Origin of the sequence: Acinetobacter dispersus (assembly GCF_009884975.1) — a bacterium.
GTDB lineage: Bacteria > Pseudomonadota > Gammaproteobacteria > Pseudomonadales > Moraxellaceae > Acinetobacter > Acinetobacter dispersus.
Genome location: NZ_CP041970.1, coordinates 1,441,784 through 1,498,575, shown reverse-complemented (window position 1 = coordinate 1,498,575; position 56,792 = coordinate 1,441,784). Strand labels below are relative to the sequence as shown.

The following is a 56,792-nucleotide window of genomic DNA, read 5'->3' as shown; positions in this document are numbered from 1 at the left end:
TGGATTTTGTCCTCTGAAAAAGGCGGTAGCATCAAACCTTTAGGCAGCAAGTCAACAGGTTTACCTGCATTTTGCTGATACACCGCAGTCATAGTGACGTGAAACGGCGTTGGATTTTTTACAATCAGTGTTTGACCACTTTTAGCCCATTGTAATTTTTCACCAGCGAGATTGGCATCAGCTTTAATGCTTGCAGGACGGTAGAAAAATTTAATGCGTGAGCGGATTGCAAGCTGTAAAAAATTATCAGGTACAGCGTCTTTACTGTTTGCTGTTGGTCTTGGTGGAATATCCAAAACATTCAGCCAAAAAACAGTTTCTTGTTTTTGATTTAATTGTGCTGCATTGGGTAATGCAGTAATACGAAGAGATTGGCTCTTCGTTGGATCAACACGCGAAATAGGAGGGGTAATCATAAACGGAACTTTAGACTGATCCGGCGTACTTTTAGCATCACCTTCGTCAATCCATGCTTGAACAAGCGATGGCTTAGAACCATTGTTACTGACTTGCAAAGTCACTTCACGAGCATCAGATGGATAAATAACGCGAGTACCATGCAAAATAATTTCTGCATGTGATTGACTTGCGATTAAAGCCGACGACATCGTTAAACCAAGCAAAAAATTGTAACTGTTCAGTGCCATTTAAATTTACTCTATGATTGCGTGAAGTGTACAACTGCGAATTTCTAGAAACCTAGAAATTCGCAACATTTATCAAAGATTACTGATAAATAATAGTGTACTGAACTGAAGTATTTACTTCACCAGCAGTAGACGCGCCAGTTGCATAGTATTCAGCATAGTAGTTAAGGTCAGCAGTACCGCCTTCTACAACGTCAACCCATTGCGAGTTAGCTTGAGCACCGTTGCTACCAGCAGCAAGCACTGGGATTACTTGGTTGTTGTTACCAAGTAATTGAACATCAACGTTTTTCGCGCCAGCAGCGTTTTGGTTAAGTAAACGGCCAGTATTGAAGTCAACAGTTGCACCTGGTTCGAAGTAAGTTGCAACTTTACCTTCTGAACAGTTACCTAAGTTGATTTGGAATGGTGTACGACCAGCAACCGCACCTGCGTTAGCAAGAGTTTGCTTAGATACAGTAGGAAGCGTTACAGTAAAGTCTTTACCCGCTGGAGTAACGATGTCACAAGTTTTGTCTGTTACTAGACCATTAATTGTAATCGTTCCATCTGCAGCTTGAGCGTTAGCGATACCAACAACTGAAAGAGTAGCGATCAAAGCAAGTTTTTTCATAATAATTTCTCGAACACATCGGCTAAAAGTTTGAATTAAAATTACTTCTCAGTTGGATTTTTGCGCTGAACAAGTAATGTGCGAAATATATATCACTAGGTTTTAAAAATGCAAACTGCATCACATTATTTATAGTGCTTTTAATCTAATTTTCCGATGGTTAATAAGTTATTGATATGAAAAGTTTTTGCTTTATGCAAAACTTATTTTACCAATCAGTTTGTTTAAAATTGCTTAAGACTGATTGTTTTTTCCTTTCATAAAAAATGGGCTGTATGGTTATTTTTTGATCTATTTGTGGCGGAAATTGTATTTTTATGTGATTTGATTAACAAAAGTGAAAAAATAATTTAGATGAATAATCAAGTTTTTAGAATGATTGTTAAGTGTGTTTACAAAAAGCTCAAAGTTCTTTTAAGAATCTTTTAAGGTTAAATCCTTAGTTTTTTAGTCATGATTAGATGAAAAAAACGCCGAAAGGAGCTTTCAATGAACATGCTTTATACCCACAAACCAAACTACTATTTCTTTGCACACAAGTTTGTTTTATTCCTAGAAAGTTATTTAAAAAGTCACCCAACGGAACAGCAGACCAGCTTTAATTTGCAGACGATCTATGATTTATTCAGCCACGATCGTGCCTCTAGTACGACCAATTTAGAGGGTATTTTAAATATTGCAGATGAATACGTGCTTGAAACAGATGAAGGGCAGCAGTCATTGATTCAGTCTTATCATGTTCACTTAGATAACCATGTACTGACTTTGGCGTTTAATGCAAAGGCAGTTGAAAGCTTAAAAGCAGGTCAAACGATTGTAAGCCCACAAGCGGCTTAAGTCTTTAGATGTATATTCCCGTTTTACACACTTAGTGAGCAATGTCCTTTACTAAGTGTTTTTTTTACAAGCTGCACTAACGTTATCAATCCGCTATGATGGAAAGATCAAGTGAAGATATAACATAGTGCTATGAATAAGGACTTTAAATCAGAAACATATACTGTTGATGAGAGTATTGCTGATACGATTGCATGGTTGATGCAACATCAAGACATTTTTGATTCATTTCATTTTGATGTGCATAGCCAAGAACTGTCAGTAACCCATGCAGCAGGTGTTGATATCATCCGTATTGGAATGTTTTTAAATGCTAAATATGGCATTTTGGTCACATCAATTTAATCATATCTAAAAAAAGCCTTGTCAAATGACAAGGCTTTTTTTGTTTATGCACTCATGGCATCTACGGAAAGTTCGGCAACGGTTGGTTTCGGTTTTTCTGCAGTTAAACCTAATTTGGCAAATAAGAGCTGATCTTTACCTTCACCCGCATTTGGCGTCGTAAGTAATTTTTCACCAGAGAAGAGTGAGTTTGCACCTGCCATAAAGGCAAGCGCTTGGTCAGAATCACTTAATGATTCACGACCAGCAGAGAGGCGAACATAACTGTGTGGCATGATAATACGCGCTACAGCAATGGTACGGATCCATTCAGTCACATCAAGTTTTTCTACATCAGCCAAAGGTGTGCCTTCAATTGGAACTAGCATGTTAATTGGCACAGATTCAGGGTGTACTGGCATGGTCGCAAGCTCATGTAATAAACCAATACGGTCATTACGGCTTTCACCTAAGCCCACAATACCACCACTACAGACTTTCATACCTGCTTGACGGACATGATCTAGCGTATCCAGACGGTCGTCAAAAGTACGTGTGCTGATGATATGAGAATAGTATTCACGTGATGTATCTAGGTTATGATTGTAATAATCTAGGCCTGCATCTTTTAAGCGTTCTGCTTGAGATTGGTTGAGCATGCCTAAAGTCATACAGGTTTCTAGACCTAATGCTTTCACTTCACGTACCATTTCAAGCACGTAAGGCATATCACGCTCATGTGGATTGCGCCAAGCAGCGCCCATACAGAAACGCGATGAACCAGATTCTTTTGCTGCAAGAGCTTCACGAATAACTTTATCAACGGCAATACGCTTTTCTGCTTCTAACTTAGAATCGTAACGAGCAGATTGTGAGCAATACTTACAGTCTTCTGGACATTTCCCTGTTTTAATCGAAAGCAGGGTACTGACCTGAATCGCATTTGCTTGGAAATGTTGACGATGAACGCCTTGTGCTTGAAATACTAAGTCTAAAAAAGGTTGGTCATATAAGGCTTGGATTTCATCACGAGTCCAGTCATTACGTAAAGTCATTGTTATATCCATGATGATTGATTACAGACATTGAGATTCATCATACAGAAATCGTGCCAAAGCCAAAGGGCAAAAAACACCATTTTTCTATTCAGTGTACGTTTATTTGCTGCAATTGCTGTTGAATTGCCCAATCAATATGTACATTGACGATGTCATCGTGCAACGTTTTTGCATCTTGCAATTGAGTGACGATTTCTGCTGAGTATGGAGCATTTCCCAGACCGATTGCAATATTGCGTTTAAAGGATTGATAACCTGTACGGCGGATTGGACTGCCTTCGGTATTGGTTAAGAAAGTCGCTTCATCCCATTGCCAAATCTCTAACAAGCTGATGTCATCTAAGCTATGTCTCGGGTCGAAATCGGGAATGGACGCTTTTTTGGCAAAGCTATTCCAAGGACAAATCAACTGACAGTCATCACAACCAAAAATACGATTGCCAATGCCAGAGCGTAATTCCTCGGGAATGATCCCTTTATATTCAATGGTTAAGTATGCAATACACTTTCTTGCATCTAGCATATAAGGTTCCACAATTGCTTGTGTCGGGCAAATATCGATGCAGGCAGTACATGAACCGCAATGTGCAGTCGCAGGTTGATCAAAAGGCAGTTCTAAAGAAGTAAACAGTTCTCCTAAAACAAAAAAAGACCCAGATTTTTTATGGATCAGCAAAGTATGCTTACCCGTCCATCCCATGCCTGCGCTTTCAGCCAAAGACTTTTCAAAAATAGGGGCAGAATCGGCAAAAGGACGCGATTCAAAATCACCGACTTTTTCTTTGATACGAGTTGCTAAGGTTTTTAAACGTCCACGCATGACTTTATGATAATCACGACCACGTGCATAGCGCGCAATAATGGCCGAATTTGGTTCAAATGGTACATAACGGGGCTTGGGGGATGCCACAAGATAGTTCATACGCACACAAATAATGCTTTTAGTCCCAGGCACAAGCAAGGTTGGGTCAGCACGTTTTTCTAGGTTTTCTTCTAAATAGTGCATATCTGCATGATAACCCCGTTCTAAATATTCTTTGAAACGTGGCATTTGATCTTGAGCATCTGGTTTGGCAATGACACAATCAGAAAAACCCAATTCTAAAGCCTGAGTTTTTATCCATGCTTTAAGCGCCTCAGGGTCAAGCTGTTGTAGCTCGATTCTTTGAGACTGTGTTTGAGATGGAGTGCTAGAAACCATAAACCGATAATAAAGGGGAAAACATGCAAGCTGTAGTTTACCATAGCCAAAGTATTCAAGCATGGGAGCAACGTTGGTTTGCTCAGCAAAATTCATCTTTAGGACTGATGCAGCAGGCGGCATGGGCAATATCACAGCACCTTATCGAGCAATTTAAGGAGAGCAAAACTCGAAAGATCGCTGTTTGGTGCGGACAAGGCAATAATGCAGGTGATGGATATTATATTGCTGCATTTCTGAAACAGCAGGGGTTTTGTATCACTGTTTATGCAACGGAACTGGGTCAATCTGTAGATTTAAAACAAGCCGTAGATTATGCGCAGTGCAATCAGGTTGATATCCAAAGTGTTGATTATCTTTTATCTGAAAATGCTGTCCATCAGGAACTGCCCACTTTTGATTGTCATATTGATGCCTTATTTGGCATTGGTCTCAACCGAATGCTAGATCCAAACTGGCAGGATATTATTCAACTATTCAATGCACAAACAGGTTTAAAAGTTTCGATTGACATCCCTAGTGGACTCAACGCCAATACTGGACAAGCTTTGCCCTGTGCCGTGCAAGCTGACCAAACCTTTACGATTCTGGCTTACAAAGCAGGTTTATTTACTGGTCAAGGCAAGGAATATGTAGGGAAACTACATTTGCTGAGTTTGATTCCAGTTGACCAAGAATTAAAAGCACTTGCTTATTTGTCGCCTGAAAAAATCGTTTTGCCGAAACGTCAGGCTTTTGGACATAAAGGAAGCTATGGGCATGTGCTGGTTGTTGGTGGACATGCAGACATGGGCGGTGCAGTGATCATGTCCGCTGAAGCGGCCTTCTATGCGGGGGCCGGTAAAGTCAGTGTCATTTGCCATGCAAAACATCATCAAGCCATTTTGGCGCGTGCACCCAATATTATGGTGCGAGATATTAACAGCTTAGATCAAGAAGATATTGAGAAGTTACTTAAACAGGTCGATGCCGTATGTTTCGGAATGGGCTTAGGACGGGATCAATGGGCTGAACATATTTATCAGCAATGGTTTGCGTTACTCAATCAAAACTCTCATTTAGAGGTTGTACTGGATGCAGATGGACTCTGGTTTTTGGCAAAATATCCGCAACAATTAAATAATCACTTATATGCAACCCCGCATTCAGGTGAAGCTGCAACCTTATTGGGATGTACTGCTGCTGACATTGAGCAAGATCGAATTACAGCGATTCAGCAACTGCAACAAAAGTATGCAGGTCAGTGGGTGTTGAAAGGTGCAGGCAGTTTAATTTTAGAAGAACAATTATTTATTTGTAGGCACGGTAATGCAGGTATGGGCACTGGGGGAATGGGAGATGTATTGGCGGGGATGATCGCCAGTTTAAAAGCCCAACTTTATGAGCAAATTGCATTACATGAAATCGTGAGTTTACATGCGCTGGCAGGCGATCTCTTAGCTGAGGATGGAGTAAGGGGGTTACAAGCGCATGATATGGGGAAAATGATTTATAAAGTCGTGAATCAATAATTTTTATTAATAGTGGTGAGGGGAGTTAGATTTTTTTAACTAGATTGCTTTTAGGTTAATCCCATAAATGCTGATAATAGCTTGTAAATAATCTCAAACCTTCCTCGATTTGTTTTTCAGCCTCTGTACTATGATTTCCTGCCAAGACTAACTCAAAAGCAAGAATCATTTTATTTAGATAGTCTAACCAGATGTAATTTAGCTCATCATCACTGAAATCTTGAGGATACTTTGAGTCTAAAACCCATGTAGGTAGAGATATATTGTCTTTTTTAATAATTAATTTTCTATATGATCGTAATATAGGGAGAATTTTGTGGGCAATTTCTTTCTTAGAGTCAGCATAATAAGAAATGGGGACAAAGCCGTACCCTTTAATCAAATTTCCCAACTTTTCTTTAAAGTCTATATAAGGCTTGATAGTCTTATCTAATAGATTACTTTTAATCATATTAGTTTGTTCCTAATTTAACGGCGTCTGCTGCTGGAACGGCTACGGCCGCGTGCCATACCACCTAAGGCATTGAGTACTGCCATTTTACTCATACTACCTGATGCATGAGCATGACAAATTGCTGCGGCAAGCGCATCCGCTGCATCTGCTTGGGGTTGAATAGTTAAATTAAGCAAACGCATTACCATAAGCTGTACTTGTTCTTTTTCTGCAGCGCCATAACCGACAACAGACTGCTTGATTTGACGTGCTGTGTACTCTGCGACCTGTAAATCTAGATTTACCAATGCAGCGATTGCCGCACCACGGGCCTGACCGAGCTTTAAGGCTGAATCAGGGTTTTGTGCCATAAACACTTGCTCTACGGCTGCTTCAGTAGGACCATGAAATTTAACGATACGTTCTACGCCCGCAAAAATACGTTTCAAACGTTCAGGCATTTCTTGTGTTTCAGTACGAATCGTCCCTGCATCGACAAAACGTAACTTGTTGCCATCTTTTTCGATAATTCCGTAACCCGTTATGCGTGAACCGGGATCAATACCAATAATTAATGACATGAAGCACTATATAAATGAAAGGATGTTGATATTGTTACATAATGGGCTTTTTACTGCATAATATTTTTGTAGAATTTTGAATTATAAAGAAATAGTTGTTTTATTGAGCGAATCTTAGTTGATTTATTCCATATCTGAAACTTTCGAGGCCATTTGCAAGTTTGGCTCAATCAGATTAAATGAGAGTGAGTTTTGAACGTTTTGTACGTAATTTAGACATTAATTGATAAATTAAGCGATTTTTATAAAAATAATTTGCATTGTGAGGGAGATGTGCGTATAAAGCTAACTCGTCGGTGCGGGATGGAGCAGTCTGGTAGCTCGTCGGGCTCATAACCCGAAGGTCGTTGGTTCAAATCCAGCTCCCGCTACCAACCGAATTAAATTAGTTATGCTCTGTGATGTATTTAAAGTTACTGTCTAAAAAGAATAGGCAGTAATGAAGTTAGCTGAAATAACCCTAAATAAAGCTAAAAATTATTAGATTCTAGAAATGTAGTTGTTATCTCTCATCTGTCTAGCGTTATAGTAAACAAAATCGATCACTTGAGCTCAGGAATGAGTGATTTTGTGTTAAAAATTATTAATGAATGGCGTGTAGCCAAAGCCAGCAATGGCAATGAAATTTGTGTGAGAATTATCCCATTGAAACGTCAGCAAAATACGTTGAACGGTTCAAAGTGGGTAGAGGTTGGAAAGAAAGTACTGTTGGAATCTGGTCAAGAAATTGACTTTAATTTAGACGGGAAAAGCTTCTATACAGATGTTAATCAGCTTTATCGATTAACATAAACAGTTCTTGCACTTGTAGTATCTATCTAATAACGATAGATTGTGTTAGGTCATTATTGAAAAATTTTGATCTAACTCATAAATGAACAAAGTTTAAAAGGTTTAAAAGTATGTCTGATACAGTTACTGGTACTGTTAAGTGGTTCAACGAAACTAAAGGTTTTGGTTTCATTCAAGCTGATTCTGGTGAAGATGTTTTCGCTCATTTCAGTGAAATCCAAAGCAAAGGCTTCAAAGTTTTGAATGAAGGCCAACGCGTTTCGTTTGTTCTTGGTCAAGGTAAAAAAGGACCACAAGCAACTCTTATTACTGTTATCTAAGTACTTTAGACCAGTGAAAAAAAAGCTCACAACATGTGGGCTTTTTTTGTGATTGAAAATAGGTGTAAAGCATATAAAACGAAACAAAATGATGAAAATGTAGTTTGCTATTTGAGGTCAAAATGGCATGAAATAATATGTTAAAATTTTATATAAGTATCAGATTTTAGAATTTAAAATAGCAGCAGCAATTTTAAACTTATGAAAATTAATATAAAAATATCATATTTATTCGTCTTAAATGCTTAGTCAGGTCTTGGAAAAAGAGGTTTGAGTCGAGATTGAGATTGCGTGAAAAATGTAAAGTCGTGTATAGTGAATGCTAACTAGAAGAATAACGCTGTTGATTCAGAAAATCTTGCATCTCATAGTTGTAGATAAACCTTTCGTTTTATCAGATTTCCTCTCAGAGTTTATGATTCCAAGTTGCTCGCTGCTAAGCGCCCCAAATTTTTTAAAATAGGTTTAAATATATGTCTAATACTGTGACTGGTACAGTTAAGTGGTTCAACGAAACTAAGGGTTTTGGCTTTATTCATGCAGACTCTGGTCAAGACGTTTTTGCTCATTTCAGCGAAATCCAAAGCAGTGGTTTCAAAGTTCTCCATGAAGGTCAACGCGTATCTTTTACGATTACAGAAGGTAAAAAAGGCCCTCAAGCAAGTGGTATCACTGTCGTTGCTTAAAACTAAGCACGATATATAAAAAAGCTCACTTTGGTGGGCTTTTTTATACCTTCATATTTTTGATTCTTAAGGCGCGTTTTTTTAAATTATTCTGTATTAACTGCCGATTTTTGTCATAAATTCACCATTTGGTTGAAAAATTGCACTAGCGAGATATACGACTTTTTGCTAATTTATTTCTATTGATTTGTTAGGCAAATTAATAAGTGTAGTACATTTAATGAGCGTGAGAGTTATGGAAAACTTGGAGCCGTATGCTCAAGGGTTTGAGCAAGAAGTTCATGTACATTGTAAAAGATCTTTAGGTACGTTGTTATTCAGCTTTGTGGTATTGATTGCAACGAGCTTATGAGAGAGAAAAGCACCTTCGGGTGCTTTTTTAAATTTGAGCTCATTCTATTTCAATAAAATTATCAATTCAAAAATTCTTCCTTATATTTTAAAACACAAAAATATGTATTGCTGCCCAATGCTTAAAGTTCTCTCATGTTGTTAACCTATCAAAATTATTGAAAGATTCTAGTTTTATTGTTCATTCTTGCTGGGATAAGCTTTGTCCATTATTGAGTAATAAATTGTTTTTAGGTGAATTTCAAATGTATGGCGATATAAAAAAACCAACGCATTTAGATGATGTTGTATTTAAAGAAAGCAAAGCATATAAAAATTCTAATGAGTGGAGCTGGGTCAACCCAAAGCATGGGCAGTTTGACCATCCTGCAAATTATTATGAAAGTTCTTTAGAGGACTGGCATTGTTTTGATGCTTTAACAGCAGATCAAGAATGTGATGTGGTGGTTATTGGTGGAGGATTACTCGGTGCTTCAGCCGCATTGCATTTGGCTGAGCAAGGTATTGAAACGATTTTAGTTGAAAAGAATCGTATTGGTTCTGCAGCCTCAGGTCGAAATGGTGGGCAGCTTACCCCAGGCCTTGCACGCTGGGAAGCCGAAGAGATGATTAAGCGCTTTAGTTATGAAGATGCAAAAAAACTTTGGCATTTTACCTCTACAGAAGCGATGACTTTAATTGATCAGATTGCAGAAAAGTATGATGTAAATCTAGCACGTAAGCGTGGACACATTACCGCTGCAGTGCATGAGGGGCATCTGATTGCTTTGACTCAAGGTGCAGATGCCCGAAAGTATTTGGGGGAAGATCACACTAAAGTAGTCGGTGAGTATGAATTAAAAGCATTGATCAAGTCTGACCTATATAAAGGTGGTTTGGTGGATGATTTAGGTGGGCATATTCATCCTTTGGCGCTAAACCGTGCTTTGGTACATGGCTTTTGTAAAAACGGTGGTCAAGTTTTTGAACAAACCGAAGTCAATTCAGTTTCTGAACAAGCAGATGGTATTTATGTTCAAACAGCGTCTGGTGTGATAAAAGCACGCAAAAGTGTTGTGATTGCTGTGCATCATAATGCATTTAAGTTATTGCCTAAAAAGAAGCAGACTGCGATTCCCTTCCACACTTATATCGCAGTGACGGCACCATTAGATGTGCCCATCACTGAATTATTGCCACATGATCATCCTGTTTACGATACGCAGTTACAGATTGATTATTATCGGGGTGTTTCGAATAATAGATTGCTTTTTGGTGGGCAAGGAACAGGTACAAGCTGGAGTGTAGGGCACATTAATCAATATTTGCTGGGTCGAGTCAATAAAGTGTTCCCACAGTTAAACAATGTTGAGATGGATTTCTGTTGGAGCGGTGTCAGTGATCTAACCATGAACGGCGCGACTGATAATCGTAAGTTTGGAAATAAGTATCCAATTTATGCAGTGCATGGTTGGAGTGGGCACGGTGTGGCGCAAACCGTGCGTATTGGTAAAGCAATTGCTGATGATTTTTCGGGTAAGAATGCGGATTATGCAATGCTCACTAAAATTCAACACAGCGATATTTTATTTGGTCGCCTATTGGCGCCATTGGCGATTCCAATGTCAAAAGGTTGGTATGGCGTTACTGGGATGCTCAATCCTGGCAAAATGGTTTCGTTTTAAATACCCATTTATATTAAAGTAATAAAAAATGCCTCTTAAATTAGAGGTATTTTTACGCAGCTTAGCAATACATGATAATGGCTTATAGAAAATGAGTGAGCCAATCAAATTGATTGATTTGATTTTTTTCTATAGATAGATAAAGATCATGTATTCGAAGAAGTAAAAAGGATGAATTCCATGGATATTGTACAAGTCAAAGATTTTTCTGCGACATTGGGTTACACACAGGCCATTATGGAGATGGATTCATGGGTGGATACGAGACCTTATTTTTATATTATTAAAGAGCATTATTTGGTCGATGAGGCGATTCGGTTGGAATACATCATTGTTCAATAAATTTTTCTCAACTGTTTAAATTTAGACCTGTCAGGTTTGATTGACACTAAATTATGTGGTGATTGAAAATTACCATTGCTGTGTTTCTATGTAATACCTACTATAGCCTATGTTTTTGTTTCAAATCATAGACATAATAATCTAAATAATTTTGTTATCTTTACTTTTTACTTTCTTAGAATTCAAATTATGAAAAAGATCTTACTTTTAGGTGCAATTGTCACTTCATTGGCAGCGTGTTCAGCAACACCAAATAAAGATATGACACCTCCAAAAATCGGTATGCCTAATCCGGCAAGCAAATACTGTGTAGACCAAGGCGGACAGCTGGAAATCCGCAACGAAGCCAATGGTCAGGTTGGATACTGTAAGTTGCCGAACGGTCAAGTGGTTGAAGAGTGGGAGCTTTTCCGCGCGAGCCAACCTAAATGTCTAGCAGATGAAGCGACCAAGTTAATTGGTCAGTCTGGACTAAGCGAAGAGCAAATCAAACAAAAAACCAAGTCTGAAATTGTACGTAGTGTTGGACCAAACCAGCCTGTTACGATGGATTATCGTGAAAACCGTGTGACCGTAACGATTGACCCTAAGTCTAAAAAAATTACTCAAGCAACTTGTGGTTAATTTTTAAAGTAGATTGTCTAAGCTCTCAATTTTGGGAGCTTTTTTATACAAGCTTTCATATTAGACTTGATAAATTAAGAAATGTACCCATCAATTAGTTTATTGAGTTTATTTTATTTGTTGTGTCAGGATTGATTCATCAAGATTGCACAAAGTTTTAATTTTAGAGATTTGACATGAATCTACTTCTTATCGTGGTATTTGGCACAATTGCTGAAGTTTTAGTTTGGATTGGCGTGGGCGACCTCGTTGGAAGTATGTGGTATGTCTTTTTCTGGTTCATCATCGCATTCTTTATTGGTTTAAACCTTGTTCGTTCAAGTACCTCAGGTATTATGCCGCAGTTACAACAAATGCAGATGACAGGGCAATTAGGTGCTGATCCAGCAGTGACCAAAAAACTTGCACTTGCAATGGCTGGTTTTTTGCTAATGGTTCCTGGTTTAATTTCAGATGTATTGGCGGTATTAGTATTAATTCCACCTGTTCAAACGGCATTCCGCAATGCACTGATGAAAACTATGGCAAAACGTCAGCAAGCTATGATGGATAAAATGATGGGTGGAATGGGTGGCGGTGCAGGTGCTGCAGGACAAAATCCATTTGCAGATCTGATGCGTCAGATGCAGGATATGCAAAACCAGCAAGGCGGTGGTCAATATCGTGACTCAACCATTATTGATGGTGAAGCACGTGAAGTGAAGCCTGATCAAAAGAAAATTGAATTTAAAGATGTGAACTAATTCAGTTCAATGTAGATAAAAAAGCACACCGATAGCGTGTGCTTTTTTTATATCTCATCTTTTTTATCTTGCTGAGCTTGTGTTTGTTTTGAAGTCGGAGTTGGGTTAACTTCCGCTTTGTTTTGCGGTTGATACTGGCTTGCTTGAAGTGTAGTGACTTCATTTTCTGATTGTTTGTATTTGCGACTACGATTTGCACGCTCGCGAAATCCACCTTTATTAATTAATTCGGTCATGATGTATTCCACAATTTCAAAAGACTATTTTATCAAATTATGTGAAAGATCAAAATAATATTAACCGCCTCAATATTTTCTTGGGCTTTGGAATCTAATCAAATTGTCATAAAAATTTGTTAATTTGAATGAATAGGTCAGAAAACTAGATTGAATTCTCATTTTTTTTCTCATAGGATAAAAGTGTGACATTTGAAAATGTTGTAAAAAGAAAATAAAAAATAAGTGGTAGGAGGAATTAATGATGTTATATCAATATCATTGTGCATGTTGTGACAAGGTCGTCGCATCAACAGATAAAGAGTGCCCATATTGTGGCTCTCATCATATCCGTAGTCCATACGGGATGTGGATGTTTTGTGTAGCGGCTTGTCTTGCAGTGGTCGTCGTGATTAAACTTGCGCATTTATATATTCAGCATCATCAAGAAGATCAGCCAGTTCAAAGCAATTCATTGTTTGAAATGTTTAAACAAGATAATACCGATTCGAATAAATAATTTTGGGGTAATAAAAAAGCTCGCAATTGCGAGCTTTCTTATGGAAGAGCAGTGTGGATTACAATCCAGCTGCATCTTTAAGCGTTTCAACTTTATCAGTTTTTTCCCAAGTAAAGGCAGAGTCTGAACCTTCGCGGCCAAAGTGACCATAAGCTGCAGTTTGCTTATACATTGGTTGGATCAGGTTAAGCATACGCGTGATGCCGTATGGACGTAAGTCGAAGTGTTCACGCACGAGTTGAATAATCAATTCGTCAGATACTTTACCTGTATTGAATGTATTGATTGAAATCGAAGTAGGTTCAGCAACACCAATTGCATAGCTCACTTGAATTTCACATTTGTCTGCTAAACCTGCAGCAACAATGTTTTTTGCTACATAGCGGCCAGCATAGGCTGCAGAGCGGTCAACTTTCGATGGATCTTTACCTGAGAAAGCACCACCACCGTGACGTGCCATACCGCCATAAGTATCGACAATAATTTTGCGACCTGTTAAACCACAGTCACCTACAGGTCCACCAATCACAAACATACCTGTTGGGTTGATGTGGAACTTGGTGCCCGCATGAAACATTTCAGCAGGAATGATCGGCTTAACGATCTCTTCAATAATCGCTTCTTTAAGCTGAATTTGAGAGATTTCAGGATCGTGCTGTGTTGATAATACAACGGCATCTAAACGAACAGGTTTGCCATTTTCATAAGCAAATGTTACTTGGCTTTTCGCATCTGGGCGTAACCATGGTAATGCACCTGAACGACGCAACTCTGCTTGACGCTCCATTAAACGGTGCGCATAAGAAATTGGTGCAGGCATAAGTACATCAGTTTCACGACTTGCATAACCAAACATTAAACCTTGGTCACCCGCACCTTGATCTTCAGGTTTCTGGCGGTCAACACCTTGTGCAATCTCAGGAGATTGTTTACCGATCATATTGATCACGGCACAAGTTGAACCATCAAAACCTAAATCAGAATGGTGATAACCAATGCCATTTACGGTTTGACGTACAATTGCTTCAAAGTCAACGTTTGCTGTCGTTGTAATTTCACCAGCAAGAACAACCGCACCTGTTTTTACTAATGTTTCACAAGCGACACGCGCATACGGGTCTTCTTTTAGGATTGCATCTAAAATTGCATCGCTAATTTGGTCAGCCATTTTATCTGGATGACCTTCGCTTACAGATTCTGAAGTAAAAACAGCATACTCGCGCATGAACGTCCTATCACTGGTATTTTCAAAAAGACAGAGTATGTTACATCGACTTGGCGGATAGGACTAGCATAAGCTGACTAAAAAGCAGGAATTTATTCTATTTTCATTATGTTTTTATTGATATGTGTATCAGTAAAATTGATATTTGGTGCTTTTTATATGAATAAAGCTGTAATCGACGGTCTAAATTTTTCCTAGATTGCTCAGTGTTCTGTTTATGACTTGAACATTTACCCACAGAATGCCAAATGAATGCGGGAAAAGTAAGAAATATCGTGTATTGCACTTTACCCACTGTCGTTTTTTTAAGACAATAGTCGCAGTTTTTGAAAGATGATTTCTCATCTTCTCTCATATTATTGATTTAATCGGATTCTGACTTATGACAACCCCTTTAAATGAACGTCGTATTGCAAATGCAATTCGTGTCTTGGCAATGGATGCTGTGCAACAAGCAAACTCAGGGCATCCAGGTGCTCCAATGGGGATGGCAGATATCGCTGATGTGGTTTGGCGTGAATTTTTAAATCATAACCCGACGAACCCACAATGGGCGAACCGCGACCGTTTTGTATTGTCGAATGGTCACGGCTCAATGTTGCAATATGCATTATTGCATTTGACAGGTTATGAGTTATCTATTGAAGATTTAAAACAATTCCGTCAATTACATTCTAAAACACCAGGTCACCCAGAATATGGCTATGCACCTGGTATCGAAACAACAACTGGTCCATTAGGTCAGGGTATTGCTAATGCGGTTGGTTTTGCGTTAGCTGAAAAAACTTTAGCTGCTCAGTTCAACAAAGACGGCTTGAATGTTGTTGATCATTTCACTTACTGTTTCTTAGGTGATGGCTGCTTGATGGAAGGTATTTCTCACGAAGTATGTTCACTTGCAGGTACTTTGGGGCTTGGTAAGCTTGTTGCGTACTACGACGACAATGGTATTTCGATTGATGGCGAAGTTGAAGGTTGGTTCAGCGATGATACTGAACAACGTTTCAAAGCGTATGGTTGGCAAGTTCTTCGTGTAGATGGTCATGATGCTGCTGCAATCCGTCAAGCGACTGTAGAAGCGAAAGCTGAAACCAATAAGCCAACGATCATTATCTGTAAAACGATCATTGGTTTAGGTTCACCAAATAAACAAGGTAAAGAAGACTGCCACGGTGCACCATTAGGTAAAGACGAAATCGTTTTAACCCGTGAAGCATTAGGCTGGAAAGAAGATTCATTTGTTATCCCTGAAGATGTTTATGCAGCTTGGGATGCAAAAGCAAAAGGTCAAACCTCTGAAGCAGCTTGGAATGAATTGTTTGCTCAATACCAAGCAAAATATCCAACTGACGCAGCTGAATTATTACGTCGTATTAATGGTGATTTACCTGCTGAATTTGCTGCACAAGCAGATGCATTTATTGCTGAAACCAATGCAAAAGCAGAAACCATTGCAACGCGTAAAGCAAGCCAAAATACTTTACAGGCATTCGGTCCATTACTTCCTGAATTATTAGGTGGTTCTGCTGACTTGGCGGGTTCTAACTTAACACTTTGGAAAGGTTGCCAAGGCGTACAAGAAAACCCAGCGGGTAACTACGTGTATTACGGTGTTCGTGAATTCGGTATGACTGCAATCGCGAATGGTGTGGCTTTACACGGTGGTTTCGTTCCTTACGTTGCAACATTCTTGATGTTTATGGAATATGCACGTAATGCAGTACGTATGTCTGCATTGATGAAGCAACGTGTGATTCATGTTTATACACATGACTCGATCGGTTTGGGTGAAGATGGCCCTACGCATCAACCAATCGAACAAATTGCATCGTTACGTGGTACACCAAACTTAAATACTTGGCGTCCATGTGACACAGTTGAGGCTGCTGTGTCTTGGAAATCTGCACTTCAACGTAAAGATGGCCCATCAGCTTTAATTTTCTCTCGTCAAAATTTACCATTCCAAGCACGTAATGAAGCTCAAATTCAAAACGTTGCAAAAGGTGGTTATGTACTTGCTGAAGAGAAAGGCGAGTTAAAAGCAATCATCATTGCAACAGGTTCAGAAGTTTCATTGGCAATGGAAGCATATGCACATCTTGAAGGTGTGCGTGTTGTGTCTATGCCATGCGCTGAAGAGTTTATGAAGCAAGATGCTGCGTACCGTGAAGCGGTATTGCCTGCGCATATCCGTGCACGTGTAGCGGTTGAAGCGGCTCATGTGGATTACTGGTGGAAGTTTGTTGGTTTAGACGGTAAAGTGATCGGTATGACCACTTACGGCGAATCTGCGCCAGCAAAAGACTTGTTCCAATTCTTCGGTATTACCACTGAAGCGGTTGTTGCTGCGGTTAAAGAACTGACTGCTTAATCGATCGAATTAAGTCGTATAAAAAAGCGCTCTGATTAGGGCGCTTTTTTACATATGTGAATTGAGTTTCTTAAAACAATAGTGATAGAACGTTAAAGAAATTATGAAATACTCTTTGGTTTTATAGGTGAATAAAAATTATTATGAATTACATACACCCACATTTATATTCAATAATTTGTAGAATCGCTGCTAACCAGACTTATTATTTTGAGTGTGATAACTGGCGTTTAAAACTTAGAGAAGCTTTATTTGAACAAAGTACCATGGCTGATCTAGATGTGGGTTTTGATAAAGAAATTCTTTGCACAGAGGATCCAAAACAAAATCTATATAAATATCAATTATTTAAATATACATACAGTTTAATTCAGAGTTTAAACGACGTTGAAAATTTATCTACTTGGCGGGTCTTTGGAGTCAATTGTATTGATACGTATGAAACACATTTTTTGAAGATGGCAAGCTTGGATATGGTTCATAATTTTGAAAAACCAGCATTTTTTCCGCAGTATAAGACCAAAATTATAGAACTGGTTAACATGCTTTTAATTAATAAGTTTGGTTATGAGTTAAGAAGTGTTGATGAAAAATACATTAAGTTGGACCAGATACAGGGGCTTTTCTACTGTCCAGATGACAAAAGTAAAGTGAATTGGTATGACTTAATTTATATGATTATAAGCCCAGAAGCAAAACAGATTATTCCTCCAAATATGTTGGAAGAGTTTGATTGTCAGGAACTGAATTATCAGTTCAAGATTAATTTTTTATAAAATATGGTCTCTAACATAAAGACCATATTTATATCTCTTACCCAATACTTAATTCACTCTGAATCGAAATATTTGACTTTAACAATTTATGAATCGGGCAGCTTTCAGCAACTTTTAATAAACGCTTATGCTGATCCTCGGTAAATTCACCTTTTAAGATAATTTTACGTTCAATATTATTTTGACCTGATTCTGGTTCACCGTTCGGATTTAAGGCTAAATCGACCTGAACATGCTCTAGCTTAATCCCTTTATGATTGGCGTACATTTCTAAAGTAATCGTTGTACAGGCACCTAAAGCTGAAAGTACCAGCTGAACAGGGTTAGGTGCAGTATCTTGACCACCTTTATCTGCAGGCTCATCTGCATACCAAATATGACCAGAAGGATCTGTCAACGTAACGCGATAAGGCGTAGATGTACTAAGTGCTTGTGCTGTATGTGTCATGTTTTACCTTGTTGTTTATCGTGAAGTATCTAAATCAAAATATACCCATTGATCATGTGATCTTGCTGATCAATTGTCCAGTATCGAATGGTCTTATGATATTGATTTTTGATAAGCGCTGTAACGCTTTTATTGTTGCACTGGTGAAACATATCGTTTTATAAAGACTAGTGAATAAAAATACTTGATCTATACACTAATCACTATATCAAACAAGGATACGAAAAATGCAATTTAAAACATTAAGCCTCGGTTTAGCAGTCGCTTTAGCGAGTTCTGTAACGTTGGCTGCACCTGTCGACTATAAAATTGACCCAACGCATACTGCGACAGTATTCAGCTGGAATCACTTTGGTTTCTCTACACCAAGTGCAAATTTCACTGACATCCAAGGTACGATAAAAGTTGATACTGCAAAACCTGCAAATTCATCTGTGGAAGTGACTATTCCTTTAAGCAGTGTAAATACCAATGTCGCTGCTTTGGATAAAGAGTTCCAAGAAGAAGCTTGGTTTAATGCTGCGAAATATCCAAACATTACCTTCAAAAGTACTAAAGTAGAAACCAAAGACAAAAAACACTTCAAAATTACAGGTGATTTAACGGTTAAAGGTGTGACTAAACCTGTGGTATTAGATGCTGTATTGAATAAACAAGGCGAGCATCCAATGGCGAAAGTACCTGCAATTGGTTTTAATGCAACAACCAGCTTTAACCGTTCAGCATTCGGTATTGGCAACTACGTTCCAAACGTAGGGGATAAGATCACTGTAAATATTACAACTGAAGCAACTGCTGCGAAGTAATATCACATGAATAAAAAAGCCTAGATCGTCATCTAGGCTTTTTTATATGAATTTGATGGTTGAAATAATTAAAATACTAATATTAGCTTTGAATAAGAATACTAATAAATAAGCCTTTATCCATTAGCTATGTTTTATCTTCGATCGCCGTTTGGATTGATAGATATAGCGAATGGAGTCGACCACTTCACCGACAAAAATACATTCTTCATCTAAAGGAATGATGTTGGGTTTGAATTCGGGATTCAATGCTTGCAGATATCTTGAATTATCAGTTTCGATCACTAGACGCTTAAATGTTGCATCTTCATGCTTTCTCACCACAATCATGTCACCCGACTGCATATCACTATATTGCACGGTTGGATCAACCAAGATGTAATCACCTTCATGAAAGACAGGGTAATTACTGAGGCCTTGTACTTTTAGATAGAAGCAGTGATCGCAATCATCTGGCAATGGCAGCCATTCTTCAACTTGTGTGATATCAACAGATTCCACATTGGTAAAAACACCCGCTTGGACCCAGGAGAGCACTGGAGCCATATTGGCTTTTACAGGGGAGATATTTGAACTATCTTCATGACCAGATTCTTTCGGTGTGGCATGGCCTTGACCCGTTTGTAACCAATAAGCATCTACACCTAGAAAATTAGCAATCGAAGGCAAATGTGATGATGAGCTTACCAGTCCTGTTTCAAGCTGGCTAAGTGCAGATTGTGTAATGCCGACAGCAGCAACCACATCTTTTTGAGACTTCTTGGCTTTTTTTCTTGCTTCTTTGAGCCGATCTTTAAGCATTTTAATGCACCTTAAATCAATAAATTAAGAATATTAGCAAGCTAATGTGAAGTCAAATTAGTATTCTTATTGAATTAATATTAGTTTGCTAATATAATTGTCTTATTCATTAGGTTAAATGCTGGAGGTGCGGCATGAACAAGGCAATCAATCCAAACATGCATATTAAGCAAAATCTTGATGCGGAAATTGAAGCATGGTTGGCTCAAGGCAACGTAATCACAAAGATCCAAAATACATATGAGCAGCGCTTGAAAGCAAGGCCAAATCATATGACTAAATTTGTATCACCAGAAAAAACCCAAAAAGAATTAAAGAAAAGTATAAGAATCGCCAATCAGGCAACAGATGCCCAAATTCAGATGTTTAGTCAGTGGTTGGATGCGCATAAGGGACGGGCAAAAGCATTGGTGGGTATTTTGGGCTGTGCACATAGTTATATTTCCCAAATCAAAAGTGCAACTCGGCCCTGTACTAAAGCTCGATTTGAAGAAATTCATCAGGCGATGAATATTGTTGAAGCGAGAGAAAAGTATCACTAAACGCAACAAATACAATGATCGCTAAATCACAAAATATATAAATCAATAAGAGGTGAAGTTATGAATACAAATGTAGCAAAGTTTGAAAAATTTGAATGGTTAATGCAGGGACTAAGTTTGCGTTCGCCAAATTTAGAGCCTTTTGTGCGTGGTACAGGCGAGAGAGCCTTGAGTTATGAAGATCGTTTGGGTGTGATTGCCTCAATGCAAAACCAATTGGCAAAGTCGGTCACTGCATTGATTGTGTTCGAACATAAAAGCAAGCAAGACTATGACGATGTCCGCCAGCATTTGGCTAAAGTATTTATTGAACAAGCCGTTCGAGATAAAAAGCGAGAGCCAGAACGTATTGCGATGTACCATTTGGCAGGATTGATAGCACGGATGGTATTGGATTTTGTATTAGATCCTGATCTAGAGGAAAACTATACAGCAAAAGGGCGTCTGGCTTATGCTGGGATCAGCCGCCATCAAATGAGTCTTGATTGTTATAGAAAGACATGGAAATGTTATGAGATTAAACTCATAAATGTGCTTGAAAATGCAATTCAAGAAGCAGAAATTGCAATAGAAAAATATAGGAAAGATACTTATAAAATAATGAAGGCATGATATTTTGTAGATATAATTATCAACTTTGTAATTATATTTATTCTAATTTTCTGTTAAAATATTCTTGATTAAAAGCTCATTTTTATGTGGGCTTTTAATATGTGGATAATATAAATATATCTAAAAAGAAGGAGAATATTAATGTTAAAAAAACATTCACCCATTTTGACTTTAATCGTTATTGTCTGCGGCGGAATTTTCTATTCAATGTATAGCTCGAATTCATTGTTTCCGAGGAAGCCTGTTCGATTAGATTCTAGATGCTATGGCGTCGATGTTCCTAAATCAATAAAATACAATCAGATGGGAAATTTTTGCTCATGTGTCCATGTCGGTGGACATGTAAGCAAAGAGGAAAACTACAAATATTGTGTAAACCTTTTTAATTCTAAATAGAAATGATATCAAAAAACGTATATAAATAATTTAATGATTGAAATTTGATTGGGGCGGTTAATTTTAGTATTCATGTATTGGTTTTAAAAATTAAAGAAAGAAATATTTACAAAGAGCCAGTGATTTAATGATTCCATTTTTGAGGAAACTAAGCTATAGTTTTATTATTCTGGTCGTAATATAAAATTTTCGATCATATATTAAGAAGCTCATTTGATAGATGGGCTTTTTTTATTGCCTAAAACTCGGTTTCTTATAGATGCCGAGTTTTTTTATATCTACGGATTGTTGGTTGCTGTCTATTGATGGCGGCTTAAAGCCAAAAATAACTGAAGGTGATTAAAATGAATTGTACAAATAAAATGATGCTGGGCACTTTCTCCATTAAACACTTAGATATTCTTTCTTATGCCGAGATTGTGCCTGCGATTATGCAAACAACAGCTGATCTCACAGCGACTGCATATATTGAAGGGAATGCTCAATTAGGTTCTGTCAAAGTGAAGGATGCGTGCCAAGTATCTTTATCTGCTTATTTCCAAGCACAGAGAGGTCAATTTTCTTTTAGCGGCGCAAATACAGCGCAACGGTCAATTGTCATTTTAGGTGTGGATCATCAACCTGAACATCAGGTGAAGTTAAACCAAGTTGAGCGTGGATTTGTCATTCATAGCTATTTTTTGGATGATAAATTTGTGGTGACTTTGGGCGAATATAATAGTCTGAATAACGTCACTTTTATTGAAGCTAACCCCTCAGAAAACCCAATTGTGACCTTTGAGATTACTGGTTCTCAATCGATGAAGGTCTATGTTGACTATGAACTTGTTGGAGAGTGGCATTCAAGCAATTCCCTAAAGTTGCCGAAGTATTATCACATTGTTGCACAAGAAGATTTAAAGCAACTGGATTTTGATCTGCGAGAGGCTTATGTCAGCTTGGATTATAAAATGCCATCAGCACTTGAAGACAATATCTATTATCACTTAACCAGTAAAGGCGAAATCTTGGGCTTACAAGTGAATGCAGGTGATTTTGTACAGTTTCATGCTCAGCAAAGTTGGATGACGCATTATCCACAATAGTATGAATTTAAATTAAATAATTAAACAATGGTGATCAGAATGAATTGAGAGTAGTCGGTTATGCGGTTTTGCTTAAAATGTCAATCGAGGCCTTAACTTTGCATAAGTTAGGGCCTTTCTATTTATGGAGGAAAAATAATGACAGAGTTTGTTTCAACGGGTGCAGGGATTGCAGCCGTAATTAAATCTTATGGAGTTTTTTTTATTGTCATGATGGCACTCACTTTTATGTTTTTGGCTTGGATGGTTGTGATTATGACTCGGCTACCCAAGTCTCGACGAGAATGGGTGGTTTCACTCATTTCAACAGCAGTTGGCAGCATTGCAGGAGGTGCTTTTGTGATTCAGCATTTTGGCTTGCAAGAGTGGAGTCAAAACCCGTATGGCGCATTTGCCTTGGGAGGTTTGTACTTCCTTTGCGGTTTACCAGTATGGGCAATTATTCGTTGGACCTTTAATTATATTAATGCACGAGAAGATTCAACCATTTTGGATGTAGCAAAAGAGGTGAAAGACTTTAAAGACAAATTCTAAAGAAAAAACAATCCAATGCCGCCTTCGGGCGGTTTTTTATTATAAAGAGGAAAATGACATGAAAATAACAGAAGACGGTTTCGATATTTTGCGCCACACATTTGGAAAATTAAGTCAGTTGCAGGTAGATGGAATCAATTTTCTGGTTTCAGTGCTTGATGAAGATGGGGCGATCACATCTGCCCAAGCCGCTTATATCTTGGCAACAGCTTGGCACGAAACGGCTAAAACCATGCAACCCGTGATTGAATATGGTTCAGAAAAGTATCTAAAGTCTAAGCAATATTATCCCTATATCGGCTATGGCTATGTGCAATTGACCTGGTTGGCAAACTATAAGCGAATGGGGGATTACTTAAAAATTGACTTAGTGAAAAATCCGAAACTGGCTCTACAAGCAGATATTGCAGCCCGTGTCATGATTGTTGGAATGAAAAGAGGGATGTTTACCGGTAAGAAATTGTCTGATTACATCTGCCAAAATAAGAAAGATTATATAGGTGCTCGTCGAATCATTAATGGAACGGATAAAGCTGAGTTGATTGCTGGGTATGCAGAGACATTTGAGGCAGTCTTGCACGCTTCAGAAGTCACGATTTTGTCTTGTTGAAAGAATAGAAGTTCACATCGAATCGATACGAACTTCTACTTTCATGTGATTTAGTCTGTGAATTTATGCCGTGGCATTAAATGCATCCGCATAAACCACTTCACCTGTCGGGACATCTTCTGTAAATGGCAATATCTGGAAATATTCGGCAGGGACACCAGCTAATACCAGTCTTGAATCTGCTTTGAAACCGAATCGGCCGTAATACTGTGGGTCACCAAGTAGAACGCAACCGACAGCATCTAAATCTTTGAGTGCTTCTAAGCCAGCATGCATCAGTTTAGAACCTACTCCTTGACCTTGATATTCTGGAAGTACCGAGATCGGACCAAGTCCATACCAACCAGTTGTGCCATCCGAAATCTGCACGGGTGAAAAGGCAATATGACCAATAATCTTATTGTTATAATCTGCGACTAGGGAAAGCGTGAGCTGATTGGAGTTACGTAGCGCATTCACAATAAATTGCTCGGTATGGCTTGAATGCTCTTCTGTTGCAAAAGCAACTTTGGTTAAATCAAAAATGCTTTGAATGTCAGATGGGTTTTCATCGCGAATGTGTATATTCATCTTCATTTTCTCTTGTGTTTCCTGATCTAAAATTGCTCGAATTTGTTTGAGTAGTGGAGAATCATTTGTATATTTCTCTCCATAACTTAAGTTAAATTCATAATCAAAATCAGGTGAGTTGATTCCTTGATTGTGTTGAAGGATCGTTTCTAACTTATCTAGTGCCTTAACGATTTTTGCTTCTGGTGTTGTTGCATCTTCATATTCTTGCCAGAGTGATCGAATCAATATTTGAGGTTGATCATCTAAACATTCGGTTAATTGATAAAGATCCTGTTTTTCCTGCTGATTCTTAGTTGGAAATTGATCTTTCAGAATTGCTGGAATATCACCATGAATGGCTTCGCCAAGATCATGAATTAAACACATTTTTAGTAATTTCTCCAAATCAATGTCTTTAAATTGATCTGCAAAAACCACCGCCATTAAGCATAAACGCCAGCTGTGTTCAGCGGTACTTTCCTGACGGCCGTTCGATGTATGCGAAAAGCGAGTCACGTTTTTTAATTTTTCCGCTTCACGTAAAAATGTTAAGCGATTTTGAATTAGGTTTAGTTCCATTTTCTTTCTCAAAAATAAACCATATGTAATTTGGATAGACCCGATTGACCTAACAGTAGGATAGACATATCTAAGAGCAATCATGGGTTATCCAAACCCTATGATTGTTGGTTAACGATTGTCTAACTGAGGACGTACAGATCTAAGCCCATGTAGGTTAATTTGATAGGGCTGCCCATTACAGGATTTGATCAGTCTTTTCTTTCTTAGCTTATTAAAAACTTCCAGGTTGCAATCAGACAGCAAGAAACCTTCTCGGCTATAGCATTCTACAGCGATGGTTTGACCAGCGTCATTAAGAAGTTTTACGATTTTTCCGCCTTTAGCCAAGACGTGAAGTGTCCGTTGTTCGGACTTAGATAAGTTCATGTTGTTATCCAGATATAAGTAATCAGAAGCAAAGTTAGGCTTGAAGCCAAAAAATTCGCGAAGATAACTAATTTCAATATGTGATTGAAATGTAGTTACCAGATTACTGCTATCTCCAACATAAAACCCTCGATATGGATGCGATACGATGTGTATCGCTAGAAATACTAAAGCAAGATAAATTAAAAAGCAATAATTGCGTGAAAAATAACATTTTGAACTAGAGTCAAATCTTATTTTTTCGGTCGTTTTTCTTTGAGACGTAAATAGGCTGGTACAGATTTCTTTGCTTGCCGACGTAGCATAACTTTAATATATAACACGATAGCAAAACATGCGGTGGCAACAGTGAGCATCAGGCTATTCATATAGCTCATAACAGAACTAACGTAACCTATGGTTGCTAAACGACGCTGCATACGCTCAACTTGAGTACTGGATTCAATTCCTGTGATTGCCCATGTGCATAAATGCTCACAGTTATTAATAATGAGGTGATAATGGTTTTCATGCATGCGTGAGCGCATACGCCGTACAACAGCTTTGGCTTTGTAGCGTGGGGCTTGATAATGTCTCGTATAAATTGGCTTACCACGGGCAAAACGCTGGATAGACGTCATTTCAATCGGATGCTTTTTAAAAATATGAGCAAATCCAGAATAATGAATAACCCGTCCACGACCTGCATAGATACCATGATGGCTATAGCCAAAGTGTTTTACGATGAGGTGAGCGCCAATTGAATAGCGCGGGTGTTTTTGCTGCATGTCGATACTATGATGTTTACACTGGTATTTTAGTGAAAAAATGTGAATCAATCGAGCCTATTTGCAGCATCAAGTTCATGATTATGTGTGGTGTTTGTATCTGCTATTTTGCAGTATGCCTTGCTATGGGATAATGAGGTAAATCTAGGCTTAACTTCGTATTTATGATGAAAAAATGGTTTTTCCTATCGTTTGCATTTTTAGCGAGTTCACCTGTACATGCGATGCAGCATGAAACCTTGCAATTGAATCAACAAAAATATGATGTGATTAAAGTTGAGCATCTAAATCAGTTGCAACTATTTTTAAAGCAACCTCAGAGCAATCGTTATTATCAGAAGTTTGCAGCTATCCAAAAAGCGCTACCTGCTTGTGAGGAGCTTAATTTTGCAATGAATGCAGGAATGTATCATGCAGATTTTCAACCCGTAGGTTTGTATATCGAAAATGGCAAGGAGTTGGCTAAGCTTAATGTCGCGAAGGGCTTTGGTAATTTCTTTATGCAGCCTAATGGTGTGGTTGCTTGGAATGACCAACAGGCTGTGATTAAAAGCACTGCTGATTATAAGCATGATCAATTTAAAGCAAAATTTGCAACACAGTCAGGGCCAATGTTGGTCTATCACGGGAAAATCAACAGCCAGTTTATTGCTGACTCGAATTCATTAAAAATTAGAAATGGGGTGGGTATTAAAGGAAATCAGTTATATTTTGTGATTTCACAGCAACGCGTCAGTTTTTATCAATTTGCCCTGTTTTTTAAGCAGCAGTTGAAAATAGACAATGCATTGTATTTAGATGGCTCGATTTCCAGTGTATATTCAGCACAAACCAAACGCCATGATAAAACTTTTAATTTAGGGCCAATCGTTGCAGAAGTGAATAGAGAGAAATGCATGTAATACTAATGACCCTAATCTCTTGATAGAAAGAGATTAGGGGGTCTTATTTTTATTGGATCGGCGGCTTGATCATCGCAAGTAATTCTTTGCGGCTGTAGCCTCGAGAAATCAGTACTTTCTTGATGCCTTTAATGACATCTTCATCTGTTGCTTTCACTAAAGCATCCAACAGTTGTTCATTGGTTTTGCATGAACAATCATTTTCAACGCAAGAAGTTTGGTTCTTGTGTTCGTTATATTGTTCATCTGCATTGAACAGTTTTTGCCAAAAACTCATAGAGCCTTCATATACAACCTAACATAGGTCGAAATATAGCCGCTTTAAAATAAAATACAAGTCAGCTTAAGTGATAAAAGCAGCAGTTAAACTTCAATTTTTTCGATGAGTCTTTTAAAGTTTAACGAAATTATGACATTTGAATGACTTGACCTTTGAAAAATATCATTTTTTTATAAATATACTTCGAATAAAAATAAAGGGTTACTCGAACCCTTTATAAATTACTGTTACGTTGAAATAATTTGTTTAAATCTTTTCAAGCAAAACACCTGATTCCACATGATGGGTAAAAGGGAATTGATCGAACATGGCAAACTTCACAATTCGATGGGTTTGGCTAAGTGTTTTTAAGTTGTCATGCAAGGTATCTGGGTTACATGAAATATAGAGAATACGTTCAAAACCTTGTAATAGTTTGAGCGTTTCATCATCGATGCCTGCACGTGGTGGATCAACAAAAACCGTGTCAAAGTCGTAGCTTTGCATGTCGATTTCAGCTTCTTGTAAACGTCGGAATTCACGTTCACCTTGATAAGCCTGAGTAAACTCTTCGGCAGATAAACGCGCCACTTGAATATTCTCAATCTGGTTTTGCTCAATGTTCCATTGCGCCGCGTAGACTGAAGACTTAGCCAGTTCAGTTGCGAGTACACGTTTGAATTTCAACGAGAGTGGTAAGGTAAAGTTACCATTACCACAATATAATTCTAAAAGGTCTTTTTCGGACTTCTGTACAGCATCACAAGCCCATTCCAACATATGTTGACACACTTGCGCATTCGGCTGGGTAAAACTACTTTCAATTTGTTTATATTTAAAGGTGCGACCGTGAACATTAAGTTGTTCAACCACATAGTCATCGCCAATAATCACTTTCTGGCCACGGCTACGGCCCATGATTTTAATATTCAGTTTTTCAGCTAAGGCTTTAGCCGCTGTTTCCCATTCAGCATCTAATTTACGGTGGTAAATCAGGGTGACCAACATCTCTCCACTTAAGGTTGAGAGAAAGTCTGCTTCAAAAACACGTTGCGATAAAATAGGAACTGCTTTTAATTCATCTAATAGACGTGGCATCAAATCATTGATGCTTTGATCTGCAATCGGAAACGCATCCACGCGGATAACTTCTTTTTGTTTACCATCTTCAGCACGTTCAAACATGGCATAGAACAAATCATCTTCGGTATGCCAGAGACGGAATTCGGCACGCATACGGAAATGTTGGTCAGGCGATTGAAACACTTCTAAAGCTGGTGGATTGAACGATGCAAACTGTGTGGTAATACGTTCAACTTTCTCTTGAAGTTGCTGTTGGTAAGATGCGGTCATAAAAAAGAAAACTACAGGTGAAATCTAAACGGGAATGGTATCAAAAAAGCGCAATCAGGTGCAGGAAATTGAGAGTTTCATTTATTAAATATAATTTTTATTAGGTGTATTGAGGTAAAGTATTAGATTTTATTAAATAGAAATTATTATGTTTAGAAAACGAATTTCTTTGCGACTACAGGGCTTGAGAGTATTTCTTTTATGTTTACTTCTTCTTGATTCTAATATTATTAAAGCAGATCAGAATTTCATCGATAATTTTCAACGAGAACTTAAATATTATAAGCAAGTTGAGCAAGAGCTTTATGAACTTGTTGGTGTTGAGGAAGATAGAAAATTTACTTTTTATGAAGAGCTAAAGTTTGCTAATTCTATTTGTAAACTCGTTGAATCCAACAATAAATTAAAGAAGATTTTAACGGATAATTTTGATCAGGCTAAATTGATTTTTCCCGAAGTAACTTCTATGAGTGATTTGGAAAAAGAGCTTGAAAAAGAAATACAACCATTTCAGGACATGATTGATAAAGCTGCTAATACTCCATATGAATGCGGTAAGCAGAATTATAAAGAAATTCTTTAGTGCATAATAAAAAACCCGAACCATGTAAACATGATTCGGGCTAGGAGATAGAAGACTGAAAATTAGTCTTCAGATAAAGTCATTAAACTCGCATTACCACCTGCTGCTGCAGTGTTTACGCTAATTGCTCGTTCAATGACTAGGCGTTCTAAAGGAATTTGTTCATTTGCTTGTAACTGGGTAATCCCGACAATTGCGCCTGAACGATTCGCAACTTTAGTTTGCAAGTCTTGCAACTGTTCAACAGAACCATGATGAAGTACTGCATCAAACGCATCTTTTTCAACACTTGAAATCACAGTGATTGCATCTAAGACATCTTTTGGTAAAGACGCTTTGTGTTTTACTAAGAACGCATTGTCTTTCAACACAGCCGCAGTACTGCTGACGGAGAAAATCGCAAGTAATTGTTGAAGCTGGCTTGCTTCATCATTCGCAATCGAAAGCACACGGTGACGAGGCAAGATAATGTATTGGTTGCTTTCACCTGTAGGGCCTTGCAACTCGTAGAACTTGCCTACACCAAATGCTGGAATCGCCGTAATTGCTTGAGGCATGTTTTGGTTTGCCCAAGCCAATAAGCTTTGATAAGCAACATTTGAAACTGCATCAAACTGAGAGATTTCAGCTTTCACCGCAAATGGGGTTGCCAATACTTTCTCTGAACAATGCTCCATCAAACGGTACATATAAAGCGGACCACCCGCTTTAGGACCAGTACCTGATAAGCCTTCACCACCAAATGGTTGCACGCCTACAACTGCACCAACGATGTTGCGGTTGATATATAAGTTACCTACCTCAGCACGTTGGATCACTGTATTAATGGTTTCATCAATACGTGTGTGTAGACCCATGGTTAAGCCATAGCCTTTGGCATTGATACGGTCGATCAATTGCTCAAGCTCACCATATTTATAAGTGATGATGTGCAATACAGGACCAAAGACTTCACGTTCTAGATCGTCAAGGTTTGGCAATTCAATCGCTGTTGGTGGAACAAATGTACCTTGTGCAAGCGCTTGCTGGCTTACTGCATCGTTAAACATCAATTGATGAACAGGGTAGCCCTTAGATTTCATTTTTTGAATATGCGTATCGATGGTTTGTTTTGCTTCAGTATCAATCACTGGACCAATGTCAGTTTTTAAGATTGCAGGGTTGCCTACGATCAACTGTTGCATTGCACCTTTCAACATTTTGATGACTGTTGCGGCGCTGTCTTCTTGCACACATAAGATACGAAGTGCAGAACAACGTTGACCCGCACTGTCAAATGCAGAACTGACGACATCGAGAACGACTTGTTCAGTAAGCGCAGATGAATCTACGATCATTGCATTTTGACCACCCGTTTCCGCGATTAGCGGAATTGGTTGACCATTTGGAGACAAGCGTTTTGCGACAGTCTTTTGCAAAATTTTTGCAACTTCAGTCGAACCAGTGAACATGATGCCTTGAACGCGATCGTCTTGGCTCAATTGCGCACCAACTGTTTCACCGCGACCTGGAAGAAGTTGAACAACGCCGTGTGGCACGCCAGCTTCCCAAAGCATTTGAACTGCTTGAGCTGCAATTAAAGGTGTTTGTTCAGCAGGTTTGGCAATAACACAGTTACCACTCACCAATGCTGCTGCAATCTGACCAGAGAAAATCGCAAGTGGGAAGTTCCATGGGCTAATACACAATACGGTACCCAGTGGTTTTACTTCTGCATTTGCAGGCAAGTTTTCGATTTGTGTCGCGTAATAACGCAAGAAATCGACTGCTTCACGAACTTCTGCAATGGCATTGGCATAGGTTTTACCACTTTCACGGCAAAGCAATACCATCAACTCTTGAATGCGAGATTCCATCAAATCTGCAGCGCGTTTTAAGCAAGCTGAACGTTCTGCTTTATCAGTAACTGCCCAGCTTTGTTGTGCTTGTACTGCTGCTTCAAGTGCCAGTTGTACATCTGCACTGGTTGCTTCATTGACATGACCAACAACTTCGCTGTTTTGTGCTGGGTTTGTAATTGCAATCGCATTGCTTTGATCGTGAACTGTTGATTCAAATCCAAGTAGCGGTGCACTTTTCCATACGTGAGTACGAAGTTTTTGTGCAGTTGCATCTAAGTCTGTTAATGGTTGATCGTTATTGAGATCAAAGCCATTTGAATTTGGACGTAATGGGTAAAGATCATGCGGAAGTGGAATCGCAGGGTGTTTTAAGCCAAGCTGACCTTCATCTTTCGCAGAAGTTTGAATATCTTTGATTGGAGACTGAATCAAGTCTTCAACTTTTAAAGTCTTATCAGCAATACGGTTTACGAATGAGGTGTTTGCACCATTTTCAAGTAAACGACGAACTAAATAAGCCAATAAAGTTTCATGGTTACCAACAGGTGCGTAAACACGACATGGAACACCTAATTTGCCATCTTCTTTTGAACCCACCACTTGTTCGTACAATGGTTCGCCCATACCGTGCAAGCATTGGAATTCGTATTGACCAGGATAGTATTTGCTTGGGTCAGCCAAGGTATAGATCGTTGCAAGTGATTGCGCATTGTGTGTCGCAAATTGCGGATAGACTTGATCTGGTGCAGCAAGTAATTTTTTCGCACAAGCAATGTATGACAAATCAGTGTGTACTTTGCGGGTAAACACAGGGTAATCCGTCATACCATCAATTTGCGCTTTCTTGATTTCGCTGTCCCAGTATGCACCTTTCACCAAACGGATCATCAGGCGCTTGTTACTGCGTTTTGCAAGGTCAACGATGTAATCAACAACGTAGAAACAACGCTTTTGATAAGCCTGAATAACGAAACCAATGCCTTTCCAATCAGCAAGCTTAGGTTCAAAACATAAACGCTCAAGCAATTCGAGGGAAATTTCTAAACGTTCAGATTCTTCAGCATCGATGTTTAAACCGATGTTGTATTGTTTTGCCAAGCACGCAAGTTCGAAGACTTTGTTATAAAGTTCGTGATGAACACGTGCAATTTGTGCACGTTGGTAGCGTGGGTGTAAAGCAGAAAGCTTGATTGAGATACCAGGGCCATCATAAACGCCACGACCATTTGATGCTTTACCAATGGCATGGATCGCTTGAGTGTAGTCGTTATAGTAACGCTCAGCATCATGTTCAGTTAACGCTGCTTCACCCAACATGTCGTATGAGTAGCGGAAACCTTTGTGTTCGAACGGTTTAGCATGTTCAAGTGCTTCTTCGATGGTTTCACCCGTAACGAATTGCTCACCCATCATACGCATTGCAACGTCGACCGCTTTACGGATGATACCGCGACCACTACGTGCTAAAAGACCTGTTAGTACGCTTGATAAGCTGGTTTGCTTCGGTGTTTCCATTAACTTGCCAGTTAACATTAAACCCCATGCAGCAGCATTTACGAACATCAGGTTGCTTTGACCGACGTGATCTTTCCAGTTACCTTGGTTGATTTTGTCGCGGATCAATAAATCACGAGTTGCTGTATCTGGAATACGAAGCAAAGCTTCTGCCAAACACATCAACGCTACACCTTCTTGTGAAGAAAGTGAGAATTCTTGTAGAAGACCTTGAACAATACCCGCTTTACCAGCCGAGCTTTTACGTTCACGTAAATTATGCGCTAGGCTAAATGCAAGTTCATAAATTTTATCGTCAAGATCAGGAGAAATGCTTGCTGCTTCAGCAAGTACAGCGACTGCTTCAGGCTCAGCACGTCGCCAAGCTGTATTAATGCGTTGCTCAAACTCACTTTTTTCTTTAAATTCGGTAATATAACCGTCGATGTGAGCTGTTTCCATTTGTGCGGGAGTATCCAATGTATTCATACTAAATTCCAATAACAATCTCTAGAACATATTGAGTAGAGAGGTTTAGATAATTTATGATTACAGAATGAATCCCGAGTAACTCACTATAATTTACTTATTTTTTAGAGGAAAATTCAGTTGAATGGCCCTATTTATGCGTTAGATCGAACTGATCTGAAAATTCTGGATATTCTTCAAGCAGATGGGAGAATTTCTAATAGTAAATTGGCGGAATTAGTGAACCTTTCACCGACTGCGGTGATGGCTCGCGTGCAGAAGCTGACCAAGGATGAATTTATCTTGGGATATGAGGCAAAACTCAATCCAAATAAGCTTAATGCCAGTTTTTTGGTCTTTGTGGAAGTGTTGCTCGATAAGACCACACCGCACGTATTGGATGATTTTATAGATGCGGTGACTCAATATCCTGAGATTGTGGAATGCCATATGGTCAGTGGTGGCTTTGATTTCTTGATCAAACTGCGGAGTGCAGGCATGGAGGAATTTCGCCGTATTGCGGGGCAAATTTTATGGCAGCTCCCGGGTGTGAAAGAAACACGAAGCTACCCAGTCATGCAGGTGGTGAAAGACAGCTCTAAAATAAAAATTAAATCAAAAACAAAATTTTAAGCAAAAGAAAAGGGGCTTGAAAGCCCCTTAAATTTTTATCAGGATTATTTCATTTCACGCGCATAGATTTCATCAGCTTGTTCGAAGCGACTTGTTACAGCTGCATTTGGTGCTTTACCAAGTAAGCTCACCACAACGATGCTGATCAAGGCAAAAACGAAGCCTGGAATAATTTCATAGATGCCTGTGTAACCGAAGAAGTTTTTCCATAGGATTACCGTCAAAGCACCAACAACCATACCCACCAATGCGCCGTTTAACGTCATACGTTTCCAGAACAATGAAAGAATAATCAATGGACCAAATGCCGCACCAAAACCAGCCCAAGCATAAGCAACTAAGCCAAGAACTTTACTCTCTGGGTTTTGAGCAAGAGAGAGGGCAAGCATTGCAACAGCAAGTACCATTGCACGTCCAATCCAAACCAGTTCTTTTTGCGATGCATTTTTGCGGATAAAGCCTTTGTACAAGTCTTCTGTCAAAGCACTAGAACAGACCAGAAGCTGGCAGCTTAGTGTACTCATGACTGCAGATAGAATCGCAGCAAGGATCACACCAACAACCCAAGGGTTGAATAAAATTTTGGTGAGTTCCATAAATACAGTTTCAGGATTAGCTGTTACTGCCGCTGCAAACTCAGGATGCATTTGGAAATATGCAATACCGATGAAGCCTGAACCAACTGCTCCTGCCAAACATAAAATCATCCATGTCATACCGATACGGCGAGCTGCTGGAATTGATTTTACTGAGTCAGCTGCCATGAAGCGGACAAGGATATGTGGTTGACCAAAATAGCCTAGACCCCAAGCTGCTGCTGAAAGAATCGCAACAACACTTAAGTTTGTCGCAAAATCAAAAGCGTGCGGGCGAACAGATTCAACTACGGCAGTAAACTCTTCCATACCAATGCCTAAAGACATGTAGGTGACGATAGGAAGAAGTAATAACGCAAAAATCATCAAGCCAGCTTGGAAAGTATCGGTCCAGCTAATTGCTAGGAAACCACCAATACACACATAACCAATCGTCGCAAATGCACCTAACCACAAGGCAGTGCTATATGGTAATTGGAATAATGTTTCGAATAAACGTGCACCAGCGACCATGCCAGAAGCACAATAAATTGCAAAGAATACAAGAATAATCAATGCAGATGTGACGCGTAAGATTTTCTTCTGATCATCAAAACGACCAGTAAAATAATCTGGTAAGGTGAGGGCATTGTTTTGTACTTCAGTATGTACACGTAAACGTCCTGCGACCAAATACCAGTTTAGCCATGCACCAATAATTAAACCGATGGCAATCCACGATTCAGATAAGCCAGTTAAGTAAATTGCGCCAGGTAAACCCATGAGTAACCAACCACTCATGTCTGATGCGCCCGCAGATAAAGCGGTTACAAAACTGCCTAGACTTCGGCCTCCAAGAATATAATCGTCAAGGTTTTTGGTAGAAAAATAGGCGTATAAACCGATGCCAAGCATGGCCAGGATATATACCACGAATACAACAACTGTGGGATTAGAAAAATTCATAATGGATGCCTGTCCTTACATATCCATAATTTGCAATCACACCTGAATAGCCAAAAAAATGATTTACTATTCTTGGGATTGATAAGGTCACAGATTCAAGCACAAATGTTTTTTAAAATACTGTTATGTTTGTGTGTAATAATTGTGTGTTTTATGTAACTTTAAATAAGTGTATGAATCTTAATTTTTTAATTCAAAAAATAGGATTTTTTTTCATCAAAAAAACAGAATTCAGTGGTTAAAAATAAATCACAATGTGTTTGAGAGTTACAATTTATAAAATGTACATCTGTAGATTAAGGTAATTAAGTTAAAAACTAAGCAAAAGTAACGACACATAATGTTACAAAGGCAACAATCCAGAGAAATTCCACTATAAAAAAATATAATGTTAAGCAGTTTTGCTAATGAAAAATTAGTCGGAATATTTCATATTAGATCATTGCACCATAAGGGTGCATTGTCTGAGAGAAATGGAAGTGGAAACGGTTCAAACGGCAACGATAAGAATAGAGCATGATTTGCTCGGTGCGAAAGAAGTTCCAGCTGATTGTTATTATGGAATTCATACATTGCGCGCCATTGAAAATTTTAAAATTTCTTCGCAAAAAGTTGGACAAAATGGCTACTTTATTCGTGCATTGGCACAAGTAAAGAAGGCTTCAGCTCAAGCGAACTTAAGTTTTGGTAAACTCACTGAAACTCAAAGTCTGACGATTCAACATGCTTGTGATGTTTTAATTACTGAAACTGAAAAATGGCAAGACTCATTCCCGATTGATATTTATCAGGGGGGTGCAGGTACTTCAATTAATATGAATACCAATGAAGTGATTGCTAATATTGCACTTGAATCATTAGGCCATCAAAAAGGTCAATACGATGTGATTCATCCAAATGATCATGTTAACAAGTCGCAATCAACCAATGATGTCTATCCAACAGCGATTCGTCTATCAACTTACTGTTCTTTGGATGCTTTATTCACGCAAATGGATAAGTTGATTACTTCATTTGAAAATAAAGCAATTGAATTCCGCTATGTGTTAAAGATGGGCCGTACTCAGTTGCAAGATGCTGTGCCGATGACGCTCGGGCAAGAATTTCACGCTTTTGCGACTTTATTAAAAGAAGATGTGCGTTTGATTAAGCGCACACGAGAAATGTTACTTGAAGTGAATTTGGGTGCGACAGCGATTGGCACAGGTGTTAATACACCAAAAGGTTATGCCATCAAAGCTGTATCCTGTTTAAAAGAGATTACAGGTTTGAATCTGGTCGGTGCTGAAGATTATGTTGAAGCAACCAGTGACTGTGGTGTATTCATCATTTTATCCAGTACATTAAAACGCCTTGCATGCAAACTCTCCAAAATTAGCAATGACTTACGGTTGCTCAGTTCAGGACCACGGACAGGTTTAGGCGAAATCCAGTTACCTGAATTACAGGCTGGTTCTTCAATTATGCCTGCAAAAGTAAATCCTGTGATTCCTGAAGTGGTCAATCAGATCGCATTTAAAGTGATTGGTAATGATTTAACCATTACCTTCGCGGCAGAAGCGGGGCAATTACAACTCAATGTAATGGAACCTGTGATTGCAATTTCATTGAATGAATCAATTGAATTGCTTACACATGCAATTCAAAGCCTAGATGAAAAATGTGTACGTGGCATCAAAGCAAATGAACAAGCTTGCCATGATGCAGTGATGCGTAGTGTCGGGATTATTACGCTGCTTGATCCACTCTTGGGCCATGCATTGTGTGATGAAATCGGTAAACAATGTATTGCTGAAAATAAAACTATTCAAGAGGTAGTTTTAGAGCGTGGCCTGCTGACTCAAGCGCAACTGGATGAGATTTTCTCTTTTGAAAACTTGGTTTCAGAAGTCGATGGCATTCCTATAGATTACGTTGCTTAACGTATCAACCTCAAAAAAAGCCCAGTAAATGTACTGGGCTTTTTAGCCAAATCTCTTGAAGTTTTTGATATTAATAACCAACCCATACAGTGCAATTAGGATAGTGCTCTTTAATAGAATAAATAGCTTGTTCTACTCTAATATTATTTGTATGTTCCAAAGAATGAGTAAAAATTGTGATATCGAACCCTGAGCGACGTAAAGTAGTTATTTCATTACTCGATATAACTTCAGCTGATACCCATAGCGGAATGCTATAGGTATTTAGTTTTATAAAACTCTCATACCCTTGACGGTCTGTTGCTAGAAAAACCGAAGAAGAAATTTCCAAGAATTATAAACCTGATTCGTATTCGCTATTTGAAAGTAATTTTTCAACATCAGCCATATTGTCTGGCTTAATCTTATAGATCCAACCCTTACCATACGGTTCATCATTGACAAAGTCAGGATCATCTTCAAGATCAGTATTCACTTCAACCACGGTTCCAGAAACTGGTGCGTGAATATCAGAGGCAGTTTTCACAGATTCAACAATACCTGCTTGTTCGGTTGCGATGACATGGCTACCCACTTCTGGGGTTTCCACATACACTAAATCACCCAACTCATCTTGTGCATGGTCAGTAATCCCTGTTACAACGAGGTCACCCTCAATTCTTACCCACTCATGCGTACGTGCATATTTCAATTCTGCTGGATGATTCATGACAACTCCTTAACAATCTGTCGTATCATTTTTATTTGGTTTATACATGCTTTTCAATAAAAACAAAAGCTTTCGTGAACTTATAAGTAAGGGTCTTTACGCCAGTTACTCGGGCTACGACCACTCCAGCGTTTAAATGCTCGGCTGAAATTCGCGACATCGGAATAACCGAGTTCATCAGCAATTTGCTCCAAACTGTAATCTGTTCGAGAAAGCAAAGAGGTTGCATGACGATAACGGACTTCATCCACAAGCGTAGAGAAGGATGTACCTTCCGCAGCCAATTGGCGTTTCAAGGTACGATCTGACATATGCAAGCGTTCAGCTACACTTTCAATACTCAGATAATGCTGTTCTGAATTGGTTAAAATATCACGCACGCGCATTGCTAAACGACGACGTTCACCCAGTGCAGAGAGTTCAGTTTCACATTGGTTAATAGCAATCTGGCTGGCAATTGGATCTGCATTGACCATTTTTAAGCCAAGATATTTTTTATCGAAGCTAGAAATCAGATGGGGCTGATTAAAACGCACCGTACTGGTTAATCGATCTTTATATTTTTCAAAGCCAGCGGGTTCGGGGAAGTCCAGATCAACTTCACCGCTGAGGTCATCAATTCCGGTTAAGGCTTTGGCCATGGTCATAATACCAATGGTTAAACCTAAAATGATTTCAGAACGCAATGGTTCAACTTCAATATCACATTGTAGTTGTAAAGTTGCTTTAGGACCGAAAGTAGAGAAATATAACTGTAAAAAGGGAAGGCGTAGCTGAATGAAACGGCTTGCTAGCGCAATCGCATCGGTAATGTCATGCGCAGTCATAATGGCATAGCCAATAAAGCCATGAATGGAAATACGCATCTGCGTACCTAGATGAAAGCCCAGTGTGCTTTCACCCGTAAGGCGCAAAGAATGTTTCACCAATTCATTCGCAATCGGTGTTGGAATTCGATAGTTTGGATCAGCCAGTTGTTCGCTGGTTAAGTGAAACGGTGCAAACAATGTTTCATCGCTATATCCCCAGCGAGAAACTACATCTAATAGCAATAAGCCATAGACACCTGGTATTCCTTGATCTTGACGAGTTGAGGTTGTTTTCATGTGCTTTCCGTGGCGCTCATCAATTTTGCCAATATCTTTTAAACATTTAAGTCTTAAACATCTTTACATGAAAAAAAATAATCAATCATAAAAATTGTTGGACAAAAGAGTCACCGAATATTCAAGAATCAAGTTGGTTTTCTAAAGACCATAATTTTGGTTGTCGATATTAATAGCACATCACCATATTGGTTTAAAGCTTGTGTTACATAGCTGACGATACCACGATCATTTTTTGTTTTAGATGGCACAATTGCAGTAATTTCAATCTCTACGTGAATTTTATCGCCAACACGGGTTGGGCGAGGCCAACGTAAGCTTGATTCAGTGCCTAACAGACCACCTGCAACAGGAAAGCATTCTGTCCATAAGCGCATGGTCACTGCAGAAGTATGCCAACCACTTGCGGCTAATCCTTGAAATATGGGATGTTCTGCTGCTGCTTGCTCATCTAAATGAAAAGGTTGGGGATCGTATTGACCTGCAAATTGTTTCACTTCTTCAAGTGTCATTTCATATTCGCGGCTGCTAAAACGATCACCAATATTTAAGTCTTCTAAATACAACATTATTCTGTGTCCTGAGTCACTCGCTGTTCAACTAAAAAACCACCTGTCTGGCGTTTCCATAATTGTGCATACAAGCCATCATTAGCAATCAGTTCCTCATGTGTTCCTTGTTCAGCAATTTGACCTTGATCAAGGACAATAAGGCGATCCATTTGAGCAATAGTAGATAAACGGTGCGCAATTGCAATGACTGTTTTGCCAACCATCAAGTCATTTAAACTACTTTGAATTGCTGCTTCAACTTCTGAATCTAGCGCACTGGTTGCTTCATCGAGGATGAGAATCGGTGCATCTTTGAGGAAAACACGCGATATTGCAATACGTTGACGCTGTCCACCAGAGAGCTTCACACCACGTTCACCAACGTAGGCATCAAATCCAACACGACCTTTCTGATCTGTTAGTTGGGGAATGAATTCTTCTGCTCTGGCTTTTTTCACCGCAAGTTGGACTTCTGCTTCAGTCGCATGTGGACGTCCATATTTGATATTTTCAGCAACGGTGCGGTGTAATAAAGAGGTATCTTGCGTGACGAGAGCAATATTGGCGCGTAAGCTGTCTTGAGTAACATCATGAATATTTTGACCATCAATCAGAATACGACCTTGGTTGATATCGTAGAAATGAAGTAGTAATTGAATCAGTGTCGATTTACCTGCACCAGAACGGCCCACAACGCCAATTTTTTCACCAGGTTTAATGGTTAAGTTAAAATGCTCAATGACATTTTTTTGGTTATAAGCAAAGCTAACGTCCTCAAATCGGATTTCACCATGCTGAACTTTTAATTCAGTCGCATCTTTCTTGTCCTGAATCTGGATCTGTTTGCCAAGGGTGGTCATACCATCCTGAATGGTACCGACATTTTCAAACAGCATGGTGACATGCCACATTAAAAACTCTGCCATACTGTCTAGCTTCAGTACCATCGCCGTGGTGGCTGCAATCACCCCAATGGCAGCTTGTCCTTGTGTCCATAACCAAACTGAAGTGCCAATGACACCAATATATAGAAATGCACTGAGTAAACGAATGCTGATCTCGTATTTAACCCCTAAACGCATTTGTTTATAAACCGTAACCATAAACTCTTGCATAGATTCTTTGGCATATTGGCTTTCACGGCCTGCATGCGCAAAAAGTTTTACAGTTTGAATATTGGTATAAGCATCCGTTATGCGGCCTGTCATAACAGCACGTGAATCCGCTTGTTTTTTGGAAATTTTACCTAAACGGGGGATAAAATAGCTGGCGATCACAATGAAAAAAACCAACCACAACATTAACGGAATTATAAGTACAGGAGAAATGGAGCCTAGTACCACACTAATCGTAATGAAGTAGATCAGTACATAAACCAGCATGTCACCTAGAATCATCCAGAATTCACGCACAGCCAAAGCAGTTTGCATCACTTTGGCAGAAAGACGACCTGCGAAGTCAGTATGGAAGAAGTCTAGGCTCTGTTGTAATAATAAATTATGAAAGCGCCAACGCATGCGCATTGGGAAATTACTAAACAAAACTTGATGTTTCACCACAGATTGCAGGCTGACAAAGAAGATATTGGCAAAAAGGATGCTAATCAGGGTAGTGAGGTTTTGTTGGTTATTTTCTAAGAATGTACTCGGGTGGCTTTGGGTCAGCCAATCGACCAATTTACCTATATAAGAGAAAAATAGCGCTTCGAAGCTTGCTGCAGCTGCAGTACATACAATCAGAATAAAGAGATAAGGGCGGATGCCTTTGGTTGATTGCCAAACGAAAGCAAAAAAAGTTGTTGGTAATGGTTTGTTTAAGTCTTTCGTTGGGTAGGGATCAACTAATTTTTCAAACCATTGCAGCATGCCGCATTTCCTCTAATTATACAGTACGATTCAGCTCACCCCTGTAGGATATCAGAAAAGCTGCCAGAAGATGGTAAAAGAAAATAAATGATGAGAAAGGAAACAGACAACAGATCAAACTTTTATTTTAAGAGAAGAAAACTATTAGATGAATAGATGAAAGAAAGAGTAATGATCTAGTTTATAACGTTAGGGAGATTATTTTAATCACAATCAATAATTATATTTTTGATAATATATTTTTTGTAAATGAAATGACTTCACTAATAGGTAAGGATAGAAATGAGTAATCAAGACAATAAAATAGCTGAACTAGCACAATTAGAAAATGAAGATAAGCAACAACAGAATTCGATAGCACATTCAATTGATGGTAGTTCGATTGATTTAGCTGAAATTGTGGTTGAAATGGGGAAGGGAGTACTCGATGTGGCTTCATCCATTATAGAGAATATAGATATCGATTTTTGATTGAAAAGTTTTTCTTAAAATTAAATTTGTTATGTTTTAATTTTATTCTATTTTATTTGTTTAGTTATTTTTAATATTTAATTTTATTTTCCTAAAAATATCAGGGCTTGTTTTGAAGGCGATTTATTGATCTCTACTGTGGTATAATAGATGAAAATTAATATATAGAAACGGTGATGAAAATAATATCCATAGTTATATTCATGTTTTTATTGAGTATATCTCGTATTACAGATGCCAAGGGTTTTCAAGATGATTACATTAATTTATCTGATGTTTATTTCAAATCCTTAGATGAGCAAATCCAGTTTGAGTATCGTTTAAGAGGAAAGGAAAAGTCGAAGATTGAGCAATTAGAAGCAAAGCAAAAAGAATGCTTGGTGGAACAGAGTAAATTGAAGTTACATAAGTTGATTATTGAGCATTACTCTGATTATGAACACTATATGAAAGGTGTGGCTGACAGTATCTTGGCTAAAAATGAGTTTAGCTTTACTCAAAATGAAGCAGAAAAGAATTATTTAGCACTTAAAAATGAGTTAAAGAAAACCCCATATCCTTGTTAAATAATGAGGTTTTTCTTCTTGAAAAATTAGCTCAAAACAGGTGCTTTGTTTGAGTTTTGCGTCATCTTCTCAAAATATTGTACTGCTGGCGAGCGAGACATATAAGCCAATGCTTGTTCGGTATCGCCTTCATGCACTGGATTAAATTTTGGAGAGGTCCAGCGCAAAGTTGCCTTCCACAAATACTTGATCGTTGGTAAGTTATCTGTTCGAGTCGCCGTCTTTTCGAATTCACGAATAAAGCTAAAGAATCCACGACGCATCAATTTTTGAATATCTTGATGCTCTAAATCTTGTTGCCCAAGACTACGTGCAAAATCGGCAAGGAAGAAAATAAATAGTGGGAAAACACCCATCATGATCACTTGTCGAGAAACGTAAAAACCCAATTTATTGGTAAGTAAGTGTTCAAATAAATCATAAGCCACACAACGGTGCTCAACTTCTTCGGCAAGATGCCAGCGGAATAAGTCAGTCATCGCAGGATCAGCTTTATCCCAAGACTTGCTATCGAGTGTCCATTGCCCAATTGTGCCAGTAAAGTGCTCGATTGCAGCAATAACACCAACTCGGAACAACAACCAGTATTCCTCCAACTTTTCACCCTTGAGGAACGGTATCCCTAAAGGTTTGTCACCGAGAAGAATATTAAAAATAAAGTGAGCACGATTTAATGGATCTTGGATGTCATAACCATTTTCTCTCAAGAAATCTTGTGCTTTTTCATGTGCACGGGCGTGAGCAGCTTCTTGGCGAACAAATCCGATCACTTCTTGTTTTAGGTTTTCATCAGTTACATAAGGGAGTGCTTTATTAAAAACTCGGCAAAACCAAAATTCACCCGCAGGTAATAACATATTGATGCCATTGGCAATGTGAGAGCATAGCGGATCATTTGGTATCCAACAAACTGAAGACTCTGAAAAATCAAAATGCACTTTTCTTGCTTTTAGTTGATGATTTTCTGTGATCATACCTGTCACCCAATATAAAATTACGAATCAATTTGAATAAGTAGTTTTTAGCATTGAGTAAAATTGTTCACCATGTGCTTATAGGACAAAAATAAGGTTTCAATCGATTTTAAGGACAAAACATCAAGGTTTTTACTTGGCGATGAGTTTAAAACCAGACATAAAAAAACCATATCTATTGAAGATATGGTTTTAATAAAATCAATCAAGCAGTCAATCTATGACTTAGCAATTAACCAAAGATTTGTAAGATACTCTGAATAACTACAACGTTTACCAGATCAATAAAGAATGCACCGACAAGAGGAACAATCAGGAATGCTTTATGTGAAGGACCATACATGTTGGTAATGGCTTGCATATTTGCAATCGCATTTGGTGTTGCCCCCATACCAAAACCACACAGACCAGAAGCCAGTACTGCTGAATCGTAGTTTTTCCCCATCACACGGAATGAAACATAAACTGCAAAGACCCACATTGCGATAGACTGAGCAATCAACAAGATGATCATTGGAACTGCAAGGTCTGCGAGTTGCCAGAGTTTTAATGATACCAGTGCCATGGCGAGGAAAAGTGCGAGGGCAGTGTTACCAAATACATCAATTGAACGATCAAAGATTTCTTGTTTTAAGCCTGTTTCTAACACATTACGTAACAGAATACCGCCGCCTAATGCCCAGACAAAGGTAGGCAATTCAATTGCAGTACCAATCGTCAGGTTCTTCATTGTTTCTGCAAACGCTAGCGCAAATGCAAACATACCTAAGGTGACAATTGCGTTGTCCGCAGTGATCAAACGAACTTTCTGTGGTGCTTCAAATGTATATTCGCTATCAGTAAGCGGGGCATCTTTATTTTCTTCGCGTATTTCAGCGTTTAAAGGTGACGCCAGATTATGCTTACGAATAAGATAACGCGCTAATGGACCACCCATTAAACCACCGACCACCATACCAAAAGTTGCACTTGCAATACCCATTGGTAATGCGCCTTCAACTGCATATTTGGTTTCAAAAATTGGGCCCCACGCACCTGCAGTACCTAAGCCACCGACTAAGGCAATTGAACCTGCAACGACGCCCATCAATGGATCAAGGCCTACGGCAGAGGCAATTGCCATACCAACGCCATTTTGAATGATGACAAAGAAGGAAATTGCAATTAAGAAGATGATTAATGGTTTGCCACCTTCTTTGAGTTTGGCGAAATTAGCACTTAAACCAATGGATGCGAAAAACATCAGCATAAAAGTGTCTTGCATTGGCTTATTTACAGAAATTGTATAACCCGCAAATTGATGGATTAAGTAAAAAATAATTGCGCCGACTAAACCACCTGCAACAGGCTCTGGGATATTGTATTTTGTTAAAAACGGGATGTGCTTGTTTAAAATGCGTCCTACATAGAGGACCAACACCGCTAGCATGAGCGTATATGTTGGATTAAGAATGAAATCCATAGATATCCTTAAAGTATGAACCGTCAAGAGAGTAAAAAGGCTCTCTTAGATCGCTAGAGTAAATTAAAAAAAGCAGCTTTAAAATATGTGATCTGCTTAACAATTAAACATTCTTGTCATGGACTCTGTAATAGTCGATATACCGATTCATAAAGCGTAAAATTCCAGTAAATTTAAGCATTTAATTTAATGATTTTTTATTTGAGATTGGATGTTGCTGCCATGGATTTCACATGAAATTGAGAAAAATTATTTTTTGTCTGAATGGGATCTAAAAGGATACTTTTTATACGCTTGCTGCAGCATAATTTAGAATTTCAATCATGAATACGCTAGAAAAATGCAATATCAAGATGCTCTTATCGCGCAGGAACCATAAAATTGCAGAATTCATAAGAAGTTACATTTCGTAGCTTAAATCCCGCAAAGCGCTCTACAATAAAAACAGAAAACGAATCGTTTATTTTGAAAAAGTGAATATATTTATTGGCTTAATTTTTTATTGGTTGTCTAGGTTACTTAAATGAATAAAAAGCATATTATTTTATCTTTACTTATCGGTTTAGTTGTTGGTGGTTTAATCGGTTCATTCGGTTATTCGAAGACTGCAGCACGTTATGATGCAATGACTACAGCTTGTGTCATGATGAATCAAGCGGTTGAAAATGAATTATTAACGCCAGAACAAGTTAAACAGTTAGGCATACTGACTGGACAAAGTCTTAAGAAAGACTATCAATCTGTCGCTTCCAAATTTCAGTTTTCTGAAAAACAGCTGGCAAATGCTTCTGCAGGTTCAAATTGTAGCCAGTTTATCGTTGGGATAAACGAAGCGAAATAATTTTGGTAAAAAAAAGCCCACTTCATGTTGGGCTTTTTTAACTTTAGAAATATATATGTTGGTTTTATAGTGTAATAGAAAAAGAAAATGCCCTAACTTACAGAGTAGGCGTATACTGTATATACATATTAGAATCATAAGGAACCAAAAAATGCTTGTTAAATTTGCAGTCCGATTCATGGGTGTTTTATTCACAGTATTGGCTCTCGTCGCGCTTGTGATTCATTTCTTCTTTTCTAGTAAGTTGACTACGGATTTATGGATTATCATGGTTCCGATTATTCTTGGTGTTCCAATGCTCACTTCCGTCATTGTTGCTAAAGATGATGAATTAAGTATCCAATAGAATTTATGTTTAATTGTATAAAAGCTTATCAAATGATGGGCTTTTTATTTTTATGTGGTATAAAAATAATTCCAATAATAAAGGAGCATAAAGTGTTTTTTTCTCAACTTGTTCAAAATTTAGATCGTGAGTATGAATTATTCATAAACTCTCAAAGCTATCAATCCTATAAAAACAGTGACATACAAATCAAAGCATTATTTTTGAGAAATGCGCTAAAAGCAATTAAATATCCGCATACTAATTTCATTCCTTTAGGAGCAGGTCTTTATAAGTTGCGGAATTTTGATCATTTTGAACTGGATATTAACTTGTTTAATACACCTCAATTTAGCAATAAAACAGCTTTTATTGATTGGATTTCTAGACGCTTAGATAAAGAGATTTATCGCTAAAAAAAATGAAAAACTTGGTAACGATTTTGCTTTTGAAGGATTAACCAGACCTTAGTTGATTAAAAGTATTCATTTTATCAAGTTTTTTGTGTTTGATTATAAAGTGTAGATGGGTGCCTATCAGAGAATATAGATGACAGATATTACTGTAGTTGAAGGGGATGCCATTTATCTCGACTGCTAGAGCTGTGTGGTTAAATATTTGAACAATGAAAAAATTTATTAAGAATAATGCACCTATTTTTGTTCTTATCTTCATAATTATTGGTGGCTTCGTTTACGCATTTAAAGTGGATGATCGTATTCTTGTTCCGAGTATAGGCCAGACTGATTTGCAATGTGCTGGTGTTGCTGTACCAAATGAAATTAAATACGGTGATGGAAATTTTTTCTGCTCATGTATTCGATTAAGTAACCATCAAACAGCTCAAGAGCGTTATAACTACTGTGTGAATAAATTCACGAAAACGACCAATTAATTTACCAAATATCGGTTTCTCATTTTTATTTATAGTCTTTAAACAAAAAAGATTTTTTAAAAATTAAAAAATAAATTATTCTCTAAACTCTTAAATTTAAATAAAAATAGGCATTAGGATGAAAAAAATATTTGTCGGGGTGATGGGGGTAACTATATATCTCATGGGCGTAAATGGTTGGGCAGATGCTCCTTTACAAGTCAATTATGGCGCACCCCAAGAACTTGGGCAGCGGACAATCCAACCTTTAGATCAGGGTTATCGCAGTCAGACGAGTAGCGGAATTCAGACTTCTGTATTTGCAGAATATTATGGCTCTAGATTGCAGTCGGATGCGATTGATGGTCATGAGAAATTAAATGGTTTTGGTACAGGCGTTACATTTACAGCCTTGGATACCTTAAGTACAACATTTGGATTGAATTACCAAAAAAGTTCAGATTGGCATAGCACTGAAATTAATGTTAAAGGTGGCTATAAATTTTATAATCAAAACAACACTTATGCGAATGCAAGTATTGGTATTGGTTATGCATGGCTTGATGCAGATGACTATGATACTAAACTACGCTATGTAACTCTGCCGATTGATTTTGAATTAGGTCACTATTTTCAAAAGGATATTGCAGGCTATGCAGGGCTTGGATATAAATGGTTATACATCGAAAACTTTGATGACGTATGCACAGGTTATTTTTGTGAAAGCACAGCATCTGATGTGCTAGACCTGGATGGGATCACTTATAAAGTGGGTATTCGTTACAATTTCTAAGAATCCTTTTTTCAATAAAAGAGCTCGTCACAAGATGAGCTTTTTTATTGATCAGATTCAGTTTAGCTTTACATAAAGTCGAAATAAGTGCGTTCTTTTTAATCAATCCTTACTCATGCAAACAGTCAAAAAATCATGATCGCTTAATATAAAGATTCAGTGATTAAAGAGAGCATTTAAAAAATGACAAATACTTTTGAATATAAACAAAAAAATTTAAAAACTACTCCCGCAGTAAGCATCCAAACTTCAATGATTAATCGTTTTAGTCCAAAGTACTGGCGTATTGATGGTCCACAAACAATGTCTTTTGCGATCACCAATTATGGGAATGGCTTTGAAGCATCATTTCGCTCACGTACCACAACCGATCTTGCAGGGATTATTTGGGATTCGTATGACGCGAAAGACCATAAATTTTTGGCTTATGAAACCAAGTATGATTACAGTGGTGTGATTTGGGATTTTGATATTGAACTCTCGGCATCTATGCCGATGTTAAATAATCCAACATTAACACCAACACTTACTGTGCAATACAAAGCCAATGGTGAGGACAAGGTTGCTTACATTGTCTTGTTTAACTATGCAAATCAGCCAGCATCTCGCTCGGCACATATTCATATCGATTGGAATACAGTCAAAGCAGGATTTTCAGCAACAGAGTCTTTTCCAGTCACCAATATTCAGCGAATTTCTTTCTCTGGATTTAGCTCAAGTTACAATGCTCATTCAACTCAACCATTGGCACAAGCTGAAGATGGCTATATTCGCTTAACAAATTCGGTAACCACAGGGCCAAATGCTAAACTTACGCTCAAACGCGTTTCTGTTCCGCAACATGACTACGGCATCTGTACCAGCTACGATGATCATTATGATCTGAATCCACAGCGATTGGTCGATAATATGCAGGCTTTGGGCTATCACGGTTTGATCAATCATTATTGTGGTATGTCAAAGTATCCTGAGATGTCTTGGAACAGTAGTATTAATAAATGGCAAATTCCTGATACGTTGGTGAATAACCAAGCTGTTGTAAATCCGTGTACACGTAAATGGCATGAACGATTTTCGCAGGCTCTACAAAGCGCAGGGATGCAACCTGTATTTGGCGTGAGCTTTGAAATGTACTCGTTGGGTGCAAATGAGTTTTGGGCACAACGCGATTGGAATAGTAATTTAGGTCGTACCGGTTACGAGCCGCCTAGTTATTTTTTCAGCCCTTGTGATCAAAATGCTTTGGCTTATCTACATAAAGCATTTATTGAGTTTGCAGATACGATGGTCGCTGGTAGCTGTCCCGTGAATATGCAGATTGGTGAACCATGGTGGTGGTATAACCAAGGTACTGATTTGCCTTGTGTCTATGATTTTCCAACCAAATTGGCATTTAATGCAGACACAGGTTTATATGCGCCAGATTTGGGAACGATCTATGATGCTGTTCATAAAACTGGTACGCCATATGATGAGTTTAAAGCTTGGTTACGCGATAAACTAGGACAGACATGTCGAGATATCCGTACAGTGATTAAAGCCAAGTATCCAACAGCAAAAGTGTGTCCATTGATTTTCTTTCCAACGATTCGCACCCCGATTGAAACTTTGGCGACAGATATCAATTATCCAAGCGAGCATTATAGCTATCCGAATTTCGATTACATCATGACGGAAGCCTATGACTGGATTTTGGAAGCCCGTTTAGGCTTGGCACATCAAGCTGTTGCAGAGATTCCAACACAAGATTTGAACTATCCAGCAGATAAAGTGGCTTATTTAGCAGGGTTTGTACCTGATACCTCAATTGCTCACCTCTATGGATTTGATAACACCAAGCCTTATCGAACACCAATCTGGCAGCGCGTATTTGGAGATATGAACAATAATAATCCTTTAGGACTGATGAAGCAGTTTATCTGGGCTTATCCGCAAGTAATGCAGGATTCTGTCACTATTGATACTGTACAGGCACCGAACGGATTTTTTGTTGAAAATACACTGTATACGCCAATTAGTGACGATACGCCGTATCCACCTGAAATTTATTTATAATTAATACCTGAGCTGGAAGTGGTTTTTTAAATGAAAAGCCACTTCTATTTTTATCCTTTGCCTAATTTTGAAATAAGATGATTTAAATCACGGAGTGAGTGCTGAGGAAAAATCTATAGAATTTTTTGCTCGATCATCTACGGTTAAATTTTTCTTACCCAACAGGTACAAAACATATCTGCGGTGTCGTACTTTAATGATAAATTAGAACAAATGACCCGCAATGGCGGATTTCTATGAATTTATGGTATGCAGTATTGTTATGAAAATCAGAATTCTATCTCTAGGCTTAATCTCAATCTTATTTGTAGGTTGTAACAAGCAACCCGAAGTTAAAAGTGAGCAAGCACAAGAAAGTTTTGAGGTCGTGGACAATAAAATCTCCGAATACATGGACATTTTGGATAATCCTGATACACCAAAGCAAGAGCAGACACGTGTACTTTGCAAAGATTATCCTAATCTATATGAATCAAAGTATATTCCTGCTTTACTAAAACTGGCACCCAAGGACTATAGCAAAGAGAAGTTGATGTCTGATTTAAAAATATCGACTGATTATTATGCTGAAAAACTGGATATCAATTGTCAATAAACAGCTTGTGAGAGGAGATTTTCCTCTCTCAGTTTTAATCATCAGACATTTTCTAATATTTAGAGTCGGTATTTACGCTCATTTAATTATTTTAAATAAGAATTAATCTCATCTTGTGCTAATATCAGCCGTTTATAAATGCATAGATCTAAAATAATATCATGATGAAGAAAATTGTTTCGATTACATCAATTTTGATGTGCAGTACATATGTTTATGCGCTTGAGTCTGACTTTCAGCAGTCGATTTATATTGAAGCTGCGGATACGCTTTATAGCCCAAATCAAAGTACTTTTTCGGCTTCTAATATCCAAATTAAACAAGGTACGATTGATATCCAAGCGGCTAAAGCCATAGGAACTCTGAAAAATGACCAACCTTATCAACTGACGCTAACTGGAAGTCCTGTCAGATTTCAGCAAAAAGTGAGTGAGGAAAAGGGAATGGTTTATGGTAAAGCCAATCGTGTTGAGTACAACACTACAGCAACTGAAATTTTATTAAAAGGCAATGCGTCCATTATCATGGATGGGTCAAGTATTTCAGGTGAAACGCTAAGATATAATTTAACGATTGGTGATGTTGAGGCTCGTGGTAGTTCGAATAAACGCGTTCAGATGGTTCTTCCACCTCAGAAAAATGTAGAAATGAAACCACTTAAAATTAGTCGGTGAATTGGGGGAGAAGAATGCCGCGAAAGGTTGCTGTGCTTATCAATGTCGATGTTTTTTTATACAGTAGATGCAGGAAAATGGTTTGCGCGCCAAAATCTGTCGTTTAGTTAGCTCAGTGGGCTTGAAAAACTGGAAATAGAACATATTATAATTTTTTTCTTATTCTGATATCACAGGCGGAATACGGTGAACGAAGAAATTTTGTTACCAGCATCAAAAGCGACTGCAATTTCTAATGCAAATGTTAAAAAGTTAACTGTAGATAAAATTCTCTCAAAGATTTCCAGTACGATCAAATTAAGGGCCAATGACGGCGACCGAGATGCATTGCAACAATTTTCAAAACATGAGGTGAGTAGTGAGGATGCGGATATTGTTGTGACTGAATTAAAGGAGGCAGGTTACAGAGTTTTCTTAAATCCTAATTTTACCAACACCAATATTCAGTTTCAGTTAGAGTGGGACTGAGTTAAATCGTCCGCCTAAAGCCCCAAATGTTATTGGGGCTTTTTTAATGTGTTATAGAGTTTTGCGCTTCAAATGAAGAGCAGACTAAAAGCTGCTCAAAATTTTCTTTTACTAGAAGTAGAAACTTATCCCTAAATGTTTAATAAATTTGTTTATAATGTTGAAAAAATAAGCTTAGAGCAATGAATGAGTTTAAAAGGATTGTTCTTTGTCATGTTGGGGATGACATTGGCTTTTGTCTGTTACTTATATTGGGATTATAAAAAAACGGGTGGCTATCAGGAGAATAGTGATGGCTATTATGGTTATTCTTTTCCTAGGGACAATCGATTAAGCAATCCCGCAGATTGTGAGTTAGCTAATACAGAAAATCCAGAAGAGCCACCGGTATCAGAGGAGTGGATGCAAGGGTGTAAGAAGTACTTTGAGTTGAATCATTAAAAAAGCACCCTAAGGTGCTTTTTTAACTTTTTGATTTAAGCTTTTGTTTCTTGCTCTGTAGTAAGCATCTGGAAATCATGACCAGATGGCGCTTGATAAATTCTCAAGCCAAATTCAGGAATAATTGCAATCAAGTGATCGAAAATATCAGATTGGATTGCTTCATACGAAGCCCATGCAATGGTATTGGTAAATGCATAGATTTCTAAAGGTAAGCCTTCACTGGTTGGTTGCATTTGACGTACCAGAATAGTTTGGTTTTGGGCAATCCCGTGATGCTGACGTAAGTAAAACTCAACATAAGCACGGAAAGTCCCCAGATTGGTCAAACGACGTTGATTGTATTGAGACTGATTGCTTAGGTGGTTATTAAACTCTTCAATTTCAGATTTCTTAGCATCAAGATATTGATCTAATAGCAGAAAATCTTTTAATTTTTGCTGTTCTTCATCGCTCATGAAGTGAACACTGCTTTGATCTAGGAACAGTGAACGTTTAATACGACGACAGCCTGATTCGCTCATACCGCGCCAGTTTCTAAAGGTATCTGTTACCAGTTTATTGGTCGGAATTGTGGTAAAAGTCTTATCAAAGTTCTGTACGGTCACCGTATGTAATGACATATCAATGACATCGCCGTCTGCATTTAAAGATGGCATTTCAATCCAGTCACCAATACGAACCATGTCATAAGAAGCGATTTGAACACTGGCAACCAAAGAAAGAATAGTATTTTGGAACACTAACATCAATACTGCTGCCATCGCACCGAAACCAGCAAGCAAGGTGAATACATCTTTTTTCAAGAAGGTGCCTAAAATCATTAGACCACAAACAACGAATAAGATCAGTTTAACCAGTTGTAGATAGCCCTTAATCGGTTTATTTCTTGATTTAGGGTTGCGTTGATAAACTAGATTAAAGATGTTGAGTGCTTCACTGACGGTAAGTGCAAGTGTCAGGAAGATAAAAGCTTGTGCACCCATTTGTACGAAGCTAATGAACTTTTCTGGCAAATGTGGAACAGTCACAATACCATTCATAATCACAAGCGCAGGCACGATATTGGCAAAGCGGCGAGTAACACTATGCTGTGCAAAGATTGCTTGGTTTGGGGATTTAAATTTTGTAATTAAATGGCGGATACCACGGACAATAATTCTTTTAGCTATAAAGTTAGCAAGTGCTGCAAATAAAATCAAAACTGCTAATGCAAGTGTAGTCTCTAACCATGGATAGTGGCTTAACTCGCTACGCATATAATTTAAATAATCCAAACCCAAAACACCTTATAAATTCTTTGAACAGGAATTGTAAGGTGTAATAGGGTTTTATATGAGTTTGATCACAGTTTACATACGATTTGTAAAGGCATTCTTACATAAGCCTAAGGTGATTTACCACATTAGATCATCTGGAATAACGTATGCTGCGTATGGATCTTCCTCATCTGTGGTTTGATCATTTTTCTCGGTATTATTATTCACTAAAATGAAACCTTGCATTTTCTGATCAATTTTTTCTGCAAGTGCTTTAGGCAGATAAGCATAGCTGCCTTGATCTTTGGCAACCACCAGCGAGCCTGAAACCAGTGCATTATAAACTTGCTGTGAAAGATAGACTTTTTTGATTTTACCTTCATCAATAAATTGATAAGTGATATCACCTTCAATTTCTTTTACTTTATGATGTTTGATCATTTGGATGATGGATGCTTTTAAGGCTTTTTCTTCCAAAATGTTCTGCTTTTCTAAATTTAATGCTTGGTCTTTGGCTAACTTTTCTTGCTTGGCACGATCAATTTCAGCTTTTAATGCCGCATCATCATTTTGTCCAGTACGTTGCCCATGCTGTGCTTGCTTGGTTAATTTCTTTGCTTTCTTATTATCAACCAAACCCGCTTTTAACAATTGAGCTTGCAATGCATTTTTAACCATAATTCAATCCAAATTTGAGTTTGATGAAGAACGAAAATAGAAAATCCAATAGGCCATACTCATTGCTAGGCTTAAGCCTGCAGGAATGAGAAAGGTCTGTAATTTTAAATAAGGATAAAGCACACTCGCAATGAGCCCACCGCATAAAAAGCCTGTAAAGATGAGTAGATGGAGAAAAATGCGACGTTTTTCTACTTTTAATCCACGTGCTTTATAACCTAATGCTAAACCAATATCCGTGAGTACACCAGATAAGTGCGTTGTACGAATAATTGCGCCTTTATAATGGCTCACCATGGCATTTTGTACTCCCATCGCCACACAGGCCCACAATAGGCCATATCGAGGAAAATAGGGAAGTAGTAACCAGGTCAGGAATAAAAAGATCGCAACTAAGCTAAGCGGCAGGCCATAGTGCCGACCAAAGGCAACATTGCCATTGCCAAGAATCAGGCCACTATAAAAAGAACCGATAATAAAGCAAATGACAATCAGACTGAGATAGATAAAATGTTCAGGCTGCCAGTCCAGCAAACTCATTGCGAGCATGCTGACATTACCTGTCATATGAGAAACTGATTGATGTAGGAGCGTAAATAAACCTAAAACGTTTACCATCCCTGCATTCAGTGCAAGTAAGAAAGCACCAAGTTGAATCCAGTTAGGTAAACGTTGAAGTGGCATATCAACCTATGAATTTGAACGGTCTCTGAAATCAACTGCAGCGGTAAATAATACATCTGTTGATGAATTTAACGCTGTTTCTGTTGAATCTTGCAATACACTGATAATCATACCAATGGCAACGATCTGCATGGCAATTTCAGATGATATACCAAATAAGCTACAAGCAACAGGAATTAACAGTAAAGACCCACCTGCAACACCTGATGCACCGCAAGCAGAAACCGTTGCAACCACAGATAAAATAATCATGGTGCTTAAATCAACTGGAATTCCGAGTGTATGTACAGCAGCGAGAGTAAGTACCGTGATGGTCACTGCAGCACCTGCCATATTAATGGTCGCACCCAATGGAATTGAGACACTAGCCGTAGCTTCATTTACACCTAAACGCTGAGCCAAGTCCAAATTGACAGGAATATTAGCTGCTGAACTACGCGTGAAGAAAGCAGTAATTCCACTTTCTTTTAAGCAAGTGAATACCAATGGGTAAGGGTTAGCCTTCATTGTGATTGCAACGAGAATTGGGTTAATCACAAGTGCAACAAATGCCATTGTTCCCACTAATACAGCTAAAAGGCGTGCATAGCTGGTCAGTGTAGCTAGACCTGCATCAGCAAAAGTCACGGCAACTAAACCAAAAATACCAATAGGTGCAAAACCAATTACGGTATGAATAATTTTGTTCACAGCATGAGCAACATCCGTCAGAACCTGCTTCGTTGTATCTGAACTATGGCGTAAAGCTAATCCTAGACCAATGGCCCATGCTAAAATACCAATAAAGTTTGCTTCACCAATAGCTTGTACTGGGTTTGCAATAAAGCTTAAAAGTAAATTCTTTAGAATTTCCGCAAGACTGCCTGGCGCTTGTAATCCAGTTTCAGCTGGCATATGTAAAAACAGCTGGCTTGGGAACATAATACTTGCTGTTACTGCACTAAATGCGGCAAGTAGCATACCGACAACATATAGTACAAGCACAGGTCTGATATTCGAGCTCTGACCAATCTGGAAATTTGCAATTGAAGATAGAACCAAGACAAAAACTAAAATCGGTGCAACAGACTTTAATGCTTTAATGAATAATTCACCCAATAGACTTAAATAGGGTGTAAAGTTAGGAAAGAGAAGTGCTACTCCAATCCCTAGAAAAATAGCGATAATAATTTTGCTAACTAAACTCAAGCGAGACAATACATTAAACATATAAAGGCCTTATAAACCTATGCACGGTTTAAGGTTAAACAAGGGCGGTATTCTATACCTAAGAACCGTGAATAATAAATTTTTTTTTGCAATTCAATTACTTTAAAAATAACGAAAAAATTAACACAATGTTTTTTAAAAAAAATTAGTAAAACATGACACATCCTTTTGTATAAAAAAAATCCAATAAAAGCAGCTCATTCTACAAGCATTTCAGGGGAAAGTGTTTGTATTGCTTGATAATGTGATAAAAATATTTGTCCTGTCAGCTCGTTTATAAGTTGAGACTTAGACAGTCGATCCATGACTGGGCTCTTAATTTCAGACAAATGCATTTGGATCTGGAGTTGTTTTAGTTCTTGATTAAGATATTCTAACATTTCTAATGCACTAAGATCGATATTGCTGATACTGGAGCAATTAATCACGACATGTTGCAACAGGGAGTTTTGACTGACTTCGGTAATTACATGACCTTTTAGAACATGTGCATTTAAAAAGCTTAAATTTTCATCTACGCGAAAGGAAACAATAGCGGGTGTTGTAATGACATTGTAATTTGAGATGTTTCTAAAGTGTTGAGTTCCCTCGATTAAGCCGATAACAGCGATATGTGGACGACTAATCCGCCATAGTAATAAAGCAAAGGTCAGTACAATACCAATAATAAGCCCAGTTGAAATATCCAAACAGGTTACCCCAAAGAATGTGACCCACATTGCAAGACCATCTGCTTTTGAATATTTCCATGTTTCAATAAATGGTGTCAGCGTTACAAGCTTCCAGATAGAGACAAAAATTGTGGCTGCGAGTACAGCCAAAGGCAGGTTTTGAAAGAAGTCAGTTAAGTAGAGACTCACTACAATCATAAGCAAGGATGAAACTACACCCGACATTGGAGTTTTTGCGCCTGCATCTGTATTCACAACTGTACGAGATAAACTGCCAGAAACAGGGAATCCTGAATTAATTCCCGCAGCAATATTGGCTAAACCCAATGCGATCAGTTCTTGATTGCTATTCAAATCATCACGTTTCTGTAGTGCAGTAGCTTGGGCAATCGCTAAAGATTCAACAAAACTAATCATTGCGATCATAAAAGCGCTTGGTAACAATTGTTGAACGAGACTGATATTCCAAGTCGGGAAGTCTAAACTCGGTAAACCTGTCGGAATGATACCAACAGTCCTAATCGCCTGATCATCATTGCCTAAAAAGCTAATAACAGCGATAGAGAACAGGACAAGTAACAAAGGTAATG

Annotated in this window: 64 protein-coding genes and 1 tRNA gene (2 of these 65 running past the window's edge); 36 read left to right on the top strand and 29 right to left on the bottom strand. The window is 38.3% G+C overall.

Annotation, left to right across the window (positions count from 1 at the left end; genetic code table 11):
- Together FPL17_RS06875 and FPL17_RS06870 are read right to left on the bottom strand one after the other, a co-directional pair.
- Positions 1-647, bottom strand: the 5' portion of a protein-coding gene (locus FPL17_RS06875) for a fimbrial biogenesis chaperone (RefSeq protein WP_005189354.1). It extends 88 nt beyond the left edge of the window; 647 of the gene's 735 nt are visible here — the first part of the coding sequence; the start codon lies at positions 645-647; the stop codon falls past the left edge of the window.
- Between the two features lie 79 nt (positions 648-726).
- Entirely contained in the window at positions 727-1,260 is a 534-nt protein-coding gene (locus tag FPL17_RS06870; RefSeq protein WP_005189351.1) for a fimbrial protein, read from the bottom strand.
- A gap of 489 nt (positions 1,261-1,749) precedes the next feature.
- Between FPL17_RS06870 and FPL17_RS06865 the strand changes: the two genes are divergently transcribed.
- Both FPL17_RS06865 and FPL17_RS06860 read left to right on the top strand, forming a co-directional pair.
- Positions 1,750-2,097 carry a hypothetical protein gene (locus FPL17_RS06865; protein ID WP_159884140.1) on the top strand — a complete coding sequence of 116 codons (348 nt, stop codon included), beginning with the start codon at positions 1,750-1,752 and terminating at the stop codon, positions 2,095-2,097.
- A 132-nt stretch (positions 2,098-2,229) separates the two neighbouring features.
- Positions 2,230-2,442, top strand: a complete 213-nt coding sequence (locus FPL17_RS06860; RefSeq protein ID WP_005211887.1) for a hypothetical protein — start codon at positions 2,230-2,232, stop codon at positions 2,440-2,442.
- A gap of 44 nt (positions 2,443-2,486) precedes the next feature.
- On the opposite strand, the gene bioB is transcribed toward FPL17_RS06860, so the two are convergent.
- Together bioB and queG are read right to left on the bottom strand one after the other, a co-directional pair.
- A complete protein-coding gene (gene bioB, locus FPL17_RS06855; RefSeq protein WP_159884138.1) occupies positions 2,487-3,476 on the bottom strand; it encodes a biotin synthase BioB in 990 nt (329 codons plus the stop codon).
- A 91-nt stretch (positions 3,477-3,567) separates the two neighbouring features.
- Positions 3,568-4,680, bottom strand: a complete 1,113-nt coding sequence (gene queG, locus FPL17_RS06850) for a tRNA epoxyqueuosine(34) reductase QueG (protein ID WP_159884136.1) — start codon at positions 4,678-4,680, stop codon at positions 3,568-3,570.
- A gap of 23 nt (positions 4,681-4,703) precedes the next feature.
- Between queG and FPL17_RS06845 the strand changes: the two genes are divergently transcribed.
- Positions 4,704-6,191: an NAD(P)H-hydrate dehydratase gene (locus FPL17_RS06845; protein ID WP_159884134.1), complete on the top strand. Its 1,488-nt coding sequence runs from the start codon at positions 4,704-4,706 to the stop codon at positions 6,189-6,191.
- Positions 6,192-6,246: 55 nt separating this feature from the next.
- On the opposite strand, the gene FPL17_RS06840 is transcribed toward FPL17_RS06845, so the two are convergent.
- Both FPL17_RS06840 and ruvC read right to left on the bottom strand, forming a co-directional pair.
- Positions 6,247-6,642, bottom strand: a complete 396-nt coding sequence (locus tag FPL17_RS06840; RefSeq protein ID WP_159884132.1) for a hypothetical protein — start codon at positions 6,640-6,642, stop codon at positions 6,247-6,249.
- A 17-nt stretch (positions 6,643-6,659) separates the two neighbouring features.
- A complete protein-coding gene (gene ruvC, locus FPL17_RS06835) occupies positions 6,660-7,205 on the bottom strand; it encodes a crossover junction endodeoxyribonuclease RuvC (RefSeq protein ID WP_005152354.1) in 546 nt (181 codons plus the stop codon).
- 297 nt (positions 7,206-7,502) lie between these two features.
- On the opposite strand from ruvC, the gene FPL17_RS06830 reads away from it, so the two are divergent.
- The 8 genes from FPL17_RS06830 (at position 7,503) to FPL17_RS06800 (ending at position 12,727) form a co-directional block, all read left to right on the top strand.
- Positions 7,503-7,579 (top strand) — tRNA-Met (locus tag FPL17_RS06830).
- A gap of 184 nt (positions 7,580-7,763) precedes the next feature.
- Positions 7,764-7,997 (top strand): hypothetical protein, encoded by a 234-nt coding sequence (locus FPL17_RS06825; protein WP_005152356.1) that lies wholly within the window; start codon positions 7,764-7,766, stop codon positions 7,995-7,997.
- 110 nt (positions 7,998-8,107) lie between these two features.
- Entirely contained in the window at positions 8,108-8,317 is a 210-nt protein-coding gene (locus FPL17_RS06820; protein WP_004653101.1) for a cold-shock protein, read from the top strand.
- Positions 8,318-8,790: 473 nt separating this feature from the next.
- The gene (locus FPL17_RS06815; protein WP_004807774.1) at positions 8,791-9,003 is read left to right on the top strand and encodes a cold-shock protein; all 213 of its coding nucleotides are present in this window, start codon (positions 8,791-8,793) and stop codon (positions 9,001-9,003) included.
- Between the two features lie 596 nt (positions 9,004-9,599).
- Positions 9,600-11,018, top strand: a complete 1,419-nt coding sequence (locus FPL17_RS06810) for an NAD(P)/FAD-dependent oxidoreductase (RefSeq protein ID WP_159884130.1) — start codon at positions 9,600-9,602, stop codon at positions 11,016-11,018.
- 180 nt (positions 11,019-11,198) lie between these two features.
- Positions 11,199-11,360 carry a hypothetical protein gene (locus tag FPL17_RS18750; RefSeq protein WP_167515359.1) on the top strand — a complete coding sequence of 54 codons (162 nt, stop codon included), beginning with the start codon at positions 11,199-11,201 and terminating at the stop codon, positions 11,358-11,360.
- A 189-nt stretch (positions 11,361-11,549) separates the two neighbouring features.
- Positions 11,550-11,984 carry a putative hemolysin gene (locus FPL17_RS06805; RefSeq protein ID WP_159884128.1) on the top strand — a complete coding sequence of 145 codons (435 nt, stop codon included), beginning with the start codon at positions 11,550-11,552 and terminating at the stop codon, positions 11,982-11,984.
- 176 nt (positions 11,985-12,160) lie between these two features.
- Positions 12,161-12,727, top strand: a complete 567-nt coding sequence (locus FPL17_RS06800) for an FxsA family protein (protein ID WP_005189327.1) — start codon at positions 12,161-12,163, stop codon at positions 12,725-12,727.
- A gap of 47 nt (positions 12,728-12,774) precedes the next feature.
- Here the strand turns inward: FPL17_RS06800 and FPL17_RS06795 are convergent, their stop codons facing one another.
- Positions 12,775-12,963 carry a hypothetical protein gene (locus FPL17_RS06795; protein ID WP_151717084.1) on the bottom strand — a complete coding sequence of 63 codons (189 nt, stop codon included), beginning with the start codon at positions 12,961-12,963 and terminating at the stop codon, positions 12,775-12,777.
- 241 nt (positions 12,964-13,204) lie between these two features.
- On the opposite strand from FPL17_RS06795, the gene FPL17_RS06790 reads away from it, so the two are divergent.
- Entirely contained in the window at positions 13,205-13,462 is a 258-nt protein-coding gene (locus FPL17_RS06790; RefSeq protein ID WP_005189320.1) for a hypothetical protein, read from the top strand.
- Between the two features lie 58 nt (positions 13,463-13,520).
- Here FPL17_RS06790 and metK read toward each other — a convergent pair whose 3' ends face one another.
- On the bottom strand, positions 13,521-14,687 hold the full coding sequence (gene metK, locus FPL17_RS06785; protein WP_005293361.1) for a methionine adenosyltransferase: 1,167 nt from the start codon (positions 14,685-14,687) through the stop codon (positions 13,521-13,523).
- 382 nt (positions 14,688-15,069) lie between these two features.
- Here metK and tkt point away from each other — a divergent pair, with 382 nt between their 5' ends.
- Both tkt and FPL17_RS06775 read left to right on the top strand, forming a co-directional pair.
- Entirely contained in the window at positions 15,070-17,058 is a 1,989-nt protein-coding gene (gene tkt / locus FPL17_RS06780; RefSeq protein WP_159884126.1) for a transketolase, read from the top strand.
- A 143-nt stretch (positions 17,059-17,201) separates the two neighbouring features.
- On the top strand, positions 17,202-17,834 hold the full coding sequence (locus FPL17_RS06775; protein WP_159884124.1) for a hypothetical protein: 633 nt from the start codon (positions 17,202-17,204) through the stop codon (positions 17,832-17,834).
- Positions 17,835-17,871: 37 nt separating this feature from the next.
- On the opposite strand, the gene FPL17_RS06770 is transcribed toward FPL17_RS06775, so the two are convergent.
- Positions 17,872-18,282, bottom strand: a complete 411-nt coding sequence (locus tag FPL17_RS06770; RefSeq protein ID WP_159884122.1) for an OsmC family protein — start codon at positions 18,280-18,282, stop codon at positions 17,872-17,874.
- A 227-nt stretch (positions 18,283-18,509) separates the two neighbouring features.
- Here FPL17_RS06770 and FPL17_RS06765 point away from each other — a divergent pair, with 227 nt between their 5' ends.
- On the top strand, positions 18,510-19,088 hold the full coding sequence (locus tag FPL17_RS06765; protein ID WP_005189293.1) for a YceI family protein: 579 nt from the start codon (positions 18,510-18,512) through the stop codon (positions 19,086-19,088).
- A gap of 123 nt (positions 19,089-19,211) precedes the next feature.
- On the opposite strand, the gene FPL17_RS06760 is transcribed toward FPL17_RS06765, so the two are convergent.
- Entirely contained in the window at positions 19,212-19,889 is a 678-nt protein-coding gene (locus tag FPL17_RS06760; RefSeq protein WP_005189291.1) for a LexA family protein, read from the bottom strand.
- Positions 19,890-20,023: 134 nt separating this feature from the next.
- Here FPL17_RS06760 and FPL17_RS06755 point away from each other — a divergent pair, with 134 nt between their 5' ends.
- From FPL17_RS06755 to FPL17_RS06735, 5 genes are all read left to right on the top strand, one after another.
- Positions 20,024-20,431: a hypothetical protein gene (locus tag FPL17_RS06755; protein WP_159884120.1), complete on the top strand. Its 408-nt coding sequence runs from the start codon at positions 20,024-20,026 to the stop codon at positions 20,429-20,431.
- Between the two features lie 60 nt (positions 20,432-20,491).
- Positions 20,492-21,043: a hypothetical protein gene (locus FPL17_RS06750; protein WP_159884118.1), complete on the top strand. Its 552-nt coding sequence runs from the start codon at positions 20,492-20,494 to the stop codon at positions 21,041-21,043.
- 740 nt (positions 21,044-21,783) lie between these two features.
- Positions 21,784-22,524: a hypothetical protein gene (locus FPL17_RS06745; RefSeq protein ID WP_159884116.1), complete on the top strand. Its 741-nt coding sequence runs from the start codon at positions 21,784-21,786 to the stop codon at positions 22,522-22,524.
- 138 nt (positions 22,525-22,662) lie between these two features.
- On the top strand, positions 22,663-23,058 hold the full coding sequence (locus FPL17_RS06740; RefSeq protein ID WP_004807705.1) for a hypothetical protein: 396 nt from the start codon (positions 22,663-22,665) through the stop codon (positions 23,056-23,058).
- Positions 23,059-23,116: 58 nt separating this feature from the next.
- Complete coding sequence (locus FPL17_RS06735; protein ID WP_159884114.1) at positions 23,117-23,668, top strand: hypothetical protein; 552 nt, start codon at positions 23,117-23,119, stop codon at positions 23,666-23,668.
- A gap of 63 nt (positions 23,669-23,731) precedes the next feature.
- Here the strand turns inward: FPL17_RS06735 and FPL17_RS06730 are convergent, their stop codons facing one another.
- The 3 genes from FPL17_RS06730 to FPL17_RS06720 all read right to left on the bottom strand — a co-directional run bounded on the left by FPL17_RS06730 (position 23,732) and on the right by FPL17_RS06720 (position 25,935).
- A complete protein-coding gene (locus tag FPL17_RS06730) occupies positions 23,732-24,799 on the bottom strand; it encodes a bifunctional HD family hydrolase/N-acetyltransferase (RefSeq protein WP_159884113.1) in 1,068 nt (355 codons plus the stop codon).
- Between the two features lie 111 nt (positions 24,800-24,910).
- Positions 24,911-25,168, bottom strand: a complete 258-nt coding sequence (locus FPL17_RS06725) for a YjhX family toxin (protein ID WP_159884111.1) — start codon at positions 25,166-25,168, stop codon at positions 24,911-24,913.
- A gap of 233 nt (positions 25,169-25,401) precedes the next feature.
- On the bottom strand, positions 25,402-25,935 hold the full coding sequence (locus FPL17_RS06720; protein WP_159884109.1) for a lecithin retinol acyltransferase family protein: 534 nt from the start codon (positions 25,933-25,935) through the stop codon (positions 25,402-25,404).
- Between the two features lie 164 nt (positions 25,936-26,099).
- On the opposite strand from FPL17_RS06720, the gene FPL17_RS06715 reads away from it, so the two are divergent.
- Positions 26,100-26,837 (top strand): phosphodiester glycosidase family protein, encoded by a 738-nt coding sequence (locus FPL17_RS06715; RefSeq protein WP_159884107.1) that lies wholly within the window; start codon positions 26,100-26,102, stop codon positions 26,835-26,837.
- Positions 26,838-26,886: 49 nt separating this feature from the next.
- On the opposite strand, the gene FPL17_RS06710 is transcribed toward FPL17_RS06715, so the two are convergent.
- A complete protein-coding gene (locus tag FPL17_RS06710; RefSeq protein ID WP_004653128.1) occupies positions 26,887-27,114 on the bottom strand; it encodes a hypothetical protein in 228 nt (75 codons plus the stop codon).
- Positions 27,115-27,363: 249 nt separating this feature from the next.
- Positions 27,364-28,449, bottom strand: a complete 1,086-nt coding sequence (gene trmA, locus FPL17_RS06705; RefSeq protein ID WP_159884106.1) for a tRNA (uridine(54)-C5)-methyltransferase TrmA — start codon at positions 28,447-28,449, stop codon at positions 27,364-27,366.
- A gap of 148 nt (positions 28,450-28,597) precedes the next feature.
- On the opposite strand from trmA, the gene FPL17_RS06700 reads away from it, so the two are divergent.
- Complete coding sequence (locus FPL17_RS06700; protein ID WP_159884104.1) at positions 28,598-29,032, top strand: hypothetical protein; 435 nt, start codon at positions 28,598-28,600, stop codon at positions 29,030-29,032.
- Positions 29,033-29,094: 62 nt separating this feature from the next.
- Here FPL17_RS06700 and putA read toward each other — a convergent pair whose 3' ends face one another.
- Positions 29,095-32,856, bottom strand: a complete 3,762-nt coding sequence (putA, locus tag FPL17_RS06695) for a trifunctional transcriptional regulator/proline dehydrogenase/L-glutamate gamma-semialdehyde dehydrogenase (protein ID WP_159884102.1) — start codon at positions 32,854-32,856, stop codon at positions 29,095-29,097.
- Positions 32,857-32,976: 120 nt separating this feature from the next.
- On the opposite strand from putA, the gene FPL17_RS06690 reads away from it, so the two are divergent.
- Positions 32,977-33,468, top strand: a complete 492-nt coding sequence (locus FPL17_RS06690; protein WP_005152404.1) for an Lrp/AsnC ligand binding domain-containing protein — start codon at positions 32,977-32,979, stop codon at positions 33,466-33,468.
- 44 nt (positions 33,469-33,512) lie between these two features.
- On the opposite strand, the gene putP is transcribed toward FPL17_RS06690, so the two are convergent.
- On the bottom strand, positions 33,513-35,009 hold the full coding sequence (gene putP, locus FPL17_RS06685) for a sodium/proline symporter PutP (protein ID WP_159884100.1): 1,497 nt from the start codon (positions 35,007-35,009) through the stop codon (positions 33,513-33,515).
- 473 nt (positions 35,010-35,482) lie between these two features.
- On the opposite strand from putP, the gene aspA reads away from it, so the two are divergent.
- Positions 35,483-36,931, top strand: coding sequence for an aspartate ammonia-lyase (aspA, locus tag FPL17_RS06680; RefSeq protein WP_159884098.1), 1,449 nt, complete (start codon positions 35,483-35,485; stop codon positions 36,929-36,931).
- A 70-nt stretch (positions 36,932-37,001) separates the two neighbouring features.
- Here the strand turns inward: aspA and FPL17_RS06675 are convergent, their stop codons facing one another.
- From FPL17_RS06675 to FPL17_RS06655, 5 genes are all read right to left on the bottom strand, one after another.
- Positions 37,002-37,262 (bottom strand): hypothetical protein, encoded by a 261-nt coding sequence (locus FPL17_RS06675; RefSeq protein WP_159884096.1) that lies wholly within the window; start codon positions 37,260-37,262, stop codon positions 37,002-37,004.
- A gap of 3 nt (positions 37,263-37,265) precedes the next feature.
- Positions 37,266-37,640, bottom strand: a complete 375-nt coding sequence (gene gcvH / locus FPL17_RS06670; RefSeq protein ID WP_159884094.1) for a glycine cleavage system protein GcvH — start codon at positions 37,638-37,640, stop codon at positions 37,266-37,268.
- 80 nt (positions 37,641-37,720) lie between these two features.
- Positions 37,721-38,746, bottom strand: a complete 1,026-nt coding sequence (locus FPL17_RS06665; protein ID WP_159884092.1) for an AraC family transcriptional regulator — start codon at positions 38,744-38,746, stop codon at positions 37,721-37,723.
- Positions 38,747-38,874: 128 nt separating this feature from the next.
- A complete protein-coding gene (locus FPL17_RS06660) occupies positions 38,875-39,315 on the bottom strand; it encodes a MaoC family dehydratase (RefSeq protein ID WP_004807678.1) in 441 nt (146 codons plus the stop codon).
- Complete coding sequence (locus FPL17_RS06655) at positions 39,315-41,162, bottom strand: ABC transporter ATP-binding protein (protein ID WP_159884090.1); 1,848 nt, start codon at positions 41,160-41,162, stop codon at positions 39,315-39,317. Before FPL17_RS06655 ends, FPL17_RS06660 begins: the two co-directional genes overlap by 1 nt.
- A 282-nt stretch (positions 41,163-41,444) precedes the next feature.
- On the opposite strand from FPL17_RS06655, the gene FPL17_RS06650 reads away from it, so the two are divergent.
- Both FPL17_RS06650 and FPL17_RS06645 read left to right on the top strand, forming a co-directional pair.
- On the top strand, positions 41,445-41,633 hold the full coding sequence (locus tag FPL17_RS06650; protein ID WP_159884088.1) for a hypothetical protein: 189 nt from the start codon (positions 41,445-41,447) through the stop codon (positions 41,631-41,633).
- Positions 41,634-41,836: 203 nt separating this feature from the next.
- Positions 41,837-42,199 carry a hypothetical protein gene (locus FPL17_RS06645; protein WP_159886814.1) on the top strand — a complete coding sequence of 121 codons (363 nt, stop codon included), beginning with the start codon at positions 41,837-41,839 and terminating at the stop codon, positions 42,197-42,199.
- Positions 42,200-42,225: 26 nt separating this feature from the next.
- On the opposite strand, the gene FPL17_RS06640 is transcribed toward FPL17_RS06645, so the two are convergent.
- Positions 42,226-43,173 carry a metal-dependent hydrolase gene (locus FPL17_RS06640; RefSeq protein WP_159884086.1) on the bottom strand — a complete coding sequence of 316 codons (948 nt, stop codon included), beginning with the start codon at positions 43,171-43,173 and terminating at the stop codon, positions 42,226-42,228.
- A gap of 232 nt (positions 43,174-43,405) precedes the next feature.
- The gene (gltS, locus tag FPL17_RS06635; RefSeq protein WP_005316044.1) at positions 43,406-44,635 is read right to left on the bottom strand and encodes a sodium/glutamate symporter; all 1,230 of its coding nucleotides are present in this window, start codon (positions 44,633-44,635) and stop codon (positions 43,406-43,408) included.
- 523 nt (positions 44,636-45,158) lie between these two features.
- On the opposite strand from gltS, the gene FPL17_RS06630 reads away from it, so the two are divergent.
- From FPL17_RS06630 to FPL17_RS06585, 10 genes are all read left to right on the top strand, one after another.
- Positions 45,159-45,476 carry a hypothetical protein gene (locus FPL17_RS06630; protein ID WP_159884084.1) on the top strand — a complete coding sequence of 106 codons (318 nt, stop codon included), beginning with the start codon at positions 45,159-45,161 and terminating at the stop codon, positions 45,474-45,476.
- A gap of 151 nt (positions 45,477-45,627) precedes the next feature.
- Positions 45,628-45,822: a hypothetical protein gene (locus FPL17_RS06625; RefSeq protein ID WP_005316042.1), complete on the top strand. Its 195-nt coding sequence runs from the start codon at positions 45,628-45,630 to the stop codon at positions 45,820-45,822.
- A gap of 92 nt (positions 45,823-45,914) precedes the next feature.
- A complete protein-coding gene (locus FPL17_RS06620) occupies positions 45,915-46,217 on the top strand; it encodes a hypothetical protein (RefSeq protein WP_159886813.1) in 303 nt (100 codons plus the stop codon).
- 290 nt (positions 46,218-46,507) lie between these two features.
- The gene (locus tag FPL17_RS06615; RefSeq protein ID WP_228277597.1) at positions 46,508-46,696 is read left to right on the top strand and encodes a hypothetical protein; all 189 of its coding nucleotides are present in this window, start codon (positions 46,508-46,510) and stop codon (positions 46,694-46,696) included.
- Positions 46,697-46,814: 118 nt separating this feature from the next.
- Complete coding sequence (locus FPL17_RS06610) at positions 46,815-47,468, top strand: hypothetical protein (RefSeq protein ID WP_159884080.1); 654 nt, start codon at positions 46,815-46,817, stop codon at positions 47,466-47,468.
- A gap of 183 nt (positions 47,469-47,651) precedes the next feature.
- Positions 47,652-49,523 (top strand): non-contractile tail sheath protein, encoded by a 1,872-nt coding sequence (locus tag FPL17_RS06605; RefSeq protein WP_159884078.1) that lies wholly within the window; start codon positions 47,652-47,654, stop codon positions 49,521-49,523.
- Between the two features lie 262 nt (positions 49,524-49,785).
- Positions 49,786-50,118, top strand: coding sequence for a hypothetical protein (locus FPL17_RS06600; protein WP_032864504.1), 333 nt, complete (start codon positions 49,786-49,788; stop codon positions 50,116-50,118).
- A 161-nt stretch (positions 50,119-50,279) separates the two neighbouring features.
- On the top strand, positions 50,280-50,792 hold the full coding sequence (gene lptA / locus FPL17_RS06595; RefSeq protein WP_159884076.1) for a lipopolysaccharide transport periplasmic protein LptA: 513 nt from the start codon (positions 50,280-50,282) through the stop codon (positions 50,790-50,792).
- Between the two features lie 186 nt (positions 50,793-50,978).
- Positions 50,979-51,260 carry a hypothetical protein gene (locus tag FPL17_RS06590; protein ID WP_005152440.1) on the top strand — a complete coding sequence of 94 codons (282 nt, stop codon included), beginning with the start codon at positions 50,979-50,981 and terminating at the stop codon, positions 51,258-51,260.
- A gap of 186 nt (positions 51,261-51,446) precedes the next feature.
- The gene (locus FPL17_RS06585; RefSeq protein WP_159884074.1) at positions 51,447-51,701 is read left to right on the top strand and encodes a hypothetical protein; all 255 of its coding nucleotides are present in this window, start codon (positions 51,447-51,449) and stop codon (positions 51,699-51,701) included.
- 35 nt (positions 51,702-51,736) lie between these two features.
- Here the strand turns inward: FPL17_RS06585 and FPL17_RS06580 are convergent, their stop codons facing one another.
- The 5 genes from FPL17_RS06580 to FPL17_RS06560 all read right to left on the bottom strand — a co-directional run.
- Entirely contained in the window at positions 51,737-52,978 is a 1,242-nt protein-coding gene (locus tag FPL17_RS06580) for a mechanosensitive ion channel family protein (protein WP_159884072.1), read from the bottom strand.
- A gap of 120 nt (positions 52,979-53,098) precedes the next feature.
- Positions 53,099-53,638: a DUF2058 domain-containing protein gene (locus FPL17_RS06575; protein ID WP_159884070.1), complete on the bottom strand. Its 540-nt coding sequence runs from the start codon at positions 53,636-53,638 to the stop codon at positions 53,099-53,101.
- Between the two features lie 3 nt (positions 53,639-53,641).
- Positions 53,642-54,322, bottom strand: coding sequence for a YoaK family protein (locus FPL17_RS06570; RefSeq protein ID WP_005189189.1), 681 nt, complete (start codon positions 54,320-54,322; stop codon positions 53,642-53,644).
- A gap of 6 nt (positions 54,323-54,328) precedes the next feature.
- The gene (gene sstT / locus FPL17_RS06565; RefSeq protein ID WP_159884068.1) at positions 54,329-55,531 is read right to left on the bottom strand and encodes a serine/threonine transporter SstT; all 1,203 of its coding nucleotides are present in this window, start codon (positions 55,529-55,531) and stop codon (positions 54,329-54,331) included.
- Positions 55,532-55,728: 197 nt separating this feature from the next.
- A protein-coding gene (locus FPL17_RS06560) for a SulP family inorganic anion transporter (RefSeq protein WP_159884066.1) crosses the window boundary here: on the bottom strand, positions 55,729-56,792 show its 3' portion. Its footprint extends 637 nt past the window's final position; the window shows 1,064 of its 1,701 coding nt (coding positions 638-1,701); its start codon lies off the right edge, out of view; the stop codon is at positions 55,729-55,731.

Bases quoted from the DNA above. Each gene is read 5' to 3' on its own strand.
- FPL17_RS06870 (WP_005189351.1), bottom strand. From the start codon at position 1,260: ATGAAAAAACTTGCTTTGATCGCTACTCTTTCAGTTGTTGGTATCGCT.
- FPL17_RS06865 (WP_159884140.1), top strand. From the start codon at position 1,750: ATGAACATGCTTTATACCCACAAACCAAACTACTATTTCTTTGCACAC.
- FPL17_RS06860 (WP_005211887.1), top strand. From the start codon at position 2,230: ATGAATAAGGACTTTAAATCAGAAACATATACTGTTGATGAGAGTATT.
- bioB (WP_159884138.1), bottom strand. From the start codon at position 3,476: ATGACTTTACGTAATGACTGGACTCGTGATGAAATCCAAGCCTTATAT.
- queG (WP_159884136.1), bottom strand. From the start codon at position 4,680: ATGGTTTCTAGCACTCCATCTCAAACACAGTCTCAAAGAATCGAGCTA.
- FPL17_RS06845 (WP_159884134.1), top strand. From the start codon at position 4,704: ATGCAAGCTGTAGTTTACCATAGCCAAAGTATTCAAGCATGGGAGCAA.
- FPL17_RS06840 (WP_159884132.1), bottom strand. From the start codon at position 6,642: ATGATTAAAAGTAATCTATTAGATAAGACTATCAAGCCTTATATAGAC.
- ruvC (WP_005152354.1), bottom strand. From the start codon at position 7,205: ATGTCATTAATTATTGGTATTGATCCCGGTTCACGCATAACGGGTTAC.
- FPL17_RS06825 (WP_005152356.1), top strand. From the start codon at position 7,764: ATGAGTGATTTTGTGTTAAAAATTATTAATGAATGGCGTGTAGCCAAA.
- FPL17_RS06820 (WP_004653101.1), top strand. From the start codon at position 8,108: ATGTCTGATACAGTTACTGGTACTGTTAAGTGGTTCAACGAAACTAAA.
- FPL17_RS06815 (WP_004807774.1), top strand. From the start codon at position 8,791: ATGTCTAATACTGTGACTGGTACAGTTAAGTGGTTCAACGAAACTAAG.
- FPL17_RS06810 (WP_159884130.1), top strand. From the start codon at position 9,600: ATGTATGGCGATATAAAAAAACCAACGCATTTAGATGATGTTGTATTT.
- FPL17_RS18750 (WP_167515359.1), top strand. From the start codon at position 11,199: ATGGATATTGTACAAGTCAAAGATTTTTCTGCGACATTGGGTTACACA.
- FPL17_RS06805 (WP_159884128.1), top strand. From the start codon at position 11,550: ATGAAAAAGATCTTACTTTTAGGTGCAATTGTCACTTCATTGGCAGCG.
- FPL17_RS06800 (WP_005189327.1), top strand. From the start codon at position 12,161: ATGAATCTACTTCTTATCGTGGTATTTGGCACAATTGCTGAAGTTTTA.
- FPL17_RS06795 (WP_151717084.1), bottom strand. From the start codon at position 12,963: ATGACCGAATTAATTAATAAAGGTGGATTTCGCGAGCGTGCAAATCGT.
- FPL17_RS06790 (WP_005189320.1), top strand. From the start codon at position 13,205: ATGATGTTATATCAATATCATTGTGCATGTTGTGACAAGGTCGTCGCA.
- metK (WP_005293361.1), bottom strand. From the start codon at position 14,687: ATGCGCGAGTATGCTGTTTTTACTTCAGAATCTGTAAGCGAAGGTCAT.
- tkt (WP_159884126.1), top strand. From the start codon at position 15,070: ATGACAACCCCTTTAAATGAACGTCGTATTGCAAATGCAATTCGTGTC.
- FPL17_RS06775 (WP_159884124.1), top strand. From the start codon at position 17,202: ATGAATTACATACACCCACATTTATATTCAATAATTTGTAGAATCGCT.
- FPL17_RS06770 (WP_159884122.1), bottom strand. From the start codon at position 18,282: ATGACACATACAGCACAAGCACTTAGTACATCTACGCCTTATCGCGTT.
- FPL17_RS06765 (WP_005189293.1), top strand. From the start codon at position 18,510: ATGCAATTTAAAACATTAAGCCTCGGTTTAGCAGTCGCTTTAGCGAGT.
- FPL17_RS06760 (WP_005189291.1), bottom strand. From the start codon at position 19,889: ATGCTTAAAGATCGGCTCAAAGAAGCAAGAAAAAAAGCCAAGAAGTCT.
- FPL17_RS06755 (WP_159884120.1), top strand. From the start codon at position 20,024: ATGAACAAGGCAATCAATCCAAACATGCATATTAAGCAAAATCTTGAT.
- FPL17_RS06750 (WP_159884118.1), top strand. From the start codon at position 20,492: ATGAATACAAATGTAGCAAAGTTTGAAAAATTTGAATGGTTAATGCAG.
- FPL17_RS06745 (WP_159884116.1), top strand. From the start codon at position 21,784: ATGAATTGTACAAATAAAATGATGCTGGGCACTTTCTCCATTAAACAC.
- FPL17_RS06740 (WP_004807705.1), top strand. From the start codon at position 22,663: ATGACAGAGTTTGTTTCAACGGGTGCAGGGATTGCAGCCGTAATTAAA.
- FPL17_RS06735 (WP_159884114.1), top strand. From the start codon at position 23,117: ATGAAAATAACAGAAGACGGTTTCGATATTTTGCGCCACACATTTGGA.
- FPL17_RS06730 (WP_159884113.1), bottom strand. From the start codon at position 24,799: ATGGAACTAAACCTAATTCAAAATCGCTTAACATTTTTACGTGAAGCG.
- FPL17_RS06725 (WP_159884111.1), bottom strand. From the start codon at position 25,168: ATGAACTTATCTAAGTCCGAACAACGGACACTTCACGTCTTGGCTAAA.
- FPL17_RS06720 (WP_159884109.1), bottom strand. From the start codon at position 25,935: ATGCAGCAAAAACACCCGCGCTATTCAATTGGCGCTCACCTCATCGTA.
- FPL17_RS06715 (WP_159884107.1), top strand. From the start codon at position 26,100: ATGATGAAAAAATGGTTTTTCCTATCGTTTGCATTTTTAGCGAGTTCA.
- FPL17_RS06710 (WP_004653128.1), bottom strand. From the start codon at position 27,114: ATGAGTTTTTGGCAAAAACTGTTCAATGCAGATGAACAATATAACGAA.
- trmA (WP_159884106.1), bottom strand. From the start codon at position 28,449: ATGACCGCATCTTACCAACAGCAACTTCAAGAGAAAGTTGAACGTATT.
- FPL17_RS06700 (WP_159884104.1), top strand. From the start codon at position 28,598: ATGTTTAGAAAACGAATTTCTTTGCGACTACAGGGCTTGAGAGTATTT.
- putA (WP_159884102.1), bottom strand. From the start codon at position 32,856: ATGAATACATTGGATACTCCCGCACAAATGGAAACAGCTCACATCGAC.
- putP (WP_159884100.1), bottom strand. From the start codon at position 35,009: ATGAATTTTTCTAATCCCACAGTTGTTGTATTCGTGGTATATATCCTG.
- aspA (WP_159884098.1), top strand. From the start codon at position 35,483: ATGGAAGTGGAAACGGTTCAAACGGCAACGATAAGAATAGAGCATGAT.
- gcvH (WP_159884094.1), bottom strand. From the start codon at position 37,640: ATGAATCATCCAGCAGAATTGAAATATGCACGTACGCATGAGTGGGTA.
- FPL17_RS06665 (WP_159884092.1), bottom strand. From the start codon at position 38,746: ATGAAAACAACCTCAACTCGTCAAGATCAAGGAATACCAGGTGTCTAT.
- FPL17_RS06660 (WP_004807678.1), bottom strand. From the start codon at position 39,315: ATGTTGTATTTAGAAGACTTAAATATTGGTGATCGTTTTAGCAGCCGC.
- FPL17_RS06655 (WP_159884090.1), bottom strand. From the start codon at position 41,162: ATGCTGCAATGGTTTGAAAAATTAGTTGATCCCTACCCAACGAAAGAC.
- FPL17_RS06650 (WP_159884088.1), top strand. From the start codon at position 41,445: ATGAGTAATCAAGACAATAAAATAGCTGAACTAGCACAATTAGAAAAT.
- FPL17_RS06645 (WP_159886814.1), top strand. From the start codon at position 41,837: ATGTTTTTATTGAGTATATCTCGTATTACAGATGCCAAGGGTTTTCAA.
- FPL17_RS06640 (WP_159884086.1), bottom strand. From the start codon at position 43,173: ATGATCACAGAAAATCATCAACTAAAAGCAAGAAAAGTGCATTTTGAT.
- gltS (WP_005316044.1), bottom strand. From the start codon at position 44,635: ATGGATTTCATTCTTAATCCAACATATACGCTCATGCTAGCGGTGTTG.
- FPL17_RS06630 (WP_159884084.1), top strand. From the start codon at position 45,159: ATGAATAAAAAGCATATTATTTTATCTTTACTTATCGGTTTAGTTGTT.
- FPL17_RS06625 (WP_005316042.1), top strand. From the start codon at position 45,628: ATGCTTGTTAAATTTGCAGTCCGATTCATGGGTGTTTTATTCACAGTA.
- FPL17_RS06610 (WP_159884080.1), top strand. From the start codon at position 46,815: ATGAAAAAAATATTTGTCGGGGTGATGGGGGTAACTATATATCTCATG.
- FPL17_RS06605 (WP_159884078.1), top strand. From the start codon at position 47,652: ATGACAAATACTTTTGAATATAAACAAAAAAATTTAAAAACTACTCCC.
- FPL17_RS06600 (WP_032864504.1), top strand. From the start codon at position 49,786: ATGAAAATCAGAATTCTATCTCTAGGCTTAATCTCAATCTTATTTGTA.
- lptA (WP_159884076.1), top strand. From the start codon at position 50,280: ATGATGAAGAAAATTGTTTCGATTACATCAATTTTGATGTGCAGTACA.
- FPL17_RS06585 (WP_159884074.1), top strand. From the start codon at position 51,447: ATGAGTTTAAAAGGATTGTTCTTTGTCATGTTGGGGATGACATTGGCT.
- FPL17_RS06575 (WP_159884070.1), bottom strand. From the start codon at position 53,638: ATGGTTAAAAATGCATTGCAAGCTCAATTGTTAAAAGCGGGTTTGGTT.
- FPL17_RS06570 (WP_005189189.1), bottom strand. From the start codon at position 54,322: ATGCCACTTCAACGTTTACCTAACTGGATTCAACTTGGTGCTTTCTTA.
- sstT (WP_159884068.1), bottom strand. From the start codon at position 55,531: ATGTTTAATGTATTGTCTCGCTTGAGTTTAGTTAGCAAAATTATTATC.